Raw genomic sequence first — 54,566 nt, 5'->3', positions numbered from 1 at the left:
ATACGTACTACATACAGACACTTGACGATTTGGATATGAATCAATTAAGGTCCGTGGAAACAGTAGGTATTACAGCAGGGGCATCCACGCCCAACAAAATAATTGAGGAGGTTCAAAATAATGTCAGAATTAACATTTGAACAGATGTTAGACGAGTCATTCAAGACAATACGAAACGGAGAGGTGGTTGACGGTACAGTCATTGGTGTAAAGCCGGATGAGATCATTCTGAATATCGGTTACAAAGCAGACGGTATCATCACAAGAAGCGAATATACGAATGAGCCGGGTGTGGACCTTACTACTCTTGTTTCTGTTGGTGATACAATGACTGCAAAAGTATTAAAGGTTAATGACGGAGAAGGTCAGGTGCTGCTTACTTATAGAAGGCTTGCTGCTGAGAAAGGAAATGAGCGCCTCAAAGAAGCGTTTGAAAACAAAGAAGTACTGAAGGCACCTGTCGCACAGATTCTGGGCGGCGGACTCAGTGTGGTTGTTGATGAAGCCAGAGTATTCATCCCTGCAAGCCTGGTTTCTGACACATATGAAAAAGATCTGAGCAAGTATCAGGGACAGGAAATTGAATTTGTGATCAGTGAATTTAATCCTCGCCGCAACCGTATTATCGGTGACAGAAGACAGCTTCTTGTAGCAGAAAGGGCAGAAAAGCAAAAAGAGCTTTTTGAAAAATTGCAGATCGGTGACAGAATTGAAGGAACAGTAAAGAATGTGACAGATTTTGGAGCATTTATCGATCTTGGCGGTGTGGATGGACTCCTTCATATTTCTGAAATGTCATGGGGCAGAATTGAAAATCCGAAGAAGGTATTTCAGGTTGGCGAGAAAGTGACAGTTCTTGTAAAAGATATTCATGATACAAAGATTGCGCTCAGCCTGAAATTCCCGGAGACAAATCCTTGGGCAAATGCACAGGAAGATTATGCGGTTGGCAAGGAGATCACAGGAAAGGTTGCCAGAATGACAGATTTCGGAGCTTTTGTTGAACTTGCACCAGGAGTGGACGCACTTCTTCATGTATCCCAGATTTCCAGAGCGCATGTTGAAAAACCATCAGATGTTCTGACAGTAGGACAGGAGATTACTGCAAAGATCGTTGATCTCAATGTGGAAGAGAAGAAGATCAGTCTGAGTATGAAGGCTTTGGAGCCTGCTGAAGCAGAAGAAGGATCTGATGAATAAGTAACTGATAAACCGTATGGAATATCATAAAGTGTTTTCGGATAGAGACTAGAATATAGTCTCTATCTTTGTGTGTGAGACATTGTTAAACAAACATCAAGATGTACTTGGAAATGTACAATAAAATTGCCGAAAAAAGCTAGATAGAGTCGGCGTTTTCTTGTATAGTATATACAGATTAAAGTTAGGAAGGAAGGAAAACGAGATGGCATTATTAACATTTAAGGGTGGTATTCATCCCGATGATGGTAAGCGCCTGGCCAAGGACAAGGCGATTACTGAAGTTAAGCCAAAAGGGAACCTGGTTTATCCGCTCTCACAGCATATCGGTGCTCCGGCAGCTCCGGTTGTGTCTGTCGGTGATCATGTACTCAGGGGGCAGAAAATTGCGGAGGCCGGCGGATTTGTCTCAGCTCCGATCTATGCATCTGTTTCCGGAACAGTGAAAGCGATCGAGCCTCATTTTAATCCTACAGGAGCAAAAGTAAACTGTATTGTAGTTGAAAATGACGAACAGTACGAAGAAGTAGAATACGGCCCTGTAAAGCCTTTGGAAGAAATGACAAAGGAAGAGATCTTAAATGCGATCGGCGAAGCCGGTATTGTAGGTATGGGAGGTGCAGGATTCCCCACAAGAGTGAAACTGTCCCCGAAAGAGCCTGATAAAATTGACTACATTATAGCAAACTGTGCGGAATGTGAGCCGTACATCACTGCTGACTACAGAAGAATGATCGAGACGCCGGAGCTGCTTGTAGGCGGAATGAAGGTGATCTTATCTCTGTTTGACAATGCAAAAGGTATTTTTGCTGTAGAAGATAATAAACCAGACTGTATCGCAAAGCTTCAGGAACTTGTGAAAGATGAGAAACGCATGGAAGTTATGCCTCTGAAAACGAAGTATCCCCAGGGAGCAGAGCGTCAGCTCATTTATGCAACAACCGGACGGGCAATTAATTCCACTATGCTTCCGGCCGATGCAGGATGCGTGGTAGACAACGTTGAGACAATGATCAATGTATACCAGGCAGTTGTAAAAGGTATCCCGTCTATGGAGCGAGTTGTAACAGTCAGCGGCGATGGAGTGAATGAACCTGGCAATTTTAAGGCCTTATTTGGAACAAACCAGATGGAACTTGTGGAAGCTGCAGGCGGATTCAAGGGTGAACCGGAGAAGGTCATCTCCGGCGGTCCGATGATGGGATTTGCTATGTTTACTCTGGATACTCCTGTGACAAAGACATCTTCATCTATCCTTTGTCTTTCAAAAGACGAGGTGGCGAAATTTGAGCCGACAGCCTGCATTAACTGCGGAAGGTGTGTAGAGGTCTGTCCGAGCAGGCTGATCCCTTCCAGACTTGCGGATTATGCAGAGCATCATGATGAAGAGCTCTTTACAAAGCAGAATGGGCTGGAATGTGTGGAATGCGGCTGCTGCAGTTACGTATGTCCGGCAAAACGCCAGCTGAAACAGTCTATAGGATCTATGAGGAAAATTGCTCTTGCGAACCGTAAGAAAAAGTAATAAAGAGAGGAAGAGGTGAACAAAAGTGGAGAATCAGTTAAATATTTCGTCTTCACCACATATACGTTCCAAGGTTACTTCTGGCAATATCATGCTCATGGTAGTTATTGCACTGCTTCCGGCATCTGCTTTTGGAGTATATAACTTTGGCGTACCTGCTCTGCTTATGCTGATCAGCACAACGGCAGCGGCAGTATTAACAGAATTTATTTATGAGAAACTTATGCACAAAAAAGTAACGGTAGGAGATTTCAGTGCTGTTGTGACCGGTCTTCTGCTGGGGCTTAACATGCCTCCAACAGCGCCGCTTTGGATGGGCGCGCTGGGAAGCGTATTCGGTATTCTTATTGTAAAACAGCTTTTCGGAGGACTTGGACAGAACTTTATGAACCCGGCTCTGGGAGCAAGATGTTTCCTTTTGCTTTCCTTTACCGGACCAATGACAAGCTTTGTCTATGACGGCATTACCGGACCGACCCCACTTGCCTATGTAAAAGAGGGCGCTTTGGATCAGGTCAACACAATGGATATGCTGATCGGAAATATTCCGGGAACCATTGGTGAGACTTCTGTGATTGCCATTGTGATCGGAGCTATTTTCCTGATCTTAATGGGAGTCATTGATCTTAGGATCCCAGGTACATATATTGTGACATTCGTGATTTTTGTAGGAATTTTCGGACATGTAGCGCATCCGGAGATTGGATTTTTTGATCCGCAGTATATCACAGCTCATCTGTGCGGCGGTGGTCTGATGCTTGGTGCATGGTTCATGGCAACAGACTATGTAACATCACCGATCACGAAGAAAGGACAGTATGTCTATGGTATTGTGCTTGGTCTTTTGACAGGTCTGTTCCGTATTTTCGGCGGATCGGCAGAAGGTGTGTCCTATGCAATCATCATCAGTAACCTTCTGGTTCCGTTGATTGAGAAGGTTACTCTTCCAAAACCATTTGGTAAAGGAGGAGAAAAATAATGAACAAGATTATCAGAAATACGATTATTCTTACAGTTATTACTTTGATTTCCGGACTTTTGCTGGGATTGGTTTATGAGGTTACAAAGGGACCGATCGCACAGACCCAGGAAGCAGCAAAGAAAGAAGCATGGCAGGCAGTATTCCCGGAGGCATCAGAAGATGCATTTGTTTCCGTTGATGTGGATACAGATATTGCAAGCCAGGTAGTAAAAGATCTGGGCGTTGCGGCAACCATCGACGAAGTGTGTGAAGTTGACGGAGGCGAGACAGGCTACGTGATCACAGCAACTGACAGCGAAGGCTACGGCGGGGATATCCAGATTACAGTCGGCATCACAGCAGACGGCACAGTGAGCGGAATTTCCTTCCTTTCCATCAGTGAGACGGCTGGTCTTGGTATGAAAGCAACGGAGCCTTCCTTCTATGAGCAGTATGTAGGTGTGCAGACAGAAAAATTTGCTGTATCAAAAGATGGAGGCGAGGGAGAGCCGATCGATGCGATCAGCGGTGCCACCATTACATCACGGGCAGTGACAGGTGCGGTAAACGCAGCACTTGCTTACTTCCAGAACGCGTTTTAGGAGGTAGTTAATATGAGTAGTTGTGTCGAAAGACTGAAAAATGGTATTATAGATGAAAATCCGATTTTCGTTCTGATGCTGGGTATGTGTCCGACACTGGCGGTAACGACCTCGGCTATGAATGGTATCGGTATGGGACTTTCAACCACGGCAGTGCTTGTTATGTCCAACTTATTGATTTCCATGCTGCGTAAGATTATACCGGATTCTGTCAGAATGCCGGCGTTTATCGTAGTTGTGGCATCCTTTGTAACGATCGTTGATTTCCTGATGGAAGGCTTTACACCTGCCCTCTATGATTCCCTCGGAATTTATATTCCTCTGATCGTTGTAAACTGTATTATCCTCGGACGTGCCGAGAGCTATGCTTCTAAAAATCCGGTTCTTCCGTCCATTTTTGATGGACTTGGAATGGGGCTTGGATTTACGATTGCTCTTGTGGCAATTGGTGTTGTCCGTGAAATTTTAGGCGCTGGTCAGGCATTTGGCTACCAAATCCTTCCTTTGGCGGATGAAGCTGCCGGAAAAGCAGGCTATACACCTATTTCCATCTTCATTCTTGCACCGGGAGCATTCCTTGTTCTTGCTGGTCTTGCTGCACTTCAGAATAAAGTAAAGATCAACATGGAGAAGAAGGGAAAAGATGCGTCCAAGATTCAGTCAGGATGTGGCTCAGACTGTGCAACATGCGGCGGATGTCCGTCAGCTGCCGGAAAAGATAAGGAATAGGAGGGGGAAAAGATGGGAGATTTGATTTTAATTGCAGTCGGTTCTGCGCTTGTAAGTAACGTCGTACTCAGCCAGTTCCTTGGAATTTGTTCCTTCCTTGGCGTTTCCAAAAAGACGGAGACAGCAGTCGGTATGGGAGGCGCGGTTATTTTCGTTATTACGCTGGCGTCACTTGTTGCCGGACTTTTGTATCAGTTTATTTTACAGCCGTTAGGCTTTGATTATCTGAATACGATCGTATTTATTCTTGTTATTGCTGCTCTTGTGCAGATTGTGGAGATGTTCCTGAAAAAGTTTGTTCCATCTCTTTACAATGCGTTGGGTGTATATCTGCCGCTGATCACAACAAACTGTGCAGTGCTTGGTGTAGCTCTTAACAACGTGCAGGGCGGATATAATATCCTGGAAAGTGTAGTAAACGGATTTGCAACAGGTGTCGGATACCTGATTGCTATCGTGCTTCTTGCAGGAATCAGAGAGAAAATGGAATACAACGATATTCCGGAGTCCTTTAAAGGAATGCCGATCGTGCTTTTGACTTCTACATTGATGGCGATTGCATTCTTCGGATTCTCAGGATTGATATAGGAGGAAGAGTAACATGAGTATGACAGGAATTATTTTGGCTGCAGTCATTGTAGGCGGTACTGGTTTATTCATTGGTATCTTTCTCGGACTTGCAGACAAAAAGTTTGCAGTAGAAGTTGATGAAAAAGAAGAAGCGGTTCTTGGCGTGCTGCCAGGAAACAACTGTGGCGGATGCGGTTATCCGGGATGTTCCGGACTTGCAGCAGCGATCGCAGCAGGAGAAGCACCGGTAAATGCCTGTCCGGTAGGCGGTGCTCCGGTAGCTGCCAAAATTGCGGATATTATGGGCGTAGAAGCAGGAGAGCAGGTACATGAGGTTGCATTTGTAAAATGCGGCGGAACATGTGAAAAAGCAAAACAGAGCTATGAGTATTACGGACTCCACGACTGTGTCATGATCAACATGATGCAGAACGGCGGACCGAAATCCTGTGCTTATGGATGTCTGGGTGAAGGTTCCTGTGTAAAGGCCTGTCCGTTTGATGCGATCCATGTTGTTGATGGTGTGGCAGTGGTAGATAAAGATGCATGTAAGGCATGCGGAAAATGTATTGAGGTATGTCCGAGACATCTGATCGAACTTGTTCCGTATGAGCAGAAACATCTCGTAAACTGCAGTTCCAAAGATAAAGGAAAAGATGTTATGAGCGTATGTTCTGTAGGATGTATCGGATGTAAGATGTGTGAAAAAGTCTGCGAATTCGACGCTGTTAAAGTGGTTGATAATATTGCACACATTGATCCGGCTAAATGTACAAACTGCGGAAAATGTGCAGAGAAGTGTCCGAAAAAGATTATCTTATAGAGTTTTCAGACAGAGGCTTATGAAAAAAGAAAAGTGGAAGCTGATACTGTACAGAGTAAAAAAAGATATTGTGGAATTAAAATGGGCGATTATTGCAGTAATCGCCTATTTTGCATTGTCCGGAAATTTTTTGGGAACCGTATGTCCGCTGGTATATATGACAGGATTTCCCTGCCCATCCTGTGGACTGACAAGGGCAGGACTTGCTGTTCTGCATCTGGATTTTGGCAGAGCGTGGGAAATGCATCCTTTTATATTTCTGATCGGCCTTTGGGTGCTTGCCGCCGCTTATGAAAGATATGGAAAGGGGAGAGACGGGCTTTCCTTTCATCTGAAATTGGCGGGAGGAGCGCTGATTGCAGGTATGGTCCTGTTTTATATTTATCGTATGTATGTTTATTTTCCAAACTGCCCGCCTATGACTTATTATTATGACAATCTGCTGTATCATATTTGGGAGCTGGTGAAACAATAATTGTATTTGTACCATACCTGTGATACAATAGGCGTGATAAAAGAAAACAGGAGGAGCTGCAAATGGATAATAATTTTGAAAATACACCGGATATTTTAGAAAAGACAGACTCAGATAATCAGAATAAGCAAAGCAGCCAGAACCAGACTTATACGGATCCAAATGCAGGTTATCAGTATAACAGCGGTTATCACTATTATCAGGGAGATAATGGAAACTATCATGTAGATAATCAGTTTAACATGGATCAAAGTCCGATGACTTTGGGAGACTGGGTGCTGACAATTCTTGCGTGGATGATTCCATGTGTCGGTCTGGTGCTGTATCTTGTGTGGGCATTTGGAAAGAATGGAAATGTAAACAGAAGAAATTTCTGCCGGGCGTGGCTGATCATTTATGCAGTCGTATTTGTGCTGAGTATTATACTCTTTGTTATTCTCGGAGTTTCCGTGGCAACTATGATCCCGGAATATGGAGTTTATTAGACAACGGTGAACAAAGAAAATTTCTAAAGAGAAGCTCTGCTTCAGAGGGAAAATCCCTAACTGAAGCAGAGCTTTTACTGTGTTCTCCTATTTCATAAAATTGGTAGAATAAGTGATCTCGTTTTCACTGTCTATAAAGACGGCGTCTACATTATCCAGCTGATTGACAAGTTTCAGTCCGTCTTCAGGCCCCAGTACAAAGCAGGTGGTACTGAGGGCGTCGGCGGTCAGAGAGGAGTCTGTGATGATCGTAACGCTGGAAAGACCATTTTGGCAGGGATAACCGGTCTTTGGATCAAGGATATGATGATAGATGGTTCCATCCTTTTCAAAATATCGCTGATAAGTCCCGGAAGTGACAATGGACTGGTCTTTGATCTTAACGGAAGTAAGAGGGATCCCGCTTTCGGAAAAGGGTTCCTGGATACCGATGTTGAAAGCGGAGCCATCAGGCTTTCCGCCGATTGTCTGAACATTTCCGCCGAGATTAATGTTGGCATGCCGTATTCCTTCTTCCTCCAAATAGTCCTTAAGACGGTCTGCAATATAGCCTTTGGCTATTGCACCCAGATCAATGGCAGCCTGCGAATCCTGCATGGTGACAGTGTTTCCGCTGACCAGTACTTTTTGATAGTCTACATGCTCAAGAGCGGAAGCAATAGCAGCGGAATCGGGGACTGACGGATTTTCTGCCTTGAAGTCCCACAGGCTGGAAACTTTACCGATGGTAATGTCAAAGGCGCCGTTAGAAAGCTTACCATAGTACAATCCTTTTTTGATCAGGGTTGCCGTCTCGGAAGACACCTCCACCGGATTGCCGCCTGCCTGGTTAATTCTGGATATCTCGCTGTCAGGATTTGTGGCAGAAAACATAGCGTCATATTTCTGGCACATCGATTTGCATTCATCCAGGATTTCCTGATCCGTGGAGTCATAGACAGTAATTGAAACTACGGTGTCAAATACGGTATCCGTATAGGTCATGGGCTCTTTTGAAGCAGCCGCACATCCGGACAGAGATATGCAGATGAAAGCTGCCGCGGTAAGAGCAGCAATTATTCTGTTTTTCATAAAGTTCTCCTTATAAATATCTTTGATAAAAACCAATTTATTCCCATAATTACGTATCCGGCAGGACACCATGCTATTATAGCATATTATTGCATTCTCCTGCAATATGGAGGGAATCGAACATGTGATTGCACAAAAAAGCCGGTTATGCTAAAATAGGATAGAATATCGATATTCTGCTTTTGAAAACGTATTCTGACAGAGAAAAAGCGGGGTAGGAAAGTGGTAGCAAAAACATGAAAAAAGCATTAAGCAAAAAAGATATTGTATTGATCATTATTATCCTTGTAGTTGCGGCTGGTGCATTTTTACTGCATCAGGTACTGAAAGATTCCGGTTCGGGAAGCGCTGTGGTCAAGGTGGATGGAAAAATAGAAGGGACCTATCCTTTGAATGAGGATCGGGAGATAACCATAAATAATGGAAGTAATATTCTACAGATCAGAAACGGAAAGGCCAAGATGACGGAGGCGGATTGTCCGGATCAGCTCTGTGTACATCAGAAGGCAGTGTCCGCCAGCGGAGAGAATATTATCTGCCTGCCTAATCGGGTTATTGTGGAAGTGGAATCAAATATCAACAGTGAGTTGGACGGCATGACGAATTAAGGAGGGATATGTGTGAAAAGCCGGGTTGCATATTTCGGTGTTTTTACAGCACTGGCCCTGATATTCAGCTATGTTGAATCACTGATCCCTATCCAGATCGGGATCCCTGGTGTGAAACTGGGACTTGCCAATCTGATGATCGTCATTGCGCTTTATAAGATGAGCCTGAAAGAGACCTATCTTTTGTCCATAACAAGAGTTGTGTTGTCCGGCTTCCTGTTCGGAAATATGTTTGCTATCCTCTACAGCCTTGCAGGGGGACTTTTAAGTCTTACTGTAATGGCAGTCCTGAAGAAGGCAGGAGGATTCAGTGTAATGGGAGTCAGTATAGCCGGAGGAGTATTTCACAATATCGGACAGCTGATCATCGCGATGATCGTTGTAGAAACATTCAGTGTGGCGTACTATATTCCAGTCCTTTTAATTGCAGGGGTGATCACAGGGCTGCTGATAGGAATTGCCGCCAATGAAACGCTGAAAAGAATTAAGGAGCTGATATAAAATGATTGCATATATACGGGGAGAACTGGCTTCTGTGGAAGAAGACAGGGTGATTGTTGATGTGGCGGGGGTGGGATATGGCATTTTTATGCCGGGAGCATCCATTGGACTGCTGCCCCCTGTAGGAACAGAGGTAAAGATCCATACTTATCTGAATGTGAAAGAAGACTGCATGCAGCTGTTTGGCTTTCTCACCAGAGACGATCTGGAAGTATTCCGGCTTGTGATCGGTGTGAACGGGATCGGACCTAAAGGCGGACTGAACATCCTGTCCCAGCTTACGCCCGATGACCTGCGTTTTGCCGTGCTGTCGGGGGATGTAAAAGCGATATCGGCAGCTCCGGGAATCGGGAAAAAAACGGCGGAAAAATTGATTTTAGAATTAAAAGACAAGTTGAAGCTGGAAGATACGCTGAACCATAATGACGGGAAAGAGGGAGCGGATCCGGTTTACGGGAATGTACAGGGAAATATCCAAAGCGAGGCTGTGCAGGCTCTGGTTGCCCTTGGATATGGAAATACAGAGGCTCTTCGTGCTGTCAAGCAGATTGAGATCACAGAGGACACACAGGTGGAAGAGGTTCTGAAGCAGGCGCTGAAACTGATGGTGTTCTAAAGAGCAGGGGAGAAATATGAGCAGAAGAATCATTACAACAGAGAATCTGGAAGAAGATATCAAAATAGAAAACAGTCTGCGGCCGCAGTATTTAAAGGATTACATTGGCCAGGAAAAGGCAAAAGAAACTTTGAAAATCTATATAGAAGCAGCAAAAGGACGGAGGGAAGCGCTGGATCATGTTCTGTTTTACGGGCCTCCGGGTCTTGGAAAGACAACACTGGCCGGAATTATCGCCAATGAAATGCAGGTGAACTTGAAAGTGACATCCGGACCGGCGATTGAAAAACCGGGGGAGATGGCAGCGATCCTCAACAATCTGAAAGAAGGGGACGTTCTTTTTGTAGACGAGATCCATCGACTGAACCGCCAGGTAGAGGAAGTGCTCTATCCGGCAATGGAAGACTACGCCATTGATATTGTGATCGGAAAAGGAGCCGGGGCGCGGTCGATCCGTCTGGATCTTCCTCACTTTACGCTGGTGGGGGCAACTACCCGTGCGGGTATGCTGACAGCTCCTTTGAGAGACAGATTTGGCGTCGTAAATCATCTGGAATTTTATACGGTTTCGGAACTGCAGACCATTATCCTGCATTCGGCAAAGATTTTGGGTGTAGAAATCGAAGAAAAGGGGGCAACGGAGCTGGCCAGGCGTTCCAGAGGAACTCCGCGTCTGGCGAACCGTCTTTTAAAGCGTGTCCGGGATTTTGCACAGGTGAAATATGATGGAGTTATTACAAAAGAGGTGGCGGACTATGCGCTGGATCTTTTGGATGTAGATAAATACGGGCTGGATCATATTGACAGAAACCTTCTTCTGACAATGATCGAGAAGTTTCAGGGAGGACCTGTGGGGCTGGATACGCTGGCGGCATCTGTAGGGGAAGATGCAGGTACGATAGAGGATGTATATGAACCGTATCTTCTGAAAAACGGATTTATACAGCGTACGCCCAGAGGCCGCGTGGTGACAGACCTGGCCTACAGTCATTTGGGAATTTCATATCAAAATCATGAAAAATAGTTGGTTTTTATTGGCGAATAGTTTATAATAAATCTCATATAAGAGGAAAGAGCGGGAGGTCTTTTATGGCATCATCAAAAAATTTTACAGAAGTTCTCATAGGGGGAAAGGTTTTTACCCTGAGCGGATTTGAGAGCGAGGAATATCTGCAGAGGGTTTCCACCTATCTGAATCATAAACTGGAAGAATGTACGAACAGCGAAGGATACCGTAAACAGAGCGCGGAAACAAGAAGCATACTGCTGGCGCTGAATATTGCGGATGACTATTTTAAAGCAAAGAAGCAGGGAGGCACCCTGGAAAGTGATATTGAAGCAAAAGATAAAGAGATGTATGATCTGAAGCACGAACTGATTTCTGTTCAGATCAAACTGGAAAATGCAGAGAAGGCTCTCGATAAAATGAAAGAAGAGAACAGAGAACTGCAGATGAAAATTGTAAAACTGGAAACAGAAATGAAAAATAATCAGAAAAAATAGGCTGTCCAAGGACAGCTTATTTTATGATATGATTCGGATAGATATCGGAGGGAAAACATGGCGGGAACAACTGCAAAAACAGGAAACGGCGGAATAGAAATCTTATCTCCGGCAGGGTCCTATGATATTTTGAAAACAGCCATCAATGCCGGAGCAGATGCAGTGTATGCGGGAGGCAGCTGTTTCGGGGCCAGGGCATTTGCGCAGAATTTTACGGAAAAAGAATTGCTTGAGGCTATCGATTATGTGCATCTCCATGGAAAGAAACTGTATTTAACAGTCAATACTCTGGTAAAAGAACGGGAGATGGAAAATGTGTTCCGTTATCTTCTCCCTTTTTATAAGCAGGGATTGGATGCAGTTATCGTGCAGGATCTTGGAGTTATGGATATGATCCGTCAGCGTTTCCCGGATCTTCCCATTCATGCAAGTACCCAGATGACGGTCACCCATTCTCTTATGGCCGGGTATTTAGAAGAACTGGGCGTGGTCCGTATCGTGCCGGCCAGGGAGCTTTCTTTGACGGAGATCCGAAAAATCGCAGACCGTACGAATTTGGAGATCGAGTGTTTTGTGCATGGAGCTCTCTGCTATTGTTATTCCGGTCAATGTTTGTTAAGCAGCATGATCGGAGGGCGAAGCGGAAACCGCGGGCAGTGTGCTCAGCCCTGCAGACTTCCCTGGGCGATAAAAGGGAGCAGCGACAATAGTCAAAAAGAAGGCAGAAAAACAAATGAGAAATCAGGAGATTATTTAAGCCTTAAAGATCTGTGCACCATTGATCTGATACCGGAACTTATAGAGGCGGGCATCACTTCCTTCAAGATCGAAGGGAGAATGAAACAGGCTTCTTACGTGAAAACAGTGGTGGAAATGTATCGAAAATATGTGGATCTGTATCTGGAACAGAAGGCTTCCGGAACTGAAAAGCAGTTTTTGGTGAGCAAGAATGACCTGGATATTTTACAGAGTGCTTACCAGAGAAGAGGCTATACGGATGGGTACTACCGCCGTCACAATGGAAAAGAGATGCTCTCTCTTGCCAGACCGGATGCCAGGGAGACCTTAAAGAAAGCAGATACCTGTAACGAAAGAGAATTACAGGAAAAAATTAATGGGAAATTAATACTTTCCGAAGGGAAAAGTGCTAAACTATATTTGTCTGTCGAGGGAGAATACGGACGGATCGAGACAGTGAGCGAGGGTGCATTGGTGCAAAAAGCTTTGAAACAGCCGATATCGGAAGAAAGACTGGAGCACCAGCTTAGAAAAACCGGGGGGACTCCCTTTGTATTCGATAAACTTTCCATTGAGATGGATGGAGATGTATTTCTGCCAATACAGGGTGTTAATGAGCTGAGAAGAGCGGCGCTTGAAAGGCTTGAAAATGAGATTGTCGGAACATACCGCCGTGATCAGAAGATTACAGAGCGGGAGGAAAGAGAGGGTGCTTCGGCAGCATCCGGCGAAGAAGAGTCCTCTTCAAAGCAGTCAGATGACAATTCCAAAGAACGGGTGCCAATCTATGTATCTGTGGAGACAGAAGAGCAATTAAAATGTGCGGCCCGAATATCCTTCGTGGAAAGGATCTATGTGGAAGACACGCTCTATCTGGGAGCCTCAAATGAGAAAAAAGAAGAGTTAAAGACAGAGATCTGCCAGGCGCAAACAGCAGGAAAAGAAGTCTTTTTTGCTATGGCAAGAATCTTCCGGAGCGAGGCAGAACATATCTACAGGCAAAGTTTGAAAATGTTATGTTCCATTGCAGATGGTATGCTGATACGCAATATGGAAAGCCTGCGCATTCTGCGAGGAGAGGGGTATGAAGGGATCATTATTGCAGATTCTTCGGCCTATCAGTGGAACCGGAGGTCACAGTATTTCTGGAAAACATCCGGGGCGGATGGATTTGTGGCCCCGCTGGAACTGAATGTGTCTGAACTTGAGGAATTGGATCGAAGCAGGATGGAACTGCCTGTATATGGGTATGCACCTGTTATGGTAAGTGCCGGCTGTGTCCGCCGTCATACGTCCAAGTGTACGAAGAAAAGCGGCTGGCTTTCGATGTCAGATCGTTATCAAAAAGAATTTGCCGTAAAAAACGAATGTCTTTATTGTTATAATGTCATATATAATACAGCGCCCACACTGCTGGCAGATCAAGGAGAAGAGATTAAAAAGCTTCGTCCGTCAGCTCTCATTTTTGCCTTTTCCAGAGAAAGCAGCCGCCAGATGAGCCGTATTCTGGAATGGTTCAGTGAAGTGACAGAGGGGCAGAAAGATCCCGGCACATGGGAAGGCGACTTTACAAGAGGACATTTTAAGCGGGGAGTGAAGTAGGTGAAAGTTTGGTAAATATTATTGTAGAAATTTCAAAATATTTGATTATCCTTCTGATCATCATGTACACGTATCTTTGCTTTGCGATATTCGGGTATCATGATATGGAAAAAAAGCAGGGAATGCTGCGGAGACAGAATGTGCTTATGTTTCTGTTCCAGCTGATCGCGTTTATCATCCTCTATCTGGAGACAGAAGATATCAAAATAGCAGCATTCTATCTTGCACAGGTTGTCCTTCTTGGAGCTGCGATCCTTCTGTATACTCATATTTATCCGAAGGTATCCAGACTGGTAGTCAATAATATGTGCATGCTTCTTTGCATCGGACTTGTTATGCTGACGCGGCTGGATTATGAGACGGCAATGAAACAGTTTGTTTTTGCAACAGCAGGTATTGTGTTAAGTCTGATTGTTCCTGTCATTATCCGAAAAGTAAAAAGCCTGGCGAAGCTAAGGAGAATTTATGCCATTGCAGGAATGGTATCACTTGCAGTTGTAGCAGTTCTGGGACAGGTATCTTACGGAGCGAAGCTTGGATTTTCTATAGGCGGTATCAGCATCCAGCCTTCCGAGCTTGTGAAGATCATTTTTGTCTTTTATGTTGCGGCAAGTCTGAAGGAATCTATTGCTTTTAAAAACGTGGTGATCACAACGATGATCGCCGCCCTGCATGTGCTGATCCTTGTGGTTTCCACAGACCTTGGAGCTGCCTTGATCATTTTTGTTGTGTACCTTGTAATGCTCTATGTTGCCACCCGCCAGCCTCTTTATATGCTGGCCGGACTGGGAGCAGGGGCAGGAGCGTCTGTGATCGGATATTATTTGTTTGGTCATGTCCGGACGAGAGTAAATGTCTGGCGGGATCCATTTGCAACTTACGACAACGGGGGCTATCAGGTGGCGCAGTCGCTGTTTGCCATAGGGACAGGAAGCTGGTTTGGAATGGGCCTTTGCCAGGGATCGCCGGAAAGTATCCCTGTCAGAGATTCAGATTTTATTTTTTCGGCGATTGCCGAAGAGCTGGGACTTATATTTGCCCTGTGTCTGATCCTTATATTTGTCAGCTGCTATATAATGTTTCTTAACATTGCCATGCAGCTCCACAATCAATTTTATAAACTGGTGGCGCTGGGGCTTGGAACCTGTTATATTTTCCAGGTGTTTCTGAATATAGGCGGTGTTATAAAATTTATTCCGTCTACAGGAGTAACCCTTCCTTTGGTGAGCTATGGAGGAAGCTCTTTGCTCAGCACATTGATTATGTTTGCAATCATCCAGGGACTTTATATTGTAAGAGAGGACGAGGAAGAAAGCATTGAAAGAAAGAAAAAAGAACAACAGTTACGAGCTAAGAAAAGAAGAATTGCGACAGCAAAAGAAGCAGGAAAGATCGCAGATGAGCCGCAAAGAAAGAAAAGAACAGTCAAAACTGGAAAAGAAAGAGAAAAAGAAAAAGCGAGAAGTAAACAAAGAATTCGCTAGGGTAACCTACGTATTCGTTGCATTGTTCCTTGTGCTGATGGGGTATATTGGCTATTTCAATGTTGTGGAGAGCGAGGATATTATCAACAGTCCCTATAATCCCCGTCTGGATTCTATGGCTGACCGGGTTGTGCGGGGAAAAATACTGGATAAAGACGGAAATGTTCTTGCCCAGACAGAAACAGCGGAAGACGGCAGCGAATACCGCTCTTATCCTTACGGAAATCTGTATGCACATGTAGTAGGATATTCCTCCCAGGGAAAGTCCGGATTGGAATCTACAAGAAATTTTGAACTTCTTACTTCCAATGCTTTTTTCCTGGAAAAATTAAGCAATGAGTTTCAGGATCAGAAAAATACAGGAGACAACATAGTGACAACATTGGATACCTCGCTTCAGCAGGCGGCATCCGACGTCATGGGGGACAGCAGGGGGGCAGTTGTGATTATGGAGCCTTCCACAGGGAAGATCCGTACGATGCTGTCTAAACCGGATTTCGACCCCAACACTGTAAGCGAAAACTGGGAATGGCTGAACACAGATGAGAGCAGCAGTCTTTTGAACCGTGCAACTCAGGGACAGTATGCACCGGGATCCTCTTTTAAGATTGTTACTGCCTTGGAATATATGCGGGAACACAGCGATTATTCCTCTTATACTTACAATTGCAGCGGCTCTATCACTTATGACGGTGTGACGATCCCCTGTGCCGGAGGGCAGGTCCACGGGCAGGAAGATCTGGCAAGCTCCTTTGCCTATTCCTGTAACGCGTCTTTCTGCAATATCGGACTTCAGCTTGATCTGTCAAAATACAGTGATACCGCTAAAGAGCTACTCTTCAATAGCGCTCTTCCCGGAAAAGATATCAGTTATAACAAAAGCAGTTTTGCACTGGATAATAATGCTACTTCCTCTGACCGGATGATGACGGCTATGGGACAGGGAGAAACCCTTGTAAGTCCTTATCATATGGCGCTTATCACTTCAGCGGTCGCAAATGGAGGCAGGCTGATGGAACCCTATCTTGTAGAAGAAGTGACAAACTATTCCGGCACAATTGTAGAAGAGACTGATCCGGAAAGCTATGGGCAACTGATGACCTCAGAGGAAGCGGCACAGCTTAAGGCTTATATGCAGAATGTAACAGACTATGGAACAGGCTCTGTTTTTGCTGGATCGGGATACAGTGTCGCTGGAAAAACGGGAACAGCTGAGTACAGCGACGGCGATTCATCCAAAAACCATTCCTGGTTTGTGGGATTTACTAATGTTGATAACCCGGAACTTGTGATCAGTGTGATCATTGAAGAAGCCGACGGAAATGTAAGAGCGGTTGATGTTGCAAAACAGATACTGGACAGTTATTATTATAACTAGAAAGGGTAAAAAATATGAGATTTGCAAGGTATCTGTATGTATCTGCGGAACTGAAAAAAAAAGAGAAAAAGATAGTCTCCCGGATCAGAGAGGGGAAATTAACAAGGCCCCTTTACTTTCTTGTGCTGACGGACTATGGGACAAGAAGGCTGGAAATCGTGTCCTCTCTTGAATTTATGCAGTACAGATGCCCGAAGGATAACATTTTGATTGCGGGAATGGCAGGGAACTATGATGATGCACTGGAATTGGTCAGAATAATCCTGCAGGATGCATATGAAAGCAAAATGGAAGACGATATATGCGCATTCTTAGAAAACAGGGAGCGGGAAAAATAATATGCTTCATCTTTTATTGTTGATTTTAAAAATTGCAGGTATCATACTGGCGATCATACTGGGTATACTGATAGTATTGCTCTGCATTGTACTTTTTGTGCCGGTTTGTTATCAGGTGTCGGGGAAAACGGACGGAACAGAAAAGGGGACAAAGGTAAGATGTAAGGTGACATGGCTTTTTTCCCTGTTGGAATTGAAAATCCTATATGGGAACAAGTCGAGCGTATTTTCCGCAAGAATAGCCTGGAAGCGGATCAAAGGAGGAGAGAGATCAGATGAAGAAAAAGGGAAGACTGATGAAGTCTGCAGGAAAGTCCATGAGGAATCTCATGAAGAAGAGGAAATGGATACGCATCTGGAAACGGAGAAAGAAACTGATGCGCCGGATACGCAGCCTGAACCGGAAGATTTTGAAGAACCGGAAGCAGATGAAAAAAATCCGTACGCGTATCCCGAAGACAGTCCGCCGCATGAAGAAAAACGGTCCGACAATATTGAGAAGAACAACAGAATTGCAAAAAAGATTCAGAAAGCAGGCGAGAAGATATCTTCGTTCTTTCAAAAGATAAAATGTACAATAAAAGCAATCTGTGATAAAATAAATCTATTCAGTGAAAAAAAAGAAAAACTGATAGATTTTCTGGAAGATGAGCTGCATAGAAAGGCCTTTGGCACTGGAAAGAAAGCTCTCATCCGCCTTTTAAGAGGCCTTTGTCCGGGAAAAGGAAGGATATTTTTAAGATACGGTCTGGGAGATCCGGCGCTGACAGGAACCAGCCTTGCGGGACTGGCGGTTGTTTATCCCTTTCTTCCGGGAGAGATTCAGATTGTTCCGGAATTTGAAGAAAAGATGTTTGAGGGAAAAGCGGATATACATGGAAGGCTTTATTTGATACATTTGCTGACTTTTGCACTTCGTCTTCTTGTCAGCAAAGCAGTGAGACAGACCTATAAGGATGTTCGGAAGTTTATCAGTGAATTTTAAAAGCCCTGACAGTAAGTTCAAAAGATTTGGGAGGATCATATTATGGCAGATAATAATTTTAAAGGAACAGTAGAGGCTCTTTTTCACGGCATGGATGCCGTTATCTCATCACGGACAGTAGTGGGAGACGCCATCCATATCGGGGATACTATCATTCTTCCCCTTGTAGATGTTTCCTTTGCAATTGGAGCCGGAGCCTTTAATGGAGAAAAGAAGGAAAAAGGCGCAGGAGGTCTCGGCGGAAAGATGACTCCCAGTGCAGTTCTTGTTATCCAAAATGGCACAACAAGACTTGTAAATATCAGAAATCAGGATACAATGACAAAGATCCTTGATATGGTCCCGGATGTTCTGGACCGGTTCACTTCCAAAAATGGCAGCCGCATGACGGAAGAGGAGGTAAATGATATTCTTGACGAGGCAGATGAATAAGCAAAGGATACCATGAGGAAAAGACATATTTCCGACTGGCAGGGCATAGAATAAAACAAGGCCCCGGCGGGAGGGATTCAGATGAAAAGGGTGGCAGGATTTGCCTTATTCTGGATCGCGGCAGGAATTACGATCAGCCTTTGGCTTCCTAATATGTTTGTGGAGATTTTATGTATCATATTGTGTCTCCTGGCAGCTTATGAGTTGTTTTTTTGCTGCAGAGATGACTGATCTGTTCTTTCCTCAATCTTTTTGTGAAATCTATGAAGAAATGCTTGCTTTTTTAAAAGTATTCTGATAGAATATCATTGTTGCGAGTCTGGAGAACAGACTTATTTAGAGTGTTAGGAGGTGCAGTCATGGCTAAATGTGCTATTTGCGAAAAGGGTGCTCACTTTGGTAACAGTGTCAGCCACTCTCATAGAAAGACACCAAAAATGTGGAAATCAAATGTAAAATCTGTTCGTGTAAAAACAGAGGGCGGATCTAAGAGAATGTATGTATGTACTTCTTGTTTGAAGTCCGGAAAAGTAGAGCGCGCTTAATGAAAATCTGAAGAGAGACTAATTTTCCGCTAGGCAGGGAAGTTAGTCTTTTTTTGTACCGCAGAAGGATTTGCTGCCGAGCAGCCGCGCCTGGAGCGGGAGTTCCGCCGGCGGAACTCTTTTTTCTTGTAAAAGGCGTGAAAACAGGGTATAATACTTGTGTTAAACTGGAGTTTGCAAAAGGATCGACAGAAAATAAAATAGAGATAATTGGAGGGAACTATATGAAGGGAAGCATGAGCACAGATATGGGTATCATCACAGTAAGTACTGATGTGATCGCAAAGTATGCCGGCACCGTGGCAGTGGAATGCTTCGGAATTGTCGGAATGGCGGCAGTTAATGTAAAGGACGGTCTGGTAAGACTGCTGAAGAAAGACAGCCTGACTCATGGAATCCAGGTGTCCATATCAGACGAAAATGAGATCACTATTGATTTTCACGTGATTGTAGCATATGGAGTCAGCATTTCTGCAGTGACGGATAATCTGATCAGCAATGTCAAATATAAGGTAGAAGAATTTTCCGGTATGAAAGTTGATAAAATCAATATCTATATCGAGGGCGTCAGAGTCATCGATTAGTTAAGGAGGATATTTAAGTGGCTGTAAAGACAATCAGTGTGGAAATGCTGGCTAAGATGTTTCTTGCCGGTGCACAGAATATTGAGGCGAAAAAAGAATTTATTAATGAGTTGAACGTATTTCCTGTTCCGGACGGGGATACGGGAACCAATATGTCTTTGACCATTATGTCAGCGGCAAAAGAGGTGACCGCCCTTGAAAACATGGATATGAAATCATTGGCAAAAGCGATTTCATCCGGTTCCCTGCGCGGAGCCAGAGGAAATTCCGGTGTCATCCTCTCACAGCTCCTTCGGGGATTTACCAAGGCTGTACGTGATGAAAAAGAAGTGAATGTAAAAATACTGGCGGCAGCATGTGAAAGGGCAAAAGATACTGCTTACAAAGCAGTTATGAAGCCGAAAGAAGGAACGATCCTCACAGTTGCGAGGGGGATTGCAGAAAAAGCGGCAGTTCTTGCAGAAGAGACAGAGGATCTGGAAGAATTTATTCCGGCTCTCCTTGAAGAGGGAGATGCGGTTCTTGCTCGTACGCCGGAAATGCTCCCTGTATTAAAAGAGGCAGGAGTGGTAGATTCCGGGGGACAGGGACTGATGGAAGTGCTTAAGGGCGCTTACGACGCCTTTCTTGGCAAGGAAGTGGATTACAGTGCGATTTCCGCGGAAGGAGCGGGAAGCAGCATGACAAAGGTTTCCGCTGAGGCAGCGGCAGATATTAAATTCGGATACTGCACGGAATTTATCATTATGACAGAGCGGGAATTTACAGAGAATGATGAGATGGAATTTAAGGCTTATCTGGAGTCTATCGGAGATTCCATTGTCTGTGTGGCAGACGATGATGTGGTAAAGATTCATGTCCATACCAATGATCCGGGACTTGCTATCCAGAAAGCGCTGACTTACGGACAGCTGTCACGAATGAAAATTGACAATATGAGAGAAGAACATCAGGAAAAACTGATCCGTGATTCTCAGAAGCTTGCACAGCAGCAGAAGGAAGAAGATCAGAAGAAAAAGAGCGCCGAGCCGAGAAAACCGATGGGATTTATCACAGTTTCTATCGGAGAAGGGCTCAACAGTGTATTCCGTGAACTTGGCGCTGACTACATTATTGAAGGCGGTCAGACGATGAATCCCAGCACGGAAGATATGCTGAACGCCATTGAACATGTAAACGCTGATGCAGTATTCATTCTTCCAAACAACAAAAATATTGTATTGGCGGCAAATCAGGCCAAGGCTCTTGTAAAAGACAAAGAGATCGTGGTCATTCCGACAAAAACTGTACCGCAGGGAATTACGGCGATCATCAGCTTCATGCCGGAGGCAGGCGTGCAGGAAAATGAAGAGACTATGCTGGAAGCGATCAAGAATGTGAAATCAGGTCAGGTTACTTACGCCGTGCGGGATACCCGGATTGATGATAAAGAAATCCACGAAGGGGATATTATGGGAATCGGTGATTCCGGCATTCTTGCAGTGGGGCAGGACATCGAAAAGACGGCTGTGGAAATGCTGGAACAGCTGGTAGATGAAGATTCAGAGCTGATCAGCATTTACTATGGCGAGGAAGTCAATGAAGAGGCGGCACAGAATTTTGTCGCTGAAATCGAAGAGAAGTATCCGGATCTTGATGTGGATGCACATTATGGCGGCCAGCCCATTTACTATTACGTGCTGGCAGTAGAGTAAATGACAGAATATACACCGATTCATGAACTGAAAGGAATTGGAGAGAAAACTGAAAAGTTATTTTGGAAATTGGGGATCAGGACCGTCGGGGACCTGATCCGCTATTATCCAAGGGCATACGATATCTATGAGGAAGCTGTACCAATCAGTGAAGCAGAAGAAGGGCGTGTACAGACAGTTACCGGAGCGATTTACGGTAAAGTCCAGGTATCCGGGAACCGCGCTATGCAGGTGACTTCTTTGTATGTAAAAGATCTTACAGGTACACTGAAGGTTATTTGGTTTCGTATGCCTTTTCTGCGTACTACACTTTCAAGAGGCGGTGTTATCACGCTTCGGGGAATGATCGTCAGACGCCGGGATGTGCTTGTAATGGAACACCCGGAAATTTTCTATCCTTCCGGAAAATACGAAGAGAAGCGCGGTACAATGCAGCCGGTCTATCCGCTGACGGCCGGCCTTTCCAATAATACAGTCATGAAAGCGGTGAAACAGGCTCTGGAAAGTCTTCCTCTTGAGCGGGAGCCTCTGCCGGAACATATCCGGCTGAAATATCATCTGGCGGAGTATAATTATGCGCTTCGCGGGATCCATTTTCCGGAGGACAAAGAGGTATTCTGCCATGCCAGGAAAAGGCTGGTATTCGATGAATTTGCCGCATTCATCTATTCACTTCGCAAGCTGAAGGAAGAAAGCGGGCGAAGCGAAAATCGTTTCCGGATATCTCCTTCCGGGGAAGTGGAGCGCTTTATAAAAGAACTCCCCTATGAACTGACAGGGGCACAGAAAAGAGTATGGCGTGAGATAGAGTCAGACCTTAAGAAGAATCTGTCCATGTCAAGACTGGTGCAAGGCGATGTTGGTTCAGGAAAGACCGTGATCGCTCTGCTTGCCCTTCTGACTGTGGCTTACAGCGGATACCAGGGAGCTTTGATGGCGCCTACAGAAGTGCTTGCAAAACAACATTATGAATCCATTACAAAACTCCTTGAAGAACACAGGATTCCATTTCAGACGGCGCTTTTGACCGGCTCCATGACGGCCAAAGAGAAACGGGAGGCATACCGCTGGATCCAGGGGGGAGAGGCGCAGATCATTATCGGCACTCATGCTCTGATCCAGGAGAAAGTTGCCTATCAGGATCTTGCACTTGTGGTGACGGACGAGCAGCACCGTTTCGGCGTACGGCAGAGAGAGATTTTTGCAGAAAAGGGAGAAATGCCACATGTGCTTGTCATGAGCGCCACGCCGATTCCGAGAACACTGGCAATTATTCTGTACGGAGATCTGGATATTTCTGTCATTGACGAACTTCCCTCCAACCGTCTTCCGATCAAGAACTGCGTGGTGGACACCGGATATCGTCCCACTGCTTACCGCTTTATTAAAAATCAGATTGAGGAAGGCAGACAGTGCTATATTATCTGTCCTATGGTCGAGGAAAGCGAACATCTGGAAGTGGAAAATGTGACCGATTATTCCGCTATGCTTCAGGAAGAACTGGGAAACAAGATTGTAGTAGGCTGTCTTCACGGGAAAATGAAGCAGGAACAGAAAGACCGGATCATGGAAGAATTTGGAGAGGGTAAAATTGATGTGCTCGTGTCCACTACCGTTATCGAGGTAGGAATCAATGTTCCTAATGCCACTGTAATGATGGTGGAAAACGCAGAGAGGTTTGGACTGGCGCAGCTTCACCAGCTTCGCGGCCGTGTGGGAAGAGGAAAATATCAGTCTTACTGCATTTTTATGACAGGATCTAAGGCGAAGGATACAAAAGAAAGACTTGATATTTTAAATAAGAGCAATGACGGTTTTAAGATTGCATCAGAAGACCTGAAGCAGAGAGGACCGGGAGATCTTTTCGGTATCCGTCAGAGTGGGCTTATGAACTTCCGGCTGGGAGATGTGTTCCAGGATGCGGCTGTTTTGCAGATGGCCAGTGAGGCAGTATCCGTGCTTTCCAAGAAAGAATGCGAATGGCTGAAAAAACTGGAAAATCATACAGGAAATTCTAGTGTAATTTTGTAAATCCTCCATATACTATCGTTGTAACAAAAATAAAAAATGTTACAAAAAAGGAGGAGTATAGAAATGACAAATCGTTCATCTAACAAAGCAGCTGTACCTGAAGCAAAGGGTGCATTAGACAAATTCAAATATGAGGTTGCAAGCGAGCTGGGAGTACCGCTCACAGACGGATACAATGGCGACCTTACTTCCAGACAGAATGGCTCTGTGGGAGGATATATGGTAAAAAAGATGATCGAACAGCAGGAAAGACAGATGGCAGGTAAATAACAGCCGCCATCTTACCGATCAGTAAAAATTTTAGCTATGAACAGTAAAAACAAAAGGAGAGGCATCTGCCGGAAGCTTCATGCACGCCGGCAGGTGCTTTTTCTTGACTTTTACAGCGCTGCTTCGTATAATGGACAGGAAATCTTTTGTATACATAACAAGTGGGGAGTGATAGTTTATGCGTGTGATTGCAGGAAGTGCGAAACGGCTGCAGCTCAAGACTCTGGATGGGATGGATACCCGCCCGACAACAGACCGGATCAAGGAAACGTTGTTCAATATGCTTTCTCCGTATCTGTACGACTGCATTTTCCTGGATCTGTTCGCAGGAAGCGGCGGCATTGGGATCGAGGCTCTAAGCCGCGGCGCTATGGAGGCGGTCTTTGTAGAGAAGAATCCAAAGGCGATGGCGTGTATCAGAGAAAATTTGAAATATACCCGTCTGGACAGAAAGGCGCTTACCATATCTTCGGATGTTATGACAGCCCTTTATCGGCTGGAGGGAGAAAAGCAGTTTGATTTTATTTTCATGGATCCGCCCTACAATCAGGAACTGGAGAAAAAGGTACTGGAGTATTTGGCAGACTCGCAGCTTCTTTCCGATGAGGGTGTGATCATCGTGGAGGCATCAAAGGATACTTCCTTTGATTATCTGGCCGAGCTTGGTTTTGCATTGATCAAAGAGAAGGTTTACAAAACCAATAAACATGTGTTTATTGAACCGGCGGGGAGGAAAGAAATATGTTAAGAGCAATTTATCCGGGCAGTTTTGATCCGGTCACTTTCGGGCATCTGGATATGATCACCCGTTCGGCGAAGATCGTGGACGAATTAATTGTCGGAGTATTGTATAATAACGCAAAAAGTCCGTTGTTTTCCTTAGAAGAACGTGTTAAAATACTAGAGGAAACTGTTAAAAATATTCCGAATATCAGAGTAATACCATTTGAAGGATTGCTGGTAGATTTTGCGAAAAAAATGGAAGCGAAAATGATCATAAGAGGTCTGAGGGCCATTACGGATTTTGAGTATGAGCTTCAGATGGCGCAGACAAATCGCAAGCTGGACGGCGGACTGGAAACCGTCTTTTTGACAACCAGCCTGCAGTACTCGTATCTGAGCTCTTCTATGGTAAAAGAAGTGGCAGCTTTCGGGGGAGATATTTCGCAGTTTGTACCGGACATCGTAATAGAAGAGATACAGAAGAAAATAGATAAAAAAAGGAGAGTGTAAATTATGAGCAGCCGTATTGAACAGATTATTGAAGAAATTGAGGAGTACATTGACAGTTGTAAATTTCAGCCTCTGTCAACAACGAAGATTATTGTAAACAAAGATCAGATTGATGAGCTTCTTAGGGAGCTTCGTATGAAAACTCCGGATGAGATCAAACGTTATCAGAAGATCATTGCAAATAAAGACGCTATTCTTGCAGACGCTCAGGCAAAGGCGGACAGCATGCTTCAGGAAGCGCAGATCCAGACAACAGAGCTTGTCAGCGAGCATGAGATCATGCAGCAGGCCTATGCACAGGCAAATGAGATTGTCACTGCTGCCACAGAGCAGGCGCAGCAGATTCTTGACAATGCCACCAGCGACGCTAACGACATCCGAATCGGAGCAATGCAGTATACAGACGATCTTCTTGCCAATGCTGAGAGCATTATCGGTCATACTCTTGACAGCTATACAACCAAATATGACGGTTTGGTAAATTCGCTGCAGGAGTGCTATGATATGGTGCGCAACAACCGTTCAGAGCTGGAAATCCCTGATCAGTCCTCCAGAGGTCTGGAAGCCGAATTTGGCTCTGTTCCGGAAGAAGCATATGAAGAAGAAACAGCAGAAGAATTAGAATAAAATTCCAAAGATGCCGAGGCACAAAAGACTGGTTACGGACATAGTAACCAGTTTTTCTGTTAAGTAGGTAGAAATCTTAAGCCCTGTGCCCTGTATCATGCAGGAAGTCTGCGCGGCAGCGCACAAGCCACCAAAGGAAGTCAGCCCTAAAAGGAGGGGCCAGCGGATTCGCCATGGAAGAACAGTGAGCTCTGAAATCATGGGGATTCCGGCAGTGATTTCCAGAAAAGAGAGCAGAAGGCGGTAGGGAAGCCAGTTTTTCCATGGCAGGAGGCAGGCCAGTTTGGTAATGACAGAAAAGAGCATTATGTAGCCTCCAACTTTTGTAATTGCTTCAAAGCTGTCCATCATACAAGTGTCCAGTATTGTCAGAGAAAAAGGGCGTTCTCTGGCAGGTGACAGTCCCGGAAAACGTGTGGATACGCTGCCTTTTCTGTAAAAAGGCAAAAAGATCCTGCTGCAGATAACAGGCGACAAAAAGAGAAGGACGACGGAAGGAAAAATCCAGGAGGCGGAAGGCGTGTTCTGCATAACCACATAGCTGATGATGAACATGGGACTGGTGTTGTTACAGAAGGAGAGAAGATAAGAAGCTTCCTCGAAAGAAATCCGTCCGGTCCTTAAAAGGTCGGATGTCACTTTCGCTCCCATAGGGTATCCGCAGAGAAATCCCGCAATAACAGCAAAAGACCCGCTGTCTGACACAGCAAAGATTTTTCCCAGCAAAGGTCCGGTAATCCGGGAAATATAATAGACAGCGTTTGTCCGGATCATCAGGTTGGAGAGCAGAATAAATGGAAGCAGGGTGGGAAGGACAATTTGAAACCACAGAAGGATTCCTTCACTTGCACCGTCGAATACAGGAGTTGGAAAGAAAAGCATTGTAATAAAAAGAAAAATAACCGATAGCATAAACAAACGTCGTTTCATCATTCATTTCCAGAAAGAGACTTCAATTCATTGTATGGAAACTGCCGTCTTTTTATTCTATGGGAAAGTCCGGCAAAATAAAAAAAGGAGGAGTATGCTAATGTCAGTATTAAATCAGTTAATGCCAGAAAATGTGTTTCATTTTTTTGAAGAAATATGTCAGATTCCCCATGGATCCGGCAATCTTGATGCAATATGCAGGTACTGTGTCCGATTTGCCGAAGAAAGAGGACTGAAAGTACTTCGGGATGAAGGGGATAATATTTTAATATGGAAAGAAGCATCGCCGGGATATGAGGACAGAGAACCTGTTGTTTTGCAGGGCCATCTGGATATGGTGTGTGAAAAGACGGCAGACTCTGGCCATGACTTTGCAAAGGATCCATTGGAACTTTATGTGGAGGACGGATTTGTCAAGGCGAGAAATACGACCCTTGGCGGCGACGATGGGATTGCCGTGGCAATGATCCTTGCTCTGCTGGATGAAAAAGATGCAGTCCATCCTCCTATTGAGGCTGTTTTCACAGCTGACGAGGAGACAGGAATGGGCGGAGCAAAAGCGCTTGATCTCCAGCTTCTGAAAGGAAGAAAGCTGATCAATATTGATTCAGAGGAAGAGGGAATCCTGACGGTGGGATGCGCCGGAGGAATCAGCTGTCATACATCCTTCCCGCTGGACTTTTCTTCACGGGAAGGCGAGGTTGTAAAAATTACCATCAGCGGGCTTATGGGAGGCCATTCCGGATCGGAGATCAACCGGCAAAGAGCCAATGCTTTGAAGCTTTCAGGAAGGCTTCTCTACGAGGCGTCCCGCAGCACACAGCTTTTCCTCATGGATGCCGGGGGCGGCGGAAAGGAAAATGTCATAGCAAGCCAGGCAGAGATCCTTTTGATGGCGGAACATCCTTCTGCTCTTATGGAGGCGGCTGTGAAAATGGAGGCCTTGTGGAAGGAAGAATTTATGGATGAAGAACCGAATCTTTCTGTTCAGACAGAGAAAAGGGGGATGCAGACGGCGAATGTTGTTTCTGCAGAGACAACAAAGAAGATTGTTGCCTACCTGATGGCTGCGCCAGACGGTCCTGTGGGATATAACCGGACTTTGCCGGGACTGGTAGAGACCTCACTAAACCATGGCATCATGGCTGTAAGAGAGGGATATCTGACGATCGATACCCTTGTAAGAAGTTCCCTCGGAAGCAAGAAAGCAGAGCTGGCAGAGAGACTGAAGATCCTGGCTGGGCTGTGCGGCGCATCCTTCCGGGCGGATAATGAATATCCCGGATGGGCCTATAAAAAGGAATCTTCCCTTCGGGAACTGATGACCCGGACATACCGGGAGATGTTCGGTAGGGATCCGGAGGTCCTTACGATCCACGCTGGTCTGGAATGTGGACTTTTCCTGGACAAAAAGAAAGACCTGGACTGTGTATCTTTCGGACCTGATATCTGGGATGTCCATTCAGTGAAAGAGAGGCTCTCGATCGAGTCCACAGAAAGAAGCTATGAATATCTGAAAGCAGTTCTTGCCGGATACTGCCGGGAGGATATTTAAAATCCGCCGTGAAAACAGACGGACATAAAAGAGAAAGGCAGGGGCATATAGTAAAAGAAAAAGGCAGAACGGTATGTCTCGAAAAATACTGATCCTTTTACTGCTGCTTTCTCTTTTTTGTACCATAGGGATCCGGGAGATGTTTGAGAAGGCGGATCTTAATGACAGAGCCAGACAGGGAATTGACAACAGCGAGTACCGTCAGGAGTTTTTTGCGCCGGATATGCGTAAAAACAAAGATTTCCTGTCTGATGAATGCCGGATTTTTCTGAACAAAGTAGAAAAAGACAGCCTGTATTTTCCGATTCCATCTTCCACACTTGACGATTCCCTTACTGTTTCCTATGAAAATTCGTGGATGGCAGAGCGCAGCTATAAGAAGACAAATATGCACGAAGGGACAGATATTATGGCTTCCAGAAATGAAAGAGGTCTTTATCCCATTGTGAGTATCTCAGACGGTACGGTGACAAGTCTTGGCTGGCTGGAACTTGGTGGGTGGAGAGTCGGCATCACTTCCCCACAGGGCGTCTATTACTATTATGCCCATTTGGAATCCTATGGAGATATTCAAAAGGGAGATACAGTGAAAGCCGGACAGATCCTGGGATTTATGGGCGATTCAGGATACGGAAAAGAGGGGACATACGGCAAATTCGCCGTACATCTGCATCTCGGCATTTACTGCTGGGACACCGGGGATGAGATCAGCGTCAATCCCTATTATGTTCTTCGGGAATTGGAAAAGAAAAAACTGAAATATGCCTATTCCTAGAAGATGTATAAAATGCTATAATAGCGTTGGTGTATATACAAAGGAGGATGACAGGATGAACCTGCCAGAGACATTCCAGGAAAAAATGAAAGTACTTCTGAAGGAAGAGTACAATGACTATATTACATGCTACGATGAGCCGAGATACTATGGACTTCGGGTAAATACCAAAAAAATAACAGAAGAAGAATTTCAAAAGATCTGTCCGTTTCCCATCCGGCCGATTCCGTGGATTGAAAACGGATTTTATTATGATGGAGAAAAAGACTACCCGGCAAAACATCCTTACTATTTCGCCGGACTTTACTATTTGCAGGAGCCAAGCGCCATGACGCCGGCAAACCGTCTTCCCGTCGAACCGGGAGAAAGGGTGCTGGATCTGTGCGCTGCTCCCGGAGGAAAGGCCACAGAACTTGGCGCAAAGCTGAAAGGACGCGGCCTTCTGGTGGCAAATGATATCAGCAGTTCCAGGGCAAAGGGACTTTTGAAGAATATTGAGCTGTTTGGTATCGGCAATGTGCTTGTGACCAGTGAAGAACCGGGAAACCTGACAGCGCATTTCCCGGAATATTTCGATAAAATACTCATCGATGCGCCCTGTTCCGGAGAAGGAATGTTCCGTAAAGACAAAAAGATGGTAAAAGCGTGGGAGGAACATGGGCCGGAATATTTCAGCCGTATTCAGAGAAATATTATTACCCAGGCGGCTTCCATGCTGCGGCCGGGCGGAATGCTTCTTTATTCCACCTGTACATTTGACCGCCGGGAAAATGAAGATATTATCGCTCATCTTTTGGAAGAATATCCGGAATTTCGTATTATGGATATGGAATCTTATGAAGGGTTTACACCCGGCCTTTCCGAAGAAGCGGCGGATGGAGAGGAAAGACACCTGGAAAAGACGGTGCGTATTTTCCCTCATAAGATGCATGGAGAAGGACATTATCTCGCCCTTGTGAAAAAGGGAGAGGGAGTACCTTTGCTGAAGGAAAAGGTCGGCGAAAAAAGGGGGAAAGAGCAGAAACTGCCGGATGAACTGAAAGAATTTTTACAGAAAATTAAGATAGATTTAAGCGGTGGCAGACTGGATATCCGCGGGGAAAAGGTTTATTATATGCCAGAGGGGATTCCTGATCTGAAAGGGGTACGTTTCCTAAGGACAGGTCTTCTTCTGGGAGAATTGAAGAAAAACCGGTTCGAGCCGAGTCAGGCTCTTGCCATGTGCTTAAGTAAGGAGGATTATCCCTTCACCCTGGATCTTCCCGCAAAGGATGAGAGAGTGATCCGCTATCTGAAGGGAGAGACCATTGATCTTGATGATGTTGTCTCATCTAAAGAGAAAGGGTGGTATCTTTTTTGTGTGGACGGCTATCCTCTCGGATGGGGCAAGCTGGCAGAGGGCACATTAAAGAATAAGTATTTACCTGGATGGAGATGGCATTAAAATGAAGATGCGTTTAGATAAATATCTGGCGGAAATGGGCGTCGGAACACGGCAGGAAGTAAAAAAGTATATCCGAAAAGGCAGGGTCACTGTTGACGGCGAGACAGAAAAAGCGCCGGAATGCAAGGTGGATCCCCAGCAGAAAATCTGCCTGGACGGTCAGGAAGTGTCCTATGAGGCAGTAGAGTATTATATGCTGAACAAGCCTTCCGGAGTCGTGTCTGCCACAGAAGATACGAAAGATGTCACAGTGGTAGAGCTGATCGGGGACAGAAAACGAAAAGATCTTTTCCCGGCAGGCCGTCTTGACAAAGACACAGAAGGGCTGCTTCTCCTTACCAATGACGGGAAGCTGGCCCATCAGCTTTTGTCTCCCCGACGGCATGTGGATAAGACTTATTATGCCAGGATTGAAGGAAATGTGACGGAGGATCTCGTTCCTCTGTTTCAAAGCGGAGTGGATATCGGAACAGAAGATGCTCCGGAAATGACCCTTCCTGCCAGGCTTGTGATCTTGGAAAGCGGTCCGGTATCCTGTGTTCGTCTTACCATTCAGGAGGGGAAATATCATCAGATCAAGCGGATGTTTCAGGCAGTGGGAATGAAAGTTGTCTATCTGAAAAGGGAGACAATGGGACCCCTTGTGCTGGATCCTGACTTAAAGCCGGGAGAATACCGGCCGCTGACGCTTGAAGAGAAGAAAAAATTAGGAGTTTTAGAATGAAACAGGGATTTTTACCCATCTGCAGACAGGATATGAAGGAGAGAGGATGGAGCGAGGCTGATTTTGTCTATGTATCCGGAGATGCCTATGTGGATCATCCTTCTTTCGGCCATGCAATTATCACAAGGCTTTTGGAGGCTCACGGCTATCGGGTCTGCATCATTGCACAGCCAGACTGGCGGCGTAAGGAGAGCATTATGGAGTACGGGAAGCCAAGACTTGGCTTTCTTGTATCTGCCGGGAATATGGATTCCATGGTGAATCACTATTCTGTGTCAAAGAAGCGGAGGAAAACAGATGCCTATACGCCGGGAGGGGTTATGGGAAAACGACCGGATCACGCAGCTGTTGTATACAGCAATCTGATCCGGCAGGTTTATAAAGACGTTCCTGTCATACTGGGAGGAATCGAGGCAAGTCTTAGACGGCTTGCCCATTATGATTACTGGTCAGACAAGCTGAAACGTTCAATCCTTCTTGATTCCGGGGCAGATCTGATCTCTTACGGAATGGGAGAGAGATCCATTCTGGAGATTGCGGAAGCTTTGGACTCAGGTATTGATATCAAGGACATTACCTATATTGACGGAACGGTATGTAAAGTAAAGGATCCGGGCATTGCCTATGATGCGGTTATGCTGCCCTCTTACGAGGAACTTTTGGCGGACAAACTGAATTATGCAAGGAGCTTTTACACCCAGTACTGCAATACGGATCCGTTTTCGGGAAAGCGTCTGGTGGAGCCTTATTCCGATCATCTCTATGTGGTGCAGAATCCGGCGGCAAAACCATTGTCTCAAAGTGAGATGGATCAGGTGTACAGTCTTCCTTATATGCGTACCTACCATCCGTCTTATGAGAAAGAAGGGGGCGTGCCTGCTATTCAGGAAATCCGGTTTTCCCTTGTCAGCAACAGGGGTTGTTTTGGAGGCTGCAGTTTCTGCGCCCTGACCTTTCATCAGGGAAGGATCCTGCAGACAAGAAGCCATGAATCCTTGCTGAAAGAAGCGGAAGCATTTACAAAAGAGAAGGACTTTAAAGGCTATATCCACGACGTGGGCGGACCAACGGCAAATTTCAGGCAGCCATCCTGCCAGAAGCAAATGGAAAAGGGAGTATGTCCAACGAAACAATGTCTCTTTCCGAAGCCCTGCAGAAACCTCCGGGCCGATCACAGAGATTACATAAAATTATTACGGAAACTAAGAGAACTTCCGGGAGTGAAGAAAGTGTTTATCCGTTCCGGAATCCGTTTTGATTATGTCATGGCAGATCCGGATGACAGTTTTCTCTGGGAACTGTGCCGGCATCATGTCAGCGGACAGCTGAAGGTAGCGCCAGAACATGTATCCGATGCGGTGCTGTCCAAAATGGGGAAGCCGGAGCATAAGGTATACCAGGCATTTGCAGACAAGTACAGAAGCATCAATCAGAAAATCGGAAAAGACCAGTATCTTGTGCCTTATCTTATGTCCTCCCATCCCGGCTCTACCTTGAAGGAAGCCATTAAGCTGGCGGAATACCTAAGAGATCTTGGATATATGCCGGAGCAGGTGCAGGATTTCTATCCGACGCCTTCCACGATCTCAACTTGTATGTACTATACCGGAGTGGATCCGCGGGATATGAAACCGGTTTATGTGCCGAAGAGCCCTCATGAAAAGGCAATGCAGCGCGCGCTTATCCAATACCGGAGACCGGAAAATTATGATCTGGTCTTAGAGGCGCTGAAAAAGGGAGGGAGAATGGACCTGGTAGGATACGGCAGGAACTGTCTGATCCGTCCCAGGAAGGAACAGGGGGAGAAAGGAAAACAAAAGAGAACCGGAAAGAAAAAGACGATCCGGCATGTCCATAAAAAGAGTAGAAATAATTAGTAAAGAAGGGATTTTTATGAGAATAGCAGTCATCACAGGAGCGTCCATGGGACTTGGAAGAGAATTTGCAAGACAGATTCCGAAATGCTACCGCAGTCTGGACGAAATCTGGCTTATTGCCAGAAATACGGATAAACTGGAAGAAGTAAAGCAGGAGCTTACATCTGTAAATGGGGTTTACTGCCGTCTCTATAACAGTGATCTTCTGCAGGATGAAGTCTATAATCATCTGCAGAGAGATATGGAGGCACTGAAGCCGGATATCCGTATTCTTGTCAATGCGGCAGGATTTGGGAAAAATGCATCGGTCATGGCGACAGATGTGAAGATACTTACAGATATGATCCAGCTGAACTGTCAGGCACTGACACGGCTGACAAGCCAGTGTATTCCTTTCATGTCAGGAGGAAGCCGTATTGTAAATCTTGCTTCGGCGGCAGCTTTCGCCCCGCAGCCGGGAGCTGCTGTGTATGCAGCGACAAAGGCATATGTATTAAACTACAGCCGGGCTTTGGGCAAGGAACTTGCAGAGAACGGGATTTTTGTGACGGCCGTGTGCCCTGGACCGGTAGATACGAATTTCTTTGATACGGCGGGTACTCTTAAGATTCCTGCCAAACAAAAGCTGATGGCAAAGCCGGAGCAGGTTGTGCGGAAAGCCCTGCTGGATGTGCGGCGCAGGCGCAGTATTTCCATTTACGGAGCAGCCATGAAAGGGGCAAAACTGGCCGTGCGTCTGTCACCGGACCGCGTGACGGACTGGTTTATGAACAGAATGAATAACAAGGAGTACAATGTAAGATGAAAATAGAAAAAGGACAGCCCGGATATATCCGCGCCAGGAAGCAGAAGCTGCTTCTTATGACTGTGCTGGAATTTGCAGTGGTCATTGCTCTTTTAGTTCTTGGCATTATGCAGACGGGCACAAGATTGAATCTTCTGACTGTAGTAGCGATCGTAGGGTGCCTGCCGGCATGTAAAATGCTGGTGGGACTGATCACGATCCTGCCTTACCGGACCATAGATCCGGAAATTGTAGATGAGATAGAAGATAAGGCTTCTCTTCTTACAACAGCTTATGATATGGTCCTTACAAGCAGGGAAAAGATTATGCCCGTGACAGCAGTTGTGATTGCCGGTAATACCGTGTTCGGCTATGCACCGGATAAAAAGACAGATCCGGAAGAAGCAGCAAAGCATATCAAAAATATTCTGGAAGAAAACAGAATGTCAAAAATCACCGTAAAGATATTAAATGATTACACTCCCTTTCTCGCACGGGTGGAGGGCCTCAATAATATTGCGCAGGTTGAAAAGGAGGACCGCAGGAAGCGGGAAAGGAAAATACGCAGGATTATTTTAAATATTTCCATGTAGCAAAAAAGATGCAGAGGATAAAGAATATATGAGAGAAATTGTCATTGGCGAAAATGAGGCGGGGCAGAGACTGGATAAATTTCTGGCTAAATATATGAAAAAGGCGCCCAAGAGCTTTTTCTATAAAATGCTGCGTAAAAAAAATATTGTACTTAACGGGAAAAAAGCGTCAGGAAACGAGAAACTGGCCATTGGTGATCAGGTACGCCTTTTCCTGGCCGAGGAGACGATCCGGGGATTTTCTGAAGCAGAAGAACTCATGGAAAAAAAGCTTTCTCAAAAGAAAGGAACATTAGAGAAAAGCCAGATCATCTATGAAGATAAGGATATTTTGCTGATCAACAAGCCGGCGGGTATCCTGTCCCAGAGAGCAGACACAAAAGAGGAATCTCTGGTGGAGTGGATTCTTAGATACCTTTTGAGTACAGGGGCACTTTCCAAAGAGGATCTCCGAACATTTCGTCCTTCTGTCTGCAACCGTCTTGACCGCAATACAAGCGGCCTGATCGCCGCCGGAAAGAGCCTTGCAGGACTTCAGGTTCTAAGCCGCCTTTTTAAAGAGCGGGATCTGAAAAAATATTACCGATGCATTGTATCCGGAAAAATAGGGACAGGAGATCATATAAAAGGATATCTCTCAAAGGATGAACGGACAAATAAAGTGACGATCAGTGAGAGGCCTCTCAAAGAGGGAGATGCATGGATCGAGACATCTTACCGGCCTCTTTCCATGACAGATGGCGCCACTTATCTGGAAGTACATCTTATTACCGGGCGCCCTCATCAGATCCGGGCCCACCTTGCTTCCATTGGTCATCCCCTCATTGGAGATTATAAATATGGAAGCCGGAAAGTAAATGAGGAGTACCGCAGAAAATATGGACTGGATTCCCAGCTGCTCCATGCCTGCCGTCTGGAATTTCCGCAGATGGAGGGAAGACTGGACCATTTGTCCAAGCAGATATTTGAAGCGCCGATTCCGCCTGTTTTTGAAAAAATCTTAAAAGAGGAAGGGCTGGCTTAAAAGAAAGAAATAACGGAGAAAGAGCGAACACACATGGGGACATGGAATACAAGAGGACTTAGAGGTTCTACACTGGAGGAATTGATCAACCGCACAAATGAGCAGTATCTGGAGAAGAATCTGGCTTTGATCCAGAAAATACCTACTCCTATTACTCCGGTGCGCATGGATAAGGAGCACCGACAGATTACCCTTGCCTATTTTGAACAGCGAAGTACAGTGGATTATATCGGTGCGGTACAGGGGATACCGGTATGTTTTGATGCAAAGGAATGTGCCGGAAGCACGTTTCCTATTCAGAATATTCATGAACACCAGGTCGTTTTCATGGAACAATTTGAGCGCCAGGGCGGGATTGCCTTCCTCCTGATCTACTATACGGGAGAGGGAACTGCCTACTATATGAGATTTGAGGAATTGAAACAATTCTGGAACCGTTCCATGGAAGGGGGACGCAAAAGTTTCCGAATGGAAGAGCTGGATCCCCGTTTCTTTATAAACCTGAAACAAAATTACTATATCCCTTATTTGGATTATATGAATCTGGATCTTGACATTCGCGATTCTCTTGACAAGTAAACGTAAAATGCGTATAATTCAATAAGGTTTTAACGTATTAGCATGATAAAGTGCCAAGGGAGGATACACATTATATGGAACAACAATTACATACACCGGAGGGTGTACGGGATATTTGCAATATTGAATGCGGCAAGAAACTTTCTTTGGAGAACCGCCTTCATAAAGTGCTCCAGCTGTATGGCTATCATGACATTCAGACACCTACCTTTGAATATTTTGATGTTTTTCGTAAAGAGATCGGTACGATCCCTTCCAGAGAGTTGTATAAATTTTTTGATAAAGAAGGAAACACCCTTGTTTTAAGGCCGGATATTACGCCTTCTATTGCAAGAGCGGCAGCTACTTTATTTAAAGATGAGGATATTCCGATCCGGCTGTGCTATACAGGGAATACTTTTGTAAACCATTCCAGCTATCAGGGGCGGCTCCGTGAAAATACCCAGATGGGGGCGGAGCTCATCGGAGTGGATTCCATTGAGGCGGATGCGGAAATGCTGGCCATGGTGGCAGATTGTCTGACGACTATCGGACTGCGGGATTTTCAGCTGAGTGTGGGGAATGTGGATTTCTTTCAGAGCCTGATTGAAGACGCTGCCCTCAACGAGGAAGAAGAAGAGAGAGTCCGGGAACTGATCAATAACCGGAATTATTTCGGCCTGGAGGAATATCTTGACGGCATTCAGGTGAAACGGAGTTCCAAGGAGGCTTTGGTGGCGCTGGGCGATTTGTACGGCGGTGTGGAAATACTTGCACAGGCAAGGAACTTTGCGCCAAATTCCAAAGGGATCAAGGCGGTGCGCCGCCTGGAACAGATTTATGACATGTTGAAATACTATGGTGCGGAGCAATATATTCAGTTTGATTTCAGCATGAGCGGAACTTATGGATACTATACCGGAATTATTTTCCGAGGATATACGTTTGGAACAGGGGATGCAGTAGTCAAAGGCGGCCGTTATGACCATCTGTTGGAAAAATTCGGCAAGGAATCCCCGTCCATCGGTTTTGCCCTTGTTATCGATGAGTTGATGAGCGCTCTGACAAGACAGCATATCCGTATCACCTATTCCCGCAAAAATACTTTGATCCTGTATGATAAAGGAATGGAAAAAAAGGCAATTCGTATTGCCAGCGACTTCCGGGAAAAATGTAAAAATACAGAGCTGCTGCGAAAGGCGCCTGACAAGACGCTGGAAGATTATATGCAGTACGGAAAAGAATATTATGCCGGAAACATGATTTATATTCAGGAAGATGATCAGATCCAAATGTTCAACCTGGTTACCGGTGAAACAAAAACGATAAATACGAAGGAGTAAAATACATCATGAGATACTTGACATTTGCTCTCGGAAAGGGGCGTCTTGCAAAACAGACGCTGGAAATATTCGAAAAAATCGGTGTCACCTGCGAGGAAATGAAAAACAAAGATTCCAGGAAACTGATTTTTGTCAACGAGGATTTGAAACTCCGGTTTTTCCTTTCAAAGGGTCCGGATGTGCCTACTTATGTGGAATACGGCGCGGCTGATATTGGAATCGTAGGGAAGGATACGATTCTGGAGGAAGGGCGGAAGGTTCATGAAGTACTGGATCTGGGATACGGCACCTGCAGGATGTGTGTGTGCGGGCCCAAAAGCGCCGCTCCCCTTCTTTTGCATCATGAACGGATCCGGGTCGCTACCAAATATCCCAATATTGCGAAGGATTACTTTTATAATACCAAGCACCAGACTGTGGAGATCATTAAGCTGAACGGCTCTATTGAGCTGGCGCCTATTGTAGGTCTTGCAGAGGTTATTGTAGATATTGTGGAAACAGGATCCACTCTGAGGGAAAACGGACTTACTGTTCTGGAGGAAGTATGTCCGCTCTCGGCGCGGATGATCGTAAATCCTGTCAGTATGAGAATGGAAAGTGACCGGATCAAGGATCTGATATCCAGACTGCGTACGGTAATATAGAAAGGGATGAAGAAAGATGAGAATACAGAAGCTGGACAGCCGTTCCAAGAAAAATCTGCTGGAGGATCTTTTAAAACGAAGCCCCAATCAGTACGGACAATATGAAGAAGGGGTTGCAAAGATCCTAAGCCGTATAAAAGAAGAGGGGGACAATGCCCTGTTTGCCTATACAGAGGAGTTTGACCATGCTAAGATAGATAAGAACAATATCAGGGTCACAGAAGAAGAAATCCGGGAGGCTTATGAACAAATAGACAGCGGCCTTGTGGACATTATCCGGGAGGCCATGGAAAATATCCGGGTCTATCATGAGAAACAGAAACAGTACAGCTGGTTTGACAGCAAAAGCGACGGAACCATTCTGGGACAAAAAGTTACGCCGCTTCAGAGAGTCGGCGTCTATGTGCCGGGCGGGAAAGCCGCTTATCCTTCCTCTGTGCTTATGAATGTGATTCCGGCGAAAGTGGCAGGAGTGGATGAGATTGTCATGACTACTCCCCCGGGGAAAGACGGAAAAGTAACGCCTACCACTTTGGTTGCAGCACATGAAGCAGGAGTGGATGTGATCTATAAAGCAGGCGGAGCACAGGCAATCGGAGCTTTGGCATACGGAACGGAAAGTATTAAAAGAGTAGATAAGATCGTAGGACCGGGAAACATCTATGTGGCATTGGCTAAGAAAGCAGTTTACGGTCATGTCAGCATTGATGCTGTGGCAGGACCAAGTGAAATCCTGGTTATTGCCGATGAGACAGCAAATCCGCGGTATGTAGCGGCAGATCTTCTGTCCCAGGCAGAGCATGATGAGCTGGCGTCCGCCATACTGGTAACTACCAGTGAAACGCTGGCAGAAAAGGTATCAGAAGAAGTGGACCGCTTTCTTGAAACACTTTCAAGAAGCGAGATCATCCGGAAATCCCTGGACAACTATGGGTATATCCTTGTGGCGGAAACTATGGAGGATGCCATAGATATCGCAAACGAAATTGCGTCCGAGCATCTGGAGATTCAGACAAAGGATCCCTACAATGTAATGACGAAAATACGCAATGCAGGAGCTATTTTCATAGGAGAATATGCAAGTGAACCTTTGGGAGATTATTTTGCAGGGCCGAACCATGTACTTCCTACCAACGGTACCGCCCGCTTTTTCTCTCCATTGTCTGTAGATGACTTTATTAAAAAGTCCAGTATTATCGGATATTCCAGGGAAGCGCTGGAAAAGATCCACACAAAAATTGAGGCATTTGCCGAGGCGGAGCACCTTACTGCACACGCAAATTCCATCAAGGTCCGCTTTGAAGAGCAGGAGGGGTAAATATGGAGAGGACAGCGTCAGTAAAACGAACTACAAAAGAAACAGATATTGAGATCATCTTGAATCTGGACGGCACCGGAAAAACAGATATTCAGACCGGTATCGGATTTTTCGACCACATGCTGGATGGATTTGCGCGTCACGGGCTTTTTGATCTTACTGTGCGTGCAAAAGGAGATCTTGAGGTGGACTGCCATCATACGGTGGAGGATACAGGGATTGTCCTTGGGACTGCCATCATTCAGGCACTTGGCGATAAGGCAGGTATTTGCCGTTATGGGAATTTTATGCTGCCTATGGATGAAACACTGATCCTCTGCGCAGTGGATCTGTCGGGACGTCCTTATCTGAATTTTGACGCGTCATTTACGCCGGGAAGGATCGGGGATCTTGATACGGAAATGATCCGTGAATTTTTCTATGCCGTCTCTTACAGTGCAAAGATGAACCTGCACTTAAAGATGCTGGACGGCGGCAACAATCATCATATTGCTGAAGCGCTGTTTAAAGGTTTCGGAAGAGCGCTTTTGCAGGCGGTTAGAAAAGAAGAGCGCATTGAAGGCGCCTGGACAACGAAAGGAACCCTTGCATAACGAAGGAGGGATAAGATAAATGAGTTATAAAAGAGTCATACCATGTATTTTTATAGATTCCGGGAAGGCAGTAAAATGGTTCGACGACCGCACGGTTTTAAGTGAGGACGTCCTCTCACTTGCCCGGTATTACAGCGAACACGGAGCAGATGAGCTGCTTGTATTTGATCTGTCTGAATCAGATGAAGAGCACGACGAGGCCATTGACCTGATGAAAAAAATCAACCGCATCATCCGTATTCCCATGGTGGCGGGCGGAAATATCAAACGGCAGGAGGATGTAAAGAAAATCCTCTACGCCGGAGCAAAAAGAGCCATGCTGAATTTTTCCAAATCTGACAATCAGAAGCTGATTGAAGATGTGGCAAAGCGGTTCGGCAAAGAAAAGCTTGCAGTCTCTCTGAATGATTTCGATGCGCTGTTTAAACACCAGCACATTATCAATGAGTATGCCAGCGAGATTATCTTCATGCATCGTCTGGATCTGGATTCTGTTGTTAATGTTACGGACATTCCCTGCGTAGTGGTGACGGATACCATGGAGGAACCTGAACTTTTCAAAATATTGAAATGTTCCGGCGTACGGGGATTGTCAGGGAAGTATGTCAGTCAGACAGATATGGATTTTGCAGAATTTAAAAATCGATGTGAGCAGGAAGATATCCAGATGACTACCTTTGAGAGTATTATGGATTTCTCAGAATTTAAAACAGATGAGAAAGGTTTGATTCCGGTCATTGTGCAGCATTATAAGACTCAGGAAGTGCTGATGATGGCCTATATGAATGAGGAATCCTTTGATCAGACTATCAAGACAGGGCGAATGACTTATTTTAGCAGAAGCAGGCAATGTCTGTGGGTGAAAGGAGAGACAAGCGGGCATTTCCAGTACGTCCGTTCGCTTACGATTGACTGTGACAAAGATACATTGCTTGCCAAAGTGGATCAGGTAGGGGCAGCCTGCCATACCGGTAATCCTACTTGCTTCTTTCAACCGCTTGTCGGTTCAGATTATGATGAAACGAATCCTCTTCAGGTATTTGAAAGTGTATATCAGACCATTGTGGACCGACGGGAACATCCGAAGGAAGGATCTTACACCAATTATCTGTTTGAAAAGGGAATTGACAAGATCCTTAAAAAAGTGGGAGAAGAAGCAACTGAGATCATTATTGCCGCCAAGAACCCAAATCCGGAAGAGATCAAATATGAAATGGCCGATTTTCTCTATCATGCTATGGTGCTGATGGTGGAAAGAGGTATTAGCTGGGAAGATATTGTAAGGGAATTAGCGGATCGGTAATTCTTTTATAAGGGGACAGGAGATGAAGATTATCCTGTCTCCTTATTGCTTGTTCGGATGATTCTAAACATGCCTCTGCCCGCATAAATATGAACAAAAGAGGAACGGAACCAAATAGGGAAACGGAGGCAGACAGATTGGAAAGAGGAGAGAGCGCAAGGCGGAGAAAAGAGCTTCTTGACAGGACCAGGAGTCTTTATGGAGACAGAGAAGTACCTGCCATTCATCCCAGATACCGGGCTGCATATCATAAAATATATGAGGAGGACGGGGCAGAAAACACAGAAACATTCGGCGTCAGGACTGTTCTTTGCATTTTACTTTTTATGGCATTTGTTTTGATGGACAATCAAGATATCGATATTGCACAGGTCAGTACAGATCAGATCGTTTCGGCGGTGGAGGAAGAGACACAGGTGCAGGATGTGTGGATGGATCTGGCGGAAAGTGTCAGATAATTCTTGTGTTTTTCTTTGTTTTTTGATACATTGAGAGTATAATAAATATATTATTTTGTTTTTCTTTCTTTATGGATCGTATATACTCTTATAAAGAGAGAGAATGGGACAAAGGAGGAGGTCGTATGAAATATGACACTTGCCTGATCAAGACAGATTCTCTGGATCAGATTCTGCAGTTGAAATACCAGCTGGATGAGCAGGGGATTCCTTATCGGGAAAAAATAAGATCGGGAAGCAGTTTAAGAGATTTTGGCGCTCTTCTGTTTATAACCGGACAGGGCAGTTATGGAACAAACGGAGAGCGGCAAACTACTTATGAATTGTTTGTTTCCAAGGAAGATTATGAACGGGCGCAGCAGTTAATCCGTTCCTGTTCATAAAAGAAAGACAGGAATGATAATTTGGGACGTCTGTATTGCTCTACTTGTTTTGGCAGTAGGGTATACAGGCGTCCCTTTTTACTGTTCTAACCCCGGAAGTTTATGGATTCAAACGTTAACTGTTATCTATAAAATGTTGATATTATTTCCATAATACGTTACACTACTAATTGTTTACAAGGTATAAAAGACCTTTAGAAAAACAAAAAAAACAGGAGTATATATGAGAAAATTAGCATTAGATGATGAAATATTATTGAAAATCGAGAAGCCGGCCCGTTACATTGGCGGTGAGGTTAATTCTGTGATGAAGGATAAAGATAAAGTGGAAGTCCGCTTTGCCATGTGCTTCCCCGACGTTTACGAAATTGGAATGTCTCACCTGGGCATCCAGATTCTTTATGATATGTTTAATCGGATGGAAGATGTGTGGTGTGAACGGGTATATTCCCCCTGGGTGGACTTAGATGGGATCATGCGCCGGGAGGACATTCCTCTTTTTGCGCTGGAATCCCAGGATCCTATCCGGGATTTTGATTTCCTGGGCATTACGATCCAGTACGAAATGTGTTACACAAACATTCTTCAGGTACTGGATCTTAGTCATATTCCGCTGCGTTCTTTGGAACGGACAGAGGAGGACCCAATTGTCATAGGAGGAGGCCCCTGTGCCTACAATCCGGAGCCTCTTGCGCCATTCTTCGACCTTTTCTATATCGGTGAGGGCGAGACGGTATACCGGCAGCTTCTGGATCTTTATAAAGAGAATAAGAAAAGAGGCGGAAGCCGCATGGATTTTCTTGAGATGGCGGCAAGTGTAGAGGGGATTTATGTGCCTGCTTTCTATACCGTTTCCTATCATGAGGACGGAACTCTTGCTTCCTTTACTCCTGACCGTTCCTGTGCACCGGTAACCATAAAGAAACAGGTTGTGATGGATATGGAGGAAACAACATATCCGGAAGCTCCGGTAGTTCCTTTTATCAAAGTGACCCAGGATCGGGTTGTGCTGGAGATCCAGAGGGGCTGTATCCGGGGGTGCCGTTTCTGTCAGGCCGGAATGCTTTACCGTCCTACCCGGGAGAGAAACGTAGAAGATTTAAAAGAATATGCATGGAAAATGCTGAAAAATACGGGACATGAGGAGATTTCATTAAGTTCGTTAAGTTCCAGCGATTACAGCCAATTAAAAGAAATTGTTACTTTTCTGATTGAAGAATTTAAGGATGCGGGAATCAATATTTCTCTTCCATCGCTTAGAATAGACGCGTTCTCTTTGGATGTAATGAGCAAAGTACAGGATATTCGTAAAAGCAGTCTTACCTTCGCACCGGAGGCAGGCTCTCAGCGTATGCGCAATGTCATTAACAAAGGGCTGACAGAGGAAGATATTCTGGAAGGAGCAGGAGCGGCATTTGAAGGAGGATGGAATAAAGTAAAGCTTTACTTTATGCTGGGGCTTCCAACCGAAACACAGGAAGATATGGAAGCTATTGCTGTTCTTGCAGACAAGGTGGCAAGGCGTTACTATGAGATTCCCAAGGAACAAAGAAATGGAAAATGTCAGATTACGGCCAGTTCTTCTTTCTTCATTCCCAAACCTTTTACTCCGTTTCAGTGGGCTAAGATGTATAAGAATGAAGAATATATTGCCAGGGCGGCAATTGTAAAACATGCGTTCCAGAATCAGCTGAACCGTAAAAGTCTGAAATACAATTGGCACGATGCGGAAGTGACTGTTCTGGAAGGCGTTCTTGCCAGAGGAGACAGAAGGGTTGCGGATGTCATTATGACTGCCTATCAGATGGGGTGCATTTACGATGCCTGGACAGAACATTTTGATTATGAAAAATGGCTGAAAGCTTTTGAGGACAACGGGCTGGATATTGCTTTTTATAATGAGAGGGAACGCTCCCTGGACGAGCTTTTCCCCTGGGATTTTATTGATATCGGCGTGACAAAAGAGTTTTTAAAACGAGAGTGGGAACATGCTATGAAAGGAGAAGTCACTCCAAACTGCCGCCAGCAATGTTCCGGATGCGGTGTGGCAAAATGGAAAGGAGGTGTCTGTGTTGAAGGTAAGAATTAAATTCCGTAAATACGGCATTATGCGTTTTATCGGACATCTGGATGTAATGCGTTTTTTTCAGAAAGCGATGAGAAGGGCACAAATTCCCATTGCTTTTACAGGCGGATACAGTCCCCATATGATCATGTCTTTTGCACAGCCGTTGGGGATTGGGCTTACCAGCGACGCAGAATACATGGATATTGAGCTGGCAGGAGAGATTTCTTCTTCAGAGGCATTACAGGCGTTAAATCAGGTAATGGCAGAAGGAATTGAAGTTTTAAGCTTTCGTCAGATCGCGGAGGATAAGAAAAGCAGCGGCATGACCATTGTTGCGGCGGCAGATTATCTTGTGACGGTCAAAGAAAGCGACAGTAAAGGACAAGGATTCCCGGATTTCTGGAAAAATGAGCTGAAAACTTTCCTTGACAGTCCGGAAATTCTGATCATGAAGAAAACAAAGCGCAGTGAGAAAGAGACAGATATCCGGCCTTTGATCTATCAGATGGAGCTCAGAGAGCAGGGCATGTACCTGAAACTGGCTGCCGGAAGTGAAGCAAATCTGAAGCCGGATCTTGTCATGGATGCTTTCTATGAAAAGAGCGGGCATGACAAGAAAGAAAAGCTCCATTTTCACAGACTGGAATTGTATGCAAAGAATCCGGGCAGTCAGGAAAGCCGTTTCTGTACGCTGGAATCTCTTGGGACAGACATTGTATAAGCTGATACTTGCGCAAAGCACGGAATTAGTGGTATGATAGGAAACTGGAGGAGTTATGGGTAAAAAAGAGTTAAAGACAAATGCGATGCGCATTCTTGACAGGGAAAAAGTCTCTTATACATATCAGACTTATGAATGCAGCGAATTTACAGACGGAATCCATGTGGCTGACCAGCTGGGGCTTCCCCATGAACAGGTGTTTAAAACACTGGTTACGATTGGAAAGACAGGTGGTCATTATGTTTTTGTCATTCCAATTGCCAGAGAAATTGATCTGAAAAAAGCAGCCCGCGCGGTACATGAAAAGTCTCTGGAAATGCTTCCTTTAAAAGAGCTTACCAAAGTAACTGGTTATGTGCGGGGAGGATGTACCTCAATAGGTATGAAGAAACCGTTTCCAACTGTCATACAAAGGGAGGCACAGGAAATGGAATGGATCTATATCAGCGGCGGTAAGCTGGGAATGCAGCTTCGGCTTTCTCCGCTGGATCTGAAAAAAGTAACTTCGGCTGAATTTGCCGATGTTACAGTTTAAAAACCAAGGACAGCGGAGATAAAAAATGGAAAGTGTCAAGATCACAAATAGAGGAGAAGATATTGTATCTGTTCTGAAAAGGACAGATACCATAATTTTTGATATCGGAAATGTACTTCTTGCCTATGACTGGAGGAGCTATCTTCAGGAATTTGATTTCTCGCCGGAGGTCTTTCGGATCATTGCAGAGGCAGTGTTCCTGAATGAAGATTGGGAAAGGGGCGATCAGGGCGGGATTACTTCCCGGCAGTGGGAAGAGCTTTTTCTGGAAAATGCTCCGGGATATGAGAAGGAAATCCGGCAGGTTTTTGACGGACTTTCCCATATGATCCGTCCTCTTCCCTATACAACGGAACTGACGGAAGGATTGAAAAGGCAGGGATACCGGCTTTTCTATCTTTCCAATTATTCAGAACACCTCTATTATGCTACGAAACATCTGATGGGCTTTCTGGATATTTTTGACGGAGGGATTTTTTCTTACAAGGCGGGATGTATTAAACCGGACAGACATATATACAGGCTCCTGTTGGAGACATATTCTATTTCTCCGTACAACGCTCTTTTCCTGGATGACCGCGAGGAAAATGTGAAGGCGGCGTTGGATATAGGGCTGAATGGGGCGGTGTTTACTTCGGAAACCCCATATCATATACTGGAATATCTGAGAAGCAAGGACAAGACAAAGGAGACTTAACTGATGAAGAAAGTTGTAAAATTTGGCGGCAGCTCTCTGGCAAGTGCCGAACAGTTTAAAAAAGTAGGATATATCATCCGGCAGGATGATACAAGGCGATATGTTGTCCCCTCGGCGCCGGGGAAACGTTTTGCAGGAGACACCAAGGTGACAGATATGCTGTACAGCTGTTATCTTCTGGCACTTCGGGAGGAAGAAGAACAGGAAGAGGAATTTGAGGCTTTGCTGCAGGCCATCAAGGAGAGGTATGATGAGATTATCAGCGGTCTGGGACTTCACCTGGATCTGGAACCGGAATTTCGTGTGATCCGTGAAAACTTCAGCCGGAAGATCGGACGTGATTATGCCGCATCGCGTGGAGAGTATTTAAATGGTCTTGTGATGGCAGAATATCTGGGATATGAATTTATTGATGCGGCAGAAGTGATTTTCTTTAAGGAATCCGGCAATTTTGACGCAAGAAAGACAAACCGTGTTCTTTCAGAGAGGCTATCTTCCGGTGAAGGAGCAGTTATTCCGGGATTTTACGGAGCCCTTCCCAACGGAAAGATCAAAACCTTCTCCAGAGGCGGATCCGATGTGACAGGATCTATTGTAGCAAAAGCGGTACATGCGGATCTTTATGAAAACTGGACAGATGTTTCCGGATTTCTTGTGGCGGATCCGGGTATTGTTAAAAACCCTAAAGCCATTGATGTGATTACCTACCGTGAGCTTCGCGAGCTTTCCTACATGGGAGCTACTGTGCTCCACGAGGACGCTATTTTTCCGGTACGCGGCGAAGGAATCCCTATTAATATCAGGAATACCAATGCCCCGGAAGATAAGGGGACTCTGATCGTGGAGGCAACCTGCCGTACTCCGCGCTTTACTATCACTGGCATTGCCGGAAAAAGAGATTTTGCTTCCATCACAATAGAAAAAGCCATGATGAACGGGCAGGTGGGATTCTGCCACAAAGTGCTCGGCGTCTTTGCAGAGAATGATATTTCCATTGAACATATGCCTTCAGGGATTGATACCCTGACAGTTTTCGTACACCAGGATGAGTTTGAGGAAAAAGAACAGAAAGTCATTGCCGGCATTCACAGGGCAGTGGAACCGGATCTGGTAGAACTGGAATCAGATCTTGCTTTGATCGCTGTTGTGGGAAGAGGCATGAAAGCAACAAGAGGAACCTCGGGGCGCATCTTTTCTGCCCTGGCCCATGCCAATGTCAATGTCAAAATGATCGATCAGGGGTCCAGTGAGCTTAATATTATAATCGGAGTCCGCAATCATGATTTTGATGCAGCAATACGGGCTATTTATGATATTTTCGTTACCACTCAGATTTAAGCGTTAAAGGAGTAGAAACAGAGAAGAAATGAAAAACATATTATTTTTTCTGAAGCCGAAAGCAGAGATTGCTTACATATATGATTATCATACGATGCGGCAGGCGCTGGAAATCATGGAACATCACAAATATTCCTGTGTGCCTATTTTGAACCGTTATGGCAAATATGTAGGATCCATTACAGAAGGAGACCTTTTGTGGGATATTAAGAAAAGAGGGCTTTCCAGTATTCGTGATGCGGAAAATATAAGCATTATGAAAGTGGCGCGCCGCTTTGACTATCAAAGTGTCAGCGCCGAGTCAAGAATGGAAGATATGATAGGCAGGGCTATGGAGCAGAATTTTGTCCCTGTAGTAGATGATCAGGAAAACTTTATCGGAATTATTACAAGAAGAGATATCATCAGCTACTGTTACAGCCAGATGATGATGCAGGGAGGCGATTTGTTGTGATTGATTTTCATACACATATTTTCCCTGAAAAAATTGCAGAGAAAACACTGAAATTCCTGGCATCAAGATGTCATATTGATCCTTACACGGACGGAACCGCCCCGGGACTTTCAGCTTCAACAAAAGAGGCAGGACTGGAAATGTCTGTCATTCTTCCGGTAGTAACAAAACCGTCACAATTTCAGTCTATTAATCGGTTTGCCATGCAGTTTCAGGAAGGATCCCTTTTATCTTTTGGAGGAATCCATCCTGATAATGAGGATTACAAAGAGAAGCTGAAAGAATTGAAACATATGGGGTTTAAGGGCATCAAACTTCATCCCGACTACCAGGAGACTTTTATTGACGATATACGCTATAAGCGGATCATCAGCTATGCTTCAGAGCTGGATTTGATCGTCAGTGTGCATGCAGGATTTGATCCGGGATATCCGGACTGCATCCACTGTCCTCCCCAAAAAGCGCTTGATGTTATTCGGGATGTACAGCCCCAAAAGCTGGTGCTTGCGCATATGGGCGGCTTTATGATGTGGGATGAGGTGGAAGCGTATCTTACAGGAGAAAATATATGGATGGATACGGCGGCTGTCTTTGGACACATACCGGAAGAGCAGTTTGTACGTATCGTGCGTGCCCACGGTGCAGACAGGATTCTTTTTGCAACAGATTCCCCATGGGGAGGACAGAAAGAATTTGCAGAATATTTCAGGAATCTTCCGCTGTCTGATGAGGAAAAGGAAGCGATTGCCAGAGGAAATGCAAGAAAGCTTCTTGGAATGTCCTGATTTTTCCATTGCACTGCTTCCGGAAACAGATGAAAATTACAAAAAAAGGAGAGAATACATATGAGCAGTCTGATCAAACCAGAGGGATATTCTTCCCCGCTTACTATAAGAGAGACAGAGGTTGCCATCAAAGAAGTGAAAGACCATTTTGAACGTTCTCTTGCCAAGTCTTTGCATTTGACGAGAGTATCCGCCCCTCTGTTTGTTAAACCGGCCACCGGACTTAATGATAATCTTAACGGGGTGGAACGGCCGGTTGCATTCGGTATCAAAGAACAGGATGATGATGTGGCAGAGATCGTACATTCCCTTGCAAAGTGGAAAAGATACGCTCTGAAGCGCTACGGATTCCATTCCGGAGAAGGGCTTTATACAGATATGAATGCCATCCGCCGGGATGAGGATACAGACAACATTCATTCTATTTATGTGGATCAGTGGGACTGGGAGAAGGTTATTTCCAAAGAGGAAAGAAACATGGAGACACTTCAGTATACTGTCCGTAAAGTATATGAGGCATTGAAGGATACAGAGGCCTATATGTCAAGAAGATATAACTATATCGAGCCTCTTCTTCCGGATGAGATCTTCTTTATCACCTCACAGGAGCTGGAAGATATGTATCCGGACCTTACACCAAAGGAGAGAGAAAAGGCAATTGCCAGAGCAAAAAAAGCAGTATTTATCGCCCAGATCGGAAAAACGCTTGCTTCAGGCGAGAAGCATGACGGACGGGCGCCGGACTATGATGATTGGGAACTGAACGGAGATATCATTGTCTATTATCCGGTACTTGACATTGCCCTGGAGCTTTCTTCCATGGGGATCCGTGTAGATGAGGAAGCGCTCAAAAGTCAGCTTAAGGCAGCCGGATGTGAAGACCGCGCAAATCTTGCCTTCCAGAAAGCTCTGCTTGCAGGGGAGCTTCCCTATACGATAGGAGGCGGAATCGGTCAGTCCCGTATCTGTATGTACTGCCTTAGAAAAGCACATATCGGAGAGGTACAGTCCTCCATCTGGCCGGATGAGATGGTGGCAGATGCAGAGGCGCATCAGATACCGCTTTTGTAATAATTCGGGTAATTATTTGTACAAAAACTCTTGATTTTATAAATGCTTTATGCTACACTTTAATAGTATGCCGCACAGCGGGGTTTTAAAGTGCTGTCCAGATACGGATATGCCACCGAAGCTGGCGAGTAATGATAATAGGAGGTGCCATATGTACGCGATTATAGCAACAGGTGGTAAACAGTACAAAGTAGCCGAAGGCGATATCATTAAAGTAGAAAAACTTGGTGTGGAAGCTGGAGAGACTTATACATTTGACCAGGTGCTTGCAGTAAGCGATAACGAACTGAAGATCGGAAATCCTACTGTAGCAGGTGCAACTGTTGAGGCGTCCGTAGTAGAAAACGGAAAAGCTAAAAAAGTTATTGTTTACAAGTATAAGAGAAAAACCGGTTATCACAAGAAAAACGGTCACAGACAGCAGTACACAGCAGTTAAGATTGAAAAGATCAATGCTTAATCTTCCTGGAGGAATTTTATGATCCAGGTGACGATTTATCGTAATGAAAAAGAAGAGTGTTCGGGTTTCCTGGCAAGAGGGCATGCGGGCTTCAGCGAAGAAGGACAGGATATTGTCTGTGCAGCGGCTTCCGTTCTGATGATCAATACCGTCAATGCGATTGAAGCATTTGCCAGTGATAAAACCTCCCTCGTATCTGATGATATGGAGGGACTGATCGACTACCGGCTTAACGGCAGACCTTCCAGGGAAGCGTCACTGCTTTTAAAAGCCATGATTCTTGGTCTTACAGACATGGCAGACGATGAAAACTATTCAGAATATATTCAGGTAAGATTTGAGGAGGTGTAAAGACCATGATGAAATTAAACCTTCAGTTTTTCGCTCATAAAAAAGGGGTAGGTTCTACAAAGAACGGACGTGACTCCGAGTCTAAGAGATTAGGTGCTAAAAGAGCTGACGGACAGTTTGTAAAAGCTGGAAACATCCTTTACAGACAGCGCGGTACAAAGATCCATCCGGGTGTCAATGTAGGACGCGGTGGAGATGACACACTGTTCGCTTTAGTAGATGGTGTTGTCAGATTTGAAAGAAAAGGAAGAGATAAGAAACAGGTTTCTATCTATCCGGTAGCACAGTAATCATCGATGGTATGACCCTGCCGTTTTGAATGCGGCAGGGCCTTTTTGTAATATTGGTAATGCAGGGAACAAGGTTCCTTTTCATTTATTCTAATTTGAGGAGACAAAACATGTTTGCAGACAGAGCAAAAATATTCATCCGCTCCGGCAAAGGAGGAGATGGACACGTCAGTTTCCGCCGTGAACTGTATGTTCCCAACGGAGGACCGGACGGCGGTGACGGCGGACGTGGCGGGGATGTGATCTTTGAGGTAGATGAAGGGCTTAATACCCTTCAGGATTACCGCCATAGAAAAAAATTTGCAGCAAAGGATGGCGAACCGGGAGGGAAAAGGAAGTGTCACGGCGCTGATGCCGATGATATTGTGTTAAGAGTGCCGGAGGGAACTGTTATAAAAGAGGCTGAATCCGGTAAGGTCATCGCCGATATGTCCGGTGAGAACCGCCGTCAGATCATTTTGAAAGGCGGAAAAGGCGGACTTGGCAACCAGCATTTTGCGACAGCTACGATGCAGATTCCCAAATACGCACAGCCCGGACAGCCTGCACAGGAACTTTGGGTCAATCTGGAACTTAAGGTGATTGCAGATGTAGGACTGGTAGGATTTCCGAACGTGGGAAAATCCACCTTCCTTTCCAGGGTGACAAATGCGCGCCCCAAGATTGCCAACTATCATTTTACAACCTTAAATCCCAATCTTGGTGTGGTAGATATCCCGGGTGCAAAAGGATTTGTGATCGCAGATATACCGGGGCTTATTGAAGGCGCTTCCGAGGGTGTCGGCCTGGGCCATGAGTTCTTGCGTCACATTGAGAGAACAAAACTGATCATCCATGTGGTAGATGCAGCCGGAACGGAAGGCCGCGATCCTGTGGAAGATATTTATAAGATCAACGCCGAGCTTGCGGCTTATAATCCGGAGATTGCGGCAAGACCGCAGATCATTGCCGCCAACAAGATTGACGCTGTCTACAGTGAAGGAGAAGACCCTGTAGAGAGACTGAAAAAAGAATTTGAGCCAAAAGGCATGAAAGTTTTTCCGATTTCCGGCGTGACCGGCGAGGGAATTAAGGAACTCTTATATGAAGTTTCTGCACTTTTGGATCAAATGGACGACCAGCCTGTGATCTTCCAGCAGGAATACTTTCCGGAAGAGGAGCTCATTCATGCAGATCTTCCCTACACAGTTGTCAAAGAGGATGACATGTATGTGGTGGAAGGTCCTAAGATTGAAAAAATGCTGGGATATACAAATCTGGATTCCGAAAAAGGATTTCAGTTTTTCCAGAAATTCCTGAAAGATACAGGAATTTTGGATGAGCTGGAAGCTGCCGGAATACAGGAAGGAGATACAGTAAAGATGTATGGCCTTCAGTTTGATTATTATAAATAGAAGGAGACTGTTATGACGACAAAGCAAAGAGCCTATCTGAAAAGTCTTGCCATGACAATGGATCCGATTTTTCAGATTGGGAAAAACAGTATGACTCCGGAGCTTACAAAGGCCGTTTCCGAAGCGCTTGAAGCCCGGGAGCTCATTAAGATAAGTGTTCTTCAAAACTGTGCGGATGATCCAAAAGAACTTGCCGCAGTGCTGGCTGAGCGGACCCGCTCCCAGGTGGTACAGGTCATCGGAAAGAAGATCGTCCTTTATAAAGAAGGAAAAGACGAAAAGAAAAAGATTGAGTTGCCATAATTATTTTATGTAACTCATCGTAAAGGAGACCTATGAAAATCGGAATTATGGGCGGAACTTTTGATCCCATTCACAATGGACATCTGATGCTGGGAGACTATGCCTGCAGGGAATATTTCCTGGATGAAGTCTGGTTCATGCCAAATGGAAATCCGCCTCACAAAGACAATGCTTCTATTGAGCTTTCAGCCGAAGAGAGGGCCAGGATGGTATCTCTGGCAATCAGGGAATATCCAAGTTTCCGTCTGGAGGATTATGAGATAAAGAGAAGCGGTGTCAGCTGTTCCTATGAAACGATGGAACATCTGACGAAACTTTATCCAAAAGACAGTTTTTATTTTATCATCGGCGCGGATTCTCTCTTTGCCATTGAAACGTGGAGGTCGCCGGAGCGTCTTTTCGCAACCTGTACGATTCTGGCAGCCTTTCGAGGGGACAAGAACAGCCGGGCTATCATGAACGGGAAGATCAGAAGGCTTAGACGGAAATATGACGCAGATATCCGGCTTTTGGATACACCTGTCATGGATGTTTCTTCTCATGAACTCCGCAGATGGATACGTGAGGGAAAGGATGTGAGTGCACTTCTCCCTAAGACGGTAGAAGCATATATAGATGAACATCAGTTATACAGACAGTGACGATAAAGAAGGTGAAACTAATGAATGAAACGATCACCAAAATGCAGAAGAGGCTGAAAAAGCATCTTGATCGTGAGAGATATGAGCACACTCTCGGCGTTATGTATACAGCGGGAGCTCTTGCAATGCGTTATGAGTGTGACCTGGAGCAGGCACTGACAGCCGGACTGCTTCACGACTGTGCCAAATGTATACCGGGAGAAAAGAAGATCCGGATGTGCGACAAATATCATCTCCACGTGTCGGAGGTAGAGCTTGCGAATCCTTCTTTGCTGCATGCAAGGCTGGGCGCTTTTCTTGCAGCGAAAAGATATCATGTGGATGATAAAACGGTGATCAATGCAATTGCATGTCATACGACAGGGCGGCCGGAAATGACTTTGCTTGACAAGATCATCTATATTGCGGACTATATCGAGCCTGGGCGTCAGGAACTTCCAAACATGGCTGTTGTCCGTCGTCTGGCATTTGAAGATATTGATGAATGCCTTTATCGTATCTTGAAGGATTCCCTTGTTTATCTCAATTCAAGAGGAATCCCCATTGATCCTATGACAGAAAAGACTTATTTATATTATAAAAAATATCTGGGAAAGGAGGAGGCGTAGTATATGACCGAAAGTTCAAAGAAAATGGCCCTTGCTGCATACCGTGCACTGGACGAAAAAAAGGGAAGTGAGATCCGTGTCATTGATATTTCCAATGTTTCCGTCATTGCCGATTATTTCGTGATCGCAACCGGAAACAGTTCCAGCCAGGTAAACGCTTTGGTGGACAGTGTGGAAGAGAAGATGCACAAAGCTGGATTTTCCTTAAGACAGAAAGAAGGACGGGCAGGCGGAAGCTGGGTTCTTCTGGATTATAATGATATTATCGTTCATATTTTTGATAAGGAGAACCGTTCTTTCTATAACCTGGAACACGTGTGGAGCGACGGCCAGGCAGTAGATCCGGAGACGTTAGCATAACTATAAAAGAGCAGGAATATCTGTTTTATGATACAGATGTTTCTGCTCTTTGTTCTGATCGGCACTTCTTTAAATATAGTGCAGTAACTAATCGCCATTGTACTTTTTTGGGTTCATCCTCCAAAATATATTTAAAAGCAAAGAAACAGAAAATCCTTTTTACACAAATATAATGCGAGGAGGTAATTATATAGTGAAACGCTCGTTTATGGCAACTTTCCTGATACTTTTGATTGCTGTCAGTATGGTGGCCTGTGGTCGGGCGAACGATAATATTGGCAATGATAATGGAAACGCATCTACAGCATCACAGAAACAGACAGAATATCTAGAAGCGATTCCAGAGGAGTATTTTGAAAATGCAGAACAACAGGGCCAGGTCTTCAGGTGACTTATCAAAGTCAGGATTATACCGGGAACGATACTGCTATCACAAAACCTGCTTTTGTCTATTTGCCCTATGGATACGATGAGAATGACACGGATACCCGGTACGATATTCTTTATCGGTTTATCACTGGTCAATTGAAAAATTAGTTGCAACATAGGTCGTTGCAGTTAGAATTATAAGGCA

64 protein-coding genes and 1 pseudogene are annotated in these 54,566 nt (G+C 45.1%); 63 read left to right on the top strand and 2 right to left on the bottom strand.

Annotation, left to right across the window (positions count from 1 at the left end; genetic code table 11):
• The 10 genes and pseudogenes from WJ238_RS02185 to WJ238_RS02140 all read left to right on the top strand — a co-directional run.
• A pseudogene (locus WJ238_RS02185) lies at nucleotides 1-140 on the top strand (4-hydroxy-3-methylbut-2-enyl diphosphate reductase); the annotation flags it as partial.
• Nucleotides 121-1,200 carry a 30S ribosomal protein S1 gene (gene rpsA, locus WJ238_RS02180; RefSeq protein ID WP_316268969.1) on the top strand — a complete coding sequence of 360 codons (1,080 nt, stop codon included), beginning with the start codon at nucleotides 121-123 and terminating at the stop codon, nucleotides 1,198-1,200. The pseudogene WJ238_RS02185 and the gene rpsA, both read left to right, overlap by 20 nt.
• Before the next feature lie 205 nt (nucleotides 1,201-1,405).
• Nucleotides 1,406-2,725: an electron transport complex subunit RsxC gene (rsxC, locus tag WJ238_RS02175; RefSeq protein ID WP_230106048.1), complete on the top strand. Its 1,320-nt coding sequence runs from the start codon at nucleotides 1,406-1,408 to the stop codon at nucleotides 2,723-2,725.
• Between the two features lie 25 nt (nucleotides 2,726-2,750).
• Nucleotides 2,751-3,704: an RnfABCDGE type electron transport complex subunit D gene (locus WJ238_RS02170; protein ID WP_230106049.1), complete on the top strand. Its 954-nt coding sequence runs from the start codon at nucleotides 2,751-2,753 to the stop codon at nucleotides 3,702-3,704.
• Nucleotides 3,704-4,288, top strand: coding sequence for an RnfABCDGE type electron transport complex subunit G (locus WJ238_RS02165; RefSeq protein ID WP_337606007.1), 585 nt, complete (start codon nucleotides 3,704-3,706; stop codon nucleotides 4,286-4,288). The genes WJ238_RS02170 and WJ238_RS02165 overlap by 1 nt, the downstream gene beginning before the upstream one ends.
• Before the next feature lie 12 nt (nucleotides 4,289-4,300).
• Nucleotides 4,301-5,017, top strand: coding sequence for an electron transport complex subunit RsxE (gene rsxE / locus WJ238_RS02160; RefSeq protein ID WP_337606006.1), 717 nt, complete (start codon nucleotides 4,301-4,303; stop codon nucleotides 5,015-5,017).
• Nucleotides 5,018-5,029: 12 nt separating this feature from the next.
• Nucleotides 5,030-5,605, top strand: a complete 576-nt coding sequence (locus tag WJ238_RS02155; protein WP_337606005.1) for an electron transport complex protein RnfA — start codon at nucleotides 5,030-5,032, stop codon at nucleotides 5,603-5,605.
• Between the two features lie 13 nt (nucleotides 5,606-5,618).
• Nucleotides 5,619-6,410, top strand: coding sequence for an RnfABCDGE type electron transport complex subunit B (locus WJ238_RS02150; RefSeq protein ID WP_337606003.1), 792 nt, complete (start codon nucleotides 5,619-5,621; stop codon nucleotides 6,408-6,410).
• A 19-nt stretch (nucleotides 6,411-6,429) separates the two neighbouring features.
• Nucleotides 6,430-6,885, top strand: coding sequence for a DUF2752 domain-containing protein (locus WJ238_RS02145; protein ID WP_337606002.1), 456 nt, complete (start codon nucleotides 6,430-6,432; stop codon nucleotides 6,883-6,885).
• 62 nt (nucleotides 6,886-6,947) lie between these two features.
• The gene (locus WJ238_RS02140; protein ID WP_316264664.1) at nucleotides 6,948-7,370 is read left to right on the top strand and encodes a hypothetical protein; all 423 of its coding nucleotides are present in this window, start codon (nucleotides 6,948-6,950) and stop codon (nucleotides 7,368-7,370) included.
• An 87-nt stretch (nucleotides 7,371-7,457) separates the two neighbouring features.
• On the opposite strand, the gene WJ238_RS02135 is transcribed toward WJ238_RS02140, so the two are convergent.
• The gene (locus WJ238_RS02135) at nucleotides 7,458-8,441 is read right to left on the bottom strand and encodes an FAD:protein FMN transferase (protein WP_230106055.1); all 984 of its coding nucleotides are present in this window, start codon (nucleotides 8,439-8,441) and stop codon (nucleotides 7,458-7,460) included.
• Nucleotides 8,442-8,677: 236 nt separating this feature from the next.
• On the opposite strand from WJ238_RS02135, the gene WJ238_RS02130 reads away from it, so the two are divergent.
• The 20 genes from WJ238_RS02130 to WJ238_RS02035 all read left to right on the top strand — a co-directional run bounded on the left by WJ238_RS02130 (nucleotide 8,678) and on the right by WJ238_RS02035 (nucleotide 25,610).
• The gene (locus WJ238_RS02130; RefSeq protein ID WP_230106056.1) at nucleotides 8,678-9,049 is read left to right on the top strand and encodes a NusG domain II-containing protein; all 372 of its coding nucleotides are present in this window, start codon (nucleotides 8,678-8,680) and stop codon (nucleotides 9,047-9,049) included.
• A 12-nt stretch (nucleotides 9,050-9,061) separates the two neighbouring features.
• Nucleotides 9,062-9,550 (top strand): Gx transporter family protein, encoded by a 489-nt coding sequence (locus WJ238_RS02125; protein ID WP_230106057.1) that lies wholly within the window; start codon nucleotides 9,062-9,064, stop codon nucleotides 9,548-9,550.
• Nucleotide 9,551: 1 nt separating this feature from the next.
• Nucleotides 9,552-10,166 (top strand): Holliday junction branch migration protein RuvA, encoded by a 615-nt coding sequence (gene ruvA / locus WJ238_RS02120; protein WP_230106058.1) that lies wholly within the window; start codon nucleotides 9,552-9,554, stop codon nucleotides 10,164-10,166.
• Between the two features lie 16 nt (nucleotides 10,167-10,182).
• Entirely contained in the window at nucleotides 10,183-11,190 is a 1,008-nt protein-coding gene (gene ruvB, locus WJ238_RS02115; RefSeq protein ID WP_230106059.1) for a Holliday junction branch migration DNA helicase RuvB, read from the top strand.
• A 65-nt stretch (nucleotides 11,191-11,255) separates the two neighbouring features.
• Nucleotides 11,256-11,669: a cell division protein ZapA gene (locus tag WJ238_RS02110; protein ID WP_230106060.1), complete on the top strand. Its 414-nt coding sequence runs from the start codon at nucleotides 11,256-11,258 to the stop codon at nucleotides 11,667-11,669.
• A gap of 57 nt (nucleotides 11,670-11,726) precedes the next feature.
• The gene (locus tag WJ238_RS02105) at nucleotides 11,727-14,009 is read left to right on the top strand and encodes a U32 family peptidase (protein WP_337606000.1); all 2,283 of its coding nucleotides are present in this window, start codon (nucleotides 11,727-11,729) and stop codon (nucleotides 14,007-14,009) included.
• A gap of 8 nt (nucleotides 14,010-14,017) precedes the next feature.
• Nucleotides 14,018-15,493 carry an FtsW/RodA/SpoVE family cell cycle protein gene (locus WJ238_RS02100; protein WP_316268964.1) on the top strand — a complete coding sequence of 492 codons (1,476 nt, stop codon included), beginning with the start codon at nucleotides 14,018-14,020 and terminating at the stop codon, nucleotides 15,491-15,493.
• Nucleotides 15,408-16,871 carry a peptidoglycan D,D-transpeptidase FtsI family protein gene (locus WJ238_RS02095; RefSeq protein WP_507282841.1) on the top strand — a complete coding sequence of 488 codons (1,464 nt, stop codon included), beginning with the start codon at nucleotides 15,408-15,410 and terminating at the stop codon, nucleotides 16,869-16,871. Before WJ238_RS02100 ends, WJ238_RS02095 begins: the two co-directional genes overlap by 86 nt.
• A gap of 14 nt (nucleotides 16,872-16,885) precedes the next feature.
• On the top strand, nucleotides 16,886-17,209 hold the full coding sequence (locus WJ238_RS02090) for a hypothetical protein (protein WP_337605999.1): 324 nt from the start codon (nucleotides 16,886-16,888) through the stop codon (nucleotides 17,207-17,209).
• Between the two features lie 16 nt (nucleotides 17,210-17,225).
• Nucleotides 17,226-18,194, top strand: coding sequence for a DUF2953 domain-containing protein (locus tag WJ238_RS02085; RefSeq protein ID WP_337605998.1), 969 nt, complete (start codon nucleotides 17,226-17,228; stop codon nucleotides 18,192-18,194).
• A gap of 42 nt (nucleotides 18,195-18,236) precedes the next feature.
• Nucleotides 18,237-18,626, top strand: coding sequence for a GerW family sporulation protein (locus tag WJ238_RS02080; RefSeq protein ID WP_230106065.1), 390 nt, complete (start codon nucleotides 18,237-18,239; stop codon nucleotides 18,624-18,626).
• Nucleotides 18,627-18,707: 81 nt separating this feature from the next.
• Nucleotides 18,708-18,857 (top strand): hypothetical protein, encoded by a 150-nt coding sequence (locus tag WJ238_RS02075; RefSeq protein ID WP_230106066.1) that lies wholly within the window; start codon nucleotides 18,708-18,710, stop codon nucleotides 18,855-18,857.
• A 128-nt stretch (nucleotides 18,858-18,985) separates the two neighbouring features.
• Complete coding sequence (rpmB, locus tag WJ238_RS02070; protein ID WP_230106067.1) at nucleotides 18,986-19,171, top strand: 50S ribosomal protein L28; 186 nt, start codon at nucleotides 18,986-18,988, stop codon at nucleotides 19,169-19,171.
• 224 nt (nucleotides 19,172-19,395) lie between these two features.
• Complete coding sequence (locus WJ238_RS02065; protein WP_230106068.1) at nucleotides 19,396-19,755, top strand: Asp23/Gls24 family envelope stress response protein; 360 nt, start codon at nucleotides 19,396-19,398, stop codon at nucleotides 19,753-19,755.
• Between the two features lie 17 nt (nucleotides 19,756-19,772).
• The gene (fakA, locus tag WJ238_RS02060; RefSeq protein ID WP_230106069.1) at nucleotides 19,773-21,449 is read left to right on the top strand and encodes a fatty acid kinase ATP-binding subunit FakA; all 1,677 of its coding nucleotides are present in this window, start codon (nucleotides 19,773-19,775) and stop codon (nucleotides 21,447-21,449) included.
• Nucleotides 21,450-23,480 (top strand): ATP-dependent DNA helicase RecG, encoded by a 2,031-nt coding sequence (gene recG / locus WJ238_RS02055; RefSeq protein ID WP_337605997.1) that lies wholly within the window; start codon nucleotides 21,450-21,452, stop codon nucleotides 23,478-23,480.
• 63 nt (nucleotides 23,481-23,543) lie between these two features.
• Nucleotides 23,544-23,750, top strand: a complete 207-nt coding sequence (locus WJ238_RS02050) for an alpha/beta-type small acid-soluble spore protein (RefSeq protein ID WP_033125229.1) — start codon at nucleotides 23,544-23,546, stop codon at nucleotides 23,748-23,750.
• A gap of 178 nt (nucleotides 23,751-23,928) precedes the next feature.
• Nucleotides 23,929-24,498, top strand: coding sequence for a 16S rRNA (guanine(966)-N(2))-methyltransferase RsmD (gene rsmD, locus WJ238_RS02045; RefSeq protein ID WP_230106071.1), 570 nt, complete (start codon nucleotides 23,929-23,931; stop codon nucleotides 24,496-24,498).
• Nucleotides 24,492-24,983, top strand: coding sequence for a pantetheine-phosphate adenylyltransferase (gene coaD, locus WJ238_RS02040; RefSeq protein WP_230106072.1), 492 nt, complete (start codon nucleotides 24,492-24,494; stop codon nucleotides 24,981-24,983). Before rsmD ends, coaD begins: the two co-directional genes overlap by 7 nt.
• Nucleotides 24,984-24,986: 3 nt before the next feature.
• A complete protein-coding gene (locus WJ238_RS02035; protein WP_230106073.1) occupies nucleotides 24,987-25,610 on the top strand; it encodes an ATPase in 624 nt (207 codons plus the stop codon).
• Here the strand turns inward: WJ238_RS02035 and WJ238_RS02030 are convergent.
• The gene (locus WJ238_RS02030) at nucleotides 25,602-26,522 is read right to left on the bottom strand and encodes a transporter (protein ID WP_337605996.1); all 921 of its coding nucleotides are present in this window, start codon (nucleotides 26,520-26,522) and stop codon (nucleotides 25,602-25,604) included. The two genes, WJ238_RS02035 and WJ238_RS02030, sit on opposite strands and share 9 nt — an antisense overlap.
• Nucleotides 26,523-26,640: 118 nt before the next feature.
• Here WJ238_RS02030 and WJ238_RS02025 point away from each other — a divergent pair, with 118 nt between their 5' ends.
• The 33 genes from WJ238_RS02025 to WJ238_RS01865 all read left to right on the top strand — a co-directional run bounded on the left by WJ238_RS02025 (nucleotide 26,641) and on the right by WJ238_RS01865 (nucleotide 54,383).
• Complete coding sequence (locus WJ238_RS02025) at nucleotides 26,641-28,095, top strand: aminoacyl-histidine dipeptidase (RefSeq protein ID WP_337605994.1); 1,455 nt, start codon at nucleotides 26,641-26,643, stop codon at nucleotides 28,093-28,095.
• 73 nt (nucleotides 28,096-28,168) lie between these two features.
• Nucleotides 28,169-28,870, top strand: coding sequence for a M23 family metallopeptidase (locus WJ238_RS02020; RefSeq protein WP_316270390.1), 702 nt, complete (start codon nucleotides 28,169-28,171; stop codon nucleotides 28,868-28,870).
• Between the two features lie 55 nt (nucleotides 28,871-28,925).
• The gene (locus WJ238_RS02015) at nucleotides 28,926-30,314 is read left to right on the top strand and encodes an RsmF rRNA methyltransferase first C-terminal domain-containing protein (RefSeq protein ID WP_337605993.1); all 1,389 of its coding nucleotides are present in this window, start codon (nucleotides 28,926-28,928) and stop codon (nucleotides 30,312-30,314) included.
• A 1-nt stretch (nucleotide 30,315) separates the two neighbouring features.
• Nucleotides 30,316-31,038, top strand: coding sequence for a pseudouridine synthase (locus WJ238_RS02010; RefSeq protein ID WP_316264647.1), 723 nt, complete (start codon nucleotides 30,316-30,318; stop codon nucleotides 31,036-31,038).
• Nucleotides 31,035-32,915, top strand: coding sequence for a YgiQ family radical SAM protein (locus tag WJ238_RS02005; RefSeq protein WP_316268955.1), 1,881 nt, complete (start codon nucleotides 31,035-31,037; stop codon nucleotides 32,913-32,915). Before WJ238_RS02010 ends, WJ238_RS02005 begins: the two co-directional genes overlap by 4 nt.
• A 16-nt stretch (nucleotides 32,916-32,931) precedes the next feature.
• Nucleotides 32,932-33,720 carry an SDR family NAD(P)-dependent oxidoreductase gene (locus WJ238_RS02000; RefSeq protein ID WP_230106080.1) on the top strand — a complete coding sequence of 263 codons (789 nt, stop codon included), beginning with the start codon at nucleotides 32,932-32,934 and terminating at the stop codon, nucleotides 33,718-33,720.
• Entirely contained in the window at nucleotides 33,717-34,292 is a 576-nt protein-coding gene (locus WJ238_RS01995; RefSeq protein WP_230106081.1) for a hypothetical protein, read from the top strand. Before WJ238_RS02000 ends, WJ238_RS01995 begins: the two co-directional genes overlap by 4 nt.
• A gap of 28 nt (nucleotides 34,293-34,320) precedes the next feature.
• Nucleotides 34,321-35,316, top strand: coding sequence for an RluA family pseudouridine synthase (locus tag WJ238_RS01990; protein ID WP_256195226.1), 996 nt, complete (start codon nucleotides 34,321-34,323; stop codon nucleotides 35,314-35,316).
• Nucleotides 35,317-35,349: 33 nt separating this feature from the next.
• Nucleotides 35,350-35,895, top strand: coding sequence for a Holliday junction resolvase RecU (locus WJ238_RS01985; protein ID WP_230106083.1), 546 nt, complete (start codon nucleotides 35,350-35,352; stop codon nucleotides 35,893-35,895).
• A 74-nt stretch (nucleotides 35,896-35,969) separates the two neighbouring features.
• On the top strand, nucleotides 35,970-37,217 hold the full coding sequence (gene hisZ, locus WJ238_RS01980; protein ID WP_230106084.1) for an ATP phosphoribosyltransferase regulatory subunit: 1,248 nt from the start codon (nucleotides 35,970-35,972) through the stop codon (nucleotides 37,215-37,217).
• A gap of 8 nt (nucleotides 37,218-37,225) precedes the next feature.
• Entirely contained in the window at nucleotides 37,226-37,861 is a 636-nt protein-coding gene (gene hisG, locus WJ238_RS01975; protein WP_230106085.1) for an ATP phosphoribosyltransferase, read from the top strand.
• Between the two features lie 16 nt (nucleotides 37,862-37,877).
• Nucleotides 37,878-39,179, top strand: coding sequence for a histidinol dehydrogenase (hisD, locus tag WJ238_RS01970; protein ID WP_337605991.1), 1,302 nt, complete (start codon nucleotides 37,878-37,880; stop codon nucleotides 39,177-39,179).
• 2 nt (nucleotides 39,180-39,181) lie between these two features.
• Complete coding sequence (gene hisB / locus WJ238_RS01965; protein ID WP_337605990.1) at nucleotides 39,182-39,772, top strand: imidazoleglycerol-phosphate dehydratase HisB; 591 nt, start codon at nucleotides 39,182-39,184, stop codon at nucleotides 39,770-39,772.
• A gap of 19 nt (nucleotides 39,773-39,791) precedes the next feature.
• Nucleotides 39,792-41,075, top strand: coding sequence for a bifunctional phosphoribosyl-AMP cyclohydrolase/phosphoribosyl-ATP diphosphatase HisIE (gene hisIE, locus WJ238_RS01960; protein WP_337605989.1), 1,284 nt, complete (start codon nucleotides 39,792-39,794; stop codon nucleotides 41,073-41,075).
• A 137-nt stretch (nucleotides 41,076-41,212) separates the two neighbouring features.
• A complete protein-coding gene (locus tag WJ238_RS01955; protein WP_316264635.1) occupies nucleotides 41,213-41,533 on the top strand; it encodes a hypothetical protein in 321 nt (106 codons plus the stop codon).
• Nucleotides 41,534-41,658: 125 nt separating this feature from the next.
• Nucleotides 41,659-41,916, top strand: coding sequence for a putative signal transducing protein (locus WJ238_RS01950; protein WP_337605988.1), 258 nt, complete (start codon nucleotides 41,659-41,661; stop codon nucleotides 41,914-41,916).
• A gap of 223 nt (nucleotides 41,917-42,139) precedes the next feature.
• Nucleotides 42,140-44,005, top strand: a complete 1,866-nt coding sequence (locus WJ238_RS01945; RefSeq protein ID WP_337605987.1) for a TIGR03960 family B12-binding radical SAM protein — start codon at nucleotides 42,140-42,142, stop codon at nucleotides 44,003-44,005.
• Nucleotides 43,989-44,705, top strand: a complete 717-nt coding sequence (locus tag WJ238_RS01940) for a TIGR03936 family radical SAM-associated protein (protein ID WP_316264624.1) — start codon at nucleotides 43,989-43,991, stop codon at nucleotides 44,703-44,705. The genes WJ238_RS01945 and WJ238_RS01940 overlap by 17 nt, the downstream gene beginning before the upstream one ends.
• 55 nt (nucleotides 44,706-44,760) lie before the next feature.
• Nucleotides 44,761-45,240, top strand: a complete 480-nt coding sequence (ybaK, locus tag WJ238_RS01935; RefSeq protein WP_230106103.1) for a Cys-tRNA(Pro) deacylase — start codon at nucleotides 44,761-44,763, stop codon at nucleotides 45,238-45,240.
• A gap of 25 nt (nucleotides 45,241-45,265) precedes the next feature.
• Complete coding sequence (locus tag WJ238_RS01930; protein ID WP_337605986.1) at nucleotides 45,266-45,937, top strand: HAD family hydrolase; 672 nt, start codon at nucleotides 45,266-45,268, stop codon at nucleotides 45,935-45,937.
• 3 nt (nucleotides 45,938-45,940) lie between these two features.
• Nucleotides 45,941-47,275, top strand: a complete 1,335-nt coding sequence (locus tag WJ238_RS01925; protein ID WP_337605985.1) for an aspartate kinase — start codon at nucleotides 45,941-45,943, stop codon at nucleotides 47,273-47,275.
• A 28-nt stretch (nucleotides 47,276-47,303) separates the two neighbouring features.
• Nucleotides 47,304-47,729, top strand: a complete 426-nt coding sequence (locus tag WJ238_RS01920; RefSeq protein ID WP_230106106.1) for a CBS domain-containing protein — start codon at nucleotides 47,304-47,306, stop codon at nucleotides 47,727-47,729.
• Nucleotides 47,726-48,514 carry an amidohydrolase family protein gene (locus WJ238_RS01915; protein ID WP_316268934.1) on the top strand — a complete coding sequence of 263 codons (789 nt, stop codon included), beginning with the start codon at nucleotides 47,726-47,728 and terminating at the stop codon, nucleotides 48,512-48,514. Before WJ238_RS01920 ends, WJ238_RS01915 begins: the two co-directional genes overlap by 4 nt.
• Nucleotides 48,515-48,574: 60 nt before the next feature.
• The gene (gene asnA, locus WJ238_RS01910) at nucleotides 48,575-49,585 is read left to right on the top strand and encodes an aspartate--ammonia ligase (RefSeq protein WP_230106108.1); all 1,011 of its coding nucleotides are present in this window, start codon (nucleotides 48,575-48,577) and stop codon (nucleotides 49,583-49,585) included.
• A gap of 151 nt (nucleotides 49,586-49,736) precedes the next feature.
• Nucleotides 49,737-50,045: a 50S ribosomal protein L21 gene (gene rplU, locus WJ238_RS01905; protein ID WP_230106109.1), complete on the top strand. Its 309-nt coding sequence runs from the start codon at nucleotides 49,737-49,739 to the stop codon at nucleotides 50,043-50,045.
• Nucleotides 50,046-50,063: 18 nt separating this feature from the next.
• A complete protein-coding gene (locus WJ238_RS01900; protein ID WP_230106110.1) occupies nucleotides 50,064-50,396 on the top strand; it encodes a ribosomal-processing cysteine protease Prp in 333 nt (110 codons plus the stop codon).
• A 5-nt stretch (nucleotides 50,397-50,401) separates the two neighbouring features.
• On the top strand, nucleotides 50,402-50,686 hold the full coding sequence (gene rpmA / locus WJ238_RS01895) for a 50S ribosomal protein L27 (protein WP_033125260.1): 285 nt from the start codon (nucleotides 50,402-50,404) through the stop codon (nucleotides 50,684-50,686).
• A 110-nt stretch (nucleotides 50,687-50,796) separates the two neighbouring features.
• Nucleotides 50,797-52,080: a GTPase ObgE gene (obgE, locus tag WJ238_RS01890; RefSeq protein ID WP_230106111.1), complete on the top strand. Its 1,284-nt coding sequence runs from the start codon at nucleotides 50,797-50,799 to the stop codon at nucleotides 52,078-52,080.
• A gap of 12 nt (nucleotides 52,081-52,092) precedes the next feature.
• Complete coding sequence (yhbY, locus tag WJ238_RS01885) at nucleotides 52,093-52,383, top strand: ribosome assembly RNA-binding protein YhbY (protein WP_230106112.1); 291 nt, start codon at nucleotides 52,093-52,095, stop codon at nucleotides 52,381-52,383.
• A gap of 32 nt (nucleotides 52,384-52,415) precedes the next feature.
• Nucleotides 52,416-53,024, top strand: a complete 609-nt coding sequence (nadD, locus tag WJ238_RS01880) for a nicotinate-nucleotide adenylyltransferase (RefSeq protein ID WP_316270411.1) — start codon at nucleotides 52,416-52,418, stop codon at nucleotides 53,022-53,024.
• Nucleotides 53,025-53,044: 20 nt separating this feature from the next.
• Nucleotides 53,045-53,632, top strand: coding sequence for a bis(5'-nucleosyl)-tetraphosphatase (symmetrical) YqeK (gene yqeK, locus WJ238_RS01875; protein ID WP_230106114.1), 588 nt, complete (start codon nucleotides 53,045-53,047; stop codon nucleotides 53,630-53,632).
• Between the two features lie 3 nt (nucleotides 53,633-53,635).
• Entirely contained in the window at nucleotides 53,636-53,992 is a 357-nt protein-coding gene (rsfS, locus tag WJ238_RS01870) for a ribosome silencing factor (protein ID WP_230106115.1), read from the top strand.
• A gap of 193 nt (nucleotides 53,993-54,185) precedes the next feature.
• A complete protein-coding gene (locus tag WJ238_RS01865; protein WP_230106116.1) occupies nucleotides 54,186-54,383 on the top strand; it encodes a hypothetical protein in 198 nt (65 codons plus the stop codon).
• The last annotated feature ends 183 nt before the right edge of the window (nucleotides 54,384-54,566 follow it).

The sequence above is a fragment of the Claveliimonas sp. genome, from assembly GCF_037273965.1.
In the GTDB taxonomy this organism is placed as follows: domain Bacteria; phylum Bacillota; class Clostridia; order Lachnospirales; family Lachnospiraceae; genus Claveliimonas; species Claveliimonas bilis.
This window is presented reverse-complemented; position numbering and strand designations above follow the sequence as displayed.

What these genes read in the sequence shown, in the direction of transcription:
- WJ238_RS02005 (WP_316268955.1), top strand. Translation starts at nt 31,035, where the DNA reads ATGAAACAGGGATTTTTACCCATCTGCAGACAGGATATGAAGGAGAGA.
- hisIE (WP_337605989.1), top strand. Translation starts at nt 39,792, where the DNA reads ATGAGTTATAAAAGAGTCATACCATGTATTTTTATAGATTCCGGGAAG.
- WJ238_RS02065 (WP_230106068.1), top strand. Translation starts at nt 19,396, where the DNA reads ATGAAGGGAAGCATGAGCACAGATATGGGTATCATCACAGTAAGTACT.
- WJ238_RS02105 (WP_337606000.1), top strand. Translation starts at nt 11,727, where the DNA reads ATGGCGGGAACAACTGCAAAAACAGGAAACGGCGGAATAGAAATCTTA.
- coaD (WP_230106072.1), top strand. Translation starts at nt 24,492, where the DNA reads ATGTTAAGAGCAATTTATCCGGGCAGTTTTGATCCGGTCACTTTCGGG.
- rsxC (WP_230106048.1), top strand. Translation starts at nt 1,406, where the DNA reads ATGGCATTATTAACATTTAAGGGTGGTATTCATCCCGATGATGGTAAG.
- WJ238_RS01920 (WP_230106106.1), top strand. Translation starts at nt 47,304, where the DNA reads ATGAAAAACATATTATTTTTTCTGAAGCCGAAAGCAGAGATTGCTTAC.
- WJ238_RS02135 (WP_230106055.1), bottom strand. Translation starts at nt 8,441, where the DNA reads ATGAAAAACAGAATAATTGCTGCTCTTACCGCGGCAGCTTTCATCTGC.
- rsxE (WP_337606006.1), top strand. Translation starts at nt 4,301, where the DNA reads ATGAGTAGTTGTGTCGAAAGACTGAAAAATGGTATTATAGATGAAAAT.
- WJ238_RS01985 (WP_230106083.1), top strand. Translation starts at nt 35,350, where the DNA reads ATGGGGACATGGAATACAAGAGGACTTAGAGGTTCTACACTGGAGGAA.
- yqeK (WP_230106114.1), top strand. Translation starts at nt 53,045, where the DNA reads ATGAATGAAACGATCACCAAAATGCAGAAGAGGCTGAAAAAGCATCTT.
- yhbY (WP_230106112.1), top strand. Translation starts at nt 52,093, where the DNA reads ATGACGACAAAGCAAAGAGCCTATCTGAAAAGTCTTGCCATGACAATG.
- WJ238_RS01925 (WP_337605985.1), top strand. Translation starts at nt 45,941, where the DNA reads ATGAAGAAAGTTGTAAAATTTGGCGGCAGCTCTCTGGCAAGTGCCGAA.
- WJ238_RS01930 (WP_337605986.1), top strand. Translation starts at nt 45,266, where the DNA reads ATGGAAAGTGTCAAGATCACAAATAGAGGAGAAGATATTGTATCTGTT.
- hisG (WP_230106085.1), top strand. Translation starts at nt 37,226, where the DNA reads ATGAGATACTTGACATTTGCTCTCGGAAAGGGGCGTCTTGCAAAACAG.
- WJ238_RS02020 (WP_316270390.1), top strand. Translation starts at nt 28,169, where the DNA reads ATGTCTCGAAAAATACTGATCCTTTTACTGCTGCTTTCTCTTTTTTGT.
- WJ238_RS02130 (WP_230106056.1), top strand. Translation starts at nt 8,678, where the DNA reads ATGAAAAAAGCATTAAGCAAAAAAGATATTGTATTGATCATTATTATC.
- WJ238_RS02015 (WP_337605993.1), top strand. Translation starts at nt 28,926, where the DNA reads ATGAACCTGCCAGAGACATTCCAGGAAAAAATGAAAGTACTTCTGAAG.
- WJ238_RS02090 (WP_337605999.1), top strand. Translation starts at nt 16,886, where the DNA reads ATGAGATTTGCAAGGTATCTGTATGTATCTGCGGAACTGAAAAAAAAA.
- WJ238_RS01900 (WP_230106110.1), top strand. Translation starts at nt 50,064, where the DNA reads ATGATCCAGGTGACGATTTATCGTAATGAAAAAGAAGAGTGTTCGGGT.
- WJ238_RS02050 (WP_033125229.1), top strand. Translation starts at nt 23,544, where the DNA reads ATGACAAATCGTTCATCTAACAAAGCAGCTGTACCTGAAGCAAAGGGT.
- WJ238_RS02140 (WP_316264664.1), top strand. Translation starts at nt 6,948, where the DNA reads ATGGATAATAATTTTGAAAATACACCGGATATTTTAGAAAAGACAGAC.
- hisZ (WP_230106084.1), top strand. Translation starts at nt 35,970, where the DNA reads ATGGAACAACAATTACATACACCGGAGGGTGTACGGGATATTTGCAAT.
- rplU (WP_230106109.1), top strand. Translation starts at nt 49,737, where the DNA reads ATGTACGCGATTATAGCAACAGGTGGTAAACAGTACAAAGTAGCCGAA.
- WJ238_RS02150 (WP_337606003.1), top strand. Translation starts at nt 5,619, where the DNA reads ATGAGTATGACAGGAATTATTTTGGCTGCAGTCATTGTAGGCGGTACT.
- recG (WP_337605997.1), top strand. Translation starts at nt 21,450, where the DNA reads ATGACAGAATATACACCGATTCATGAACTGAAAGGAATTGGAGAGAAA.
- obgE (WP_230106111.1), top strand. Translation starts at nt 50,797, where the DNA reads ATGTTTGCAGACAGAGCAAAAATATTCATCCGCTCCGGCAAAGGAGGA.
- WJ238_RS02155 (WP_337606005.1), top strand. Translation starts at nt 5,030, where the DNA reads ATGGGAGATTTGATTTTAATTGCAGTCGGTTCTGCGCTTGTAAGTAAC.
- hisD (WP_337605991.1), top strand. Translation starts at nt 37,878, where the DNA reads ATGAGAATACAGAAGCTGGACAGCCGTTCCAAGAAAAATCTGCTGGAG.
- WJ238_RS02095 (WP_507282841.1), top strand. Translation starts at nt 15,408, where the DNA reads ATGAGCCGCAAAGAAAGAAAAGAACAGTCAAAACTGGAAAAGAAAGAG.
- rsfS (WP_230106115.1), top strand. Translation starts at nt 53,636, where the DNA reads ATGACCGAAAGTTCAAAGAAAATGGCCCTTGCTGCATACCGTGCACTG.
- WJ238_RS02110 (WP_230106060.1), top strand. Translation starts at nt 11,256, where the DNA reads ATGGCATCATCAAAAAATTTTACAGAAGTTCTCATAGGGGGAAAGGTT.
- asnA (WP_230106108.1), top strand. Translation starts at nt 48,575, where the DNA reads ATGAGCAGTCTGATCAAACCAGAGGGATATTCTTCCCCGCTTACTATA.
- ruvA (WP_230106058.1), top strand. Translation starts at nt 9,552, where the DNA reads ATGATTGCATATATACGGGGAGAACTGGCTTCTGTGGAAGAAGACAGG.
- rpsA (WP_316268969.1), top strand. Translation starts at nt 121, where the DNA reads ATGTCAGAATTAACATTTGAACAGATGTTAGACGAGTCATTCAAGACA.
- WJ238_RS01945 (WP_337605987.1), top strand. Translation starts at nt 42,140, where the DNA reads ATGAGAAAATTAGCATTAGATGATGAAATATTATTGAAAATCGAGAAG.
- WJ238_RS02000 (WP_230106080.1), top strand. Translation starts at nt 32,932, where the DNA reads ATGAGAATAGCAGTCATCACAGGAGCGTCCATGGGACTTGGAAGAGAA.
- WJ238_RS02025 (WP_337605994.1), top strand. Translation starts at nt 26,641, where the DNA reads ATGTCAGTATTAAATCAGTTAATGCCAGAAAATGTGTTTCATTTTTTT.
- hisB (WP_337605990.1), top strand. Translation starts at nt 39,182, where the DNA reads ATGGAGAGGACAGCGTCAGTAAAACGAACTACAAAAGAAACAGATATT.
- nadD (WP_316270411.1), top strand. Translation starts at nt 52,416, where the DNA reads ATGAAAATCGGAATTATGGGCGGAACTTTTGATCCCATTCACAATGGA.
- ruvB (WP_230106059.1), top strand. Translation starts at nt 10,183, where the DNA reads ATGAGCAGAAGAATCATTACAACAGAGAATCTGGAAGAAGATATCAAA.
- WJ238_RS01990 (WP_256195226.1), top strand. Translation starts at nt 34,321, where the DNA reads ATGAGAGAAATTGTCATTGGCGAAAATGAGGCGGGGCAGAGACTGGAT.
- rpmB (WP_230106067.1), top strand. Translation starts at nt 18,986, where the DNA reads ATGGCTAAATGTGCTATTTGCGAAAAGGGTGCTCACTTTGGTAACAGT.
- WJ238_RS02035 (WP_230106073.1), top strand. Translation starts at nt 24,987, where the DNA reads ATGAGCAGCCGTATTGAACAGATTATTGAAGAAATTGAGGAGTACATT.
- WJ238_RS02145 (WP_337606002.1), top strand. Translation starts at nt 6,430, where the DNA reads ATGAAAAAAGAAAAGTGGAAGCTGATACTGTACAGAGTAAAAAAAGAT.
- WJ238_RS02030 (WP_337605996.1), bottom strand. Translation starts at nt 26,522, where the DNA reads ATGCTATCGGTTATTTTTCTTTTTATTACAATGCTTTTCTTTCCAACT.
- rsmD (WP_230106071.1), top strand. Translation starts at nt 23,929, where the DNA reads ATGCGTGTGATTGCAGGAAGTGCGAAACGGCTGCAGCTCAAGACTCTG.
- WJ238_RS02075 (WP_230106066.1), top strand. Translation starts at nt 18,708, where the DNA reads ATGAAAAGGGTGGCAGGATTTGCCTTATTCTGGATCGCGGCAGGAATT.
- rpmA (WP_033125260.1), top strand. Translation starts at nt 50,402, where the DNA reads ATGATGAAATTAAACCTTCAGTTTTTCGCTCATAAAAAAGGGGTAGGT.
- WJ238_RS02010 (WP_316264647.1), top strand. Translation starts at nt 30,316, where the DNA reads ATGAAGATGCGTTTAGATAAATATCTGGCGGAAATGGGCGTCGGAACA.
- WJ238_RS02165 (WP_337606007.1), top strand. Translation starts at nt 3,704, where the DNA reads ATGAACAAGATTATCAGAAATACGATTATTCTTACAGTTATTACTTTG.
- WJ238_RS02080 (WP_230106065.1), top strand. Translation starts at nt 18,237, where the DNA reads ATGGCAGATAATAATTTTAAAGGAACAGTAGAGGCTCTTTTTCACGGC.
- WJ238_RS01995 (WP_230106081.1), top strand. Translation starts at nt 33,717, where the DNA reads ATGAAAATAGAAAAAGGACAGCCCGGATATATCCGCGCCAGGAAGCAG.
- WJ238_RS01950 (WP_337605988.1), top strand. Translation starts at nt 41,659, where the DNA reads ATGAAATATGACACTTGCCTGATCAAGACAGATTCTCTGGATCAGATT.
- ybaK (WP_230106103.1), top strand. Translation starts at nt 44,761, where the DNA reads ATGGGTAAAAAAGAGTTAAAGACAAATGCGATGCGCATTCTTGACAGG.